General features: G+C 66.3%; 49 protein-coding genes (2 of these 49 only partly in view). 30 read left to right on the top strand and 19 right to left on the bottom strand.

Translation table 11 applies throughout. From position 1 onward, the window contains the following. Positions 1 to 222 carry the 3' portion of a DUF202 domain-containing protein gene (locus BDW41_RS03530; RefSeq protein ID WP_074546680.1) on the top strand. 162 nt of this gene lie to the left of the window's left edge, so the window shows 222 of its 384 coding nt (coding positions 163-384); its start codon lies beyond the left edge, outside the window; its stop codon occupies positions 220 to 222. Between the two features lie 238 nt (positions 223 to 460). Here BDW41_RS03530 and BDW41_RS03525 read toward each other — a convergent pair whose 3' ends face one another. From BDW41_RS03525 to BDW41_RS03515, 3 genes are all read right to left on the bottom strand, one after another. Then, entirely contained in the window at positions 461 to 1,669 is a 1,209-nt protein-coding gene (locus tag BDW41_RS03525; RefSeq protein ID WP_074546679.1) for an acetyl-CoA C-acyltransferase, read from the bottom strand. A 180-nt stretch (positions 1,670 to 1,849) separates the two neighbouring features. After that, positions 1,850 to 4,234 carry a 3-hydroxyacyl-CoA dehydrogenase/enoyl-CoA hydratase family protein gene (locus BDW41_RS03520; protein ID WP_074546678.1) on the bottom strand — a complete coding sequence of 795 codons (2,385 nt, stop codon included), beginning with the start codon at positions 4,232 to 4,234 and terminating at the stop codon, positions 1,850 to 1,852. 95 nt (positions 4,235 to 4,329) lie between these two features. Continuing rightward, on the bottom strand, positions 4,330 to 4,953 hold the full coding sequence (locus tag BDW41_RS03515) for a TetR/AcrR family transcriptional regulator (protein WP_074546676.1): 624 nt from the start codon (positions 4,951 to 4,953) through the stop codon (positions 4,330 to 4,332). 236 nt (positions 4,954 to 5,189) lie between these two features. Between BDW41_RS03515 and ndk the strand changes: the two genes are divergently transcribed. The 8 genes from ndk to moeB all read left to right on the top strand — a co-directional run bounded on the left by ndk (position 5,190) and on the right by moeB (position 13,551). Next, complete coding sequence (gene ndk / locus BDW41_RS03510; RefSeq protein ID WP_074546673.1) at positions 5,190 to 5,615, top strand: nucleoside-diphosphate kinase; 426 nt, start codon at positions 5,190 to 5,192, stop codon at positions 5,613 to 5,615. Positions 5,616 to 5,736: 121 nt separating this feature from the next. Then, positions 5,737 to 6,876: a 23S rRNA (adenine(2503)-C(2))-methyltransferase RlmN gene (rlmN, locus tag BDW41_RS03505; RefSeq protein ID WP_074546671.1), complete on the top strand. Its 1,140-nt coding sequence runs from the start codon at positions 5,737 to 5,739 to the stop codon at positions 6,874 to 6,876. Continuing rightward, complete coding sequence (gene pilW, locus BDW41_RS03500) at positions 6,866 to 7,666, top strand: type IV pilus biogenesis/stability protein PilW (protein ID WP_074546669.1); 801 nt, start codon at positions 6,866 to 6,868, stop codon at positions 7,664 to 7,666. Before rlmN ends, pilW begins: the two co-directional genes overlap by 11 nt. A 71-nt stretch (positions 7,667 to 7,737) precedes the next feature. Next, positions 7,738 to 8,715: a helix-turn-helix domain-containing protein gene (locus BDW41_RS03495; RefSeq protein ID WP_233496761.1), complete on the top strand. Its 978-nt coding sequence runs from the start codon at positions 7,738 to 7,740 to the stop codon at positions 8,713 to 8,715. Between the two features lie 145 nt (positions 8,716 to 8,860). Then, a complete protein-coding gene (locus BDW41_RS03490) occupies positions 8,861 to 9,505 on the top strand; it encodes a tetratricopeptide repeat protein (RefSeq protein WP_074546664.1) in 645 nt (214 codons plus the stop codon). A 26-nt stretch (positions 9,506 to 9,531) separates the two neighbouring features. Beyond that, positions 9,532 to 10,728 carry an outer membrane protein assembly factor BamB gene (gene bamB / locus BDW41_RS03485; RefSeq protein ID WP_074546962.1) on the top strand — a complete coding sequence of 399 codons (1,197 nt, stop codon included), beginning with the start codon at positions 9,532 to 9,534 and terminating at the stop codon, positions 10,726 to 10,728. 26 nt (positions 10,729 to 10,754) lie between these two features. After that, positions 10,755 to 12,155: a ribosome biogenesis GTPase Der gene (gene der, locus BDW41_RS03480; RefSeq protein WP_074546661.1), complete on the top strand. Its 1,401-nt coding sequence runs from the start codon at positions 10,755 to 10,757 to the stop codon at positions 12,153 to 12,155. A 229-nt stretch (positions 12,156 to 12,384) separates the two neighbouring features. Beyond that, positions 12,385 to 13,551, top strand: a complete 1,167-nt coding sequence (gene moeB / locus BDW41_RS03475) for a molybdopterin-synthase adenylyltransferase MoeB (RefSeq protein WP_074546659.1) — start codon at positions 12,385 to 12,387, stop codon at positions 13,549 to 13,551. Here moeB and BDW41_RS23310 read toward each other — a convergent pair whose 3' ends face one another. Beyond that, the gene (locus BDW41_RS23310) at positions 13,552 to 14,673 is read right to left on the bottom strand and encodes a GNAT family N-acetyltransferase (RefSeq protein ID WP_158536973.1); all 1,122 of its coding nucleotides are present in this window, start codon (positions 14,671 to 14,673) and stop codon (positions 13,552 to 13,554) included. It lies immediately after the preceding gene. 66 nt (positions 14,674 to 14,739) lie between these two features. On the opposite strand from BDW41_RS23310, the gene folD reads away from it, so the two are divergent. From folD to guaA, 3 genes are all read left to right on the top strand, one after another. Next, positions 14,740 to 15,606 carry a bifunctional methylenetetrahydrofolate dehydrogenase/methenyltetrahydrofolate cyclohydrolase FolD gene (folD, locus tag BDW41_RS03465; protein ID WP_074546656.1) on the top strand — a complete coding sequence of 289 codons (867 nt, stop codon included), beginning with the start codon at positions 14,740 to 14,742 and terminating at the stop codon, positions 15,604 to 15,606. Positions 15,607 to 15,724: 118 nt separating this feature from the next. Next, entirely contained in the window at positions 15,725 to 17,182 is a 1,458-nt protein-coding gene (gene guaB / locus BDW41_RS03460; RefSeq protein WP_074546653.1) for an IMP dehydrogenase, read from the top strand. A gap of 244 nt (positions 17,183 to 17,426) precedes the next feature. Beyond that, positions 17,427 to 19,007, top strand: a complete 1,581-nt coding sequence (guaA, locus tag BDW41_RS03455; RefSeq protein WP_074546651.1) for a glutamine-hydrolyzing GMP synthase — start codon at positions 17,427 to 17,429, stop codon at positions 19,005 to 19,007. 88 nt (positions 19,008 to 19,095) lie between these two features. Here guaA and BDW41_RS03450 read toward each other — a convergent pair whose 3' ends face one another. Beyond that, positions 19,096 to 19,806: an SDR family NAD(P)-dependent oxidoreductase gene (locus tag BDW41_RS03450; RefSeq protein ID WP_074546649.1), complete on the bottom strand. Its 711-nt coding sequence runs from the start codon at positions 19,804 to 19,806 to the stop codon at positions 19,096 to 19,098. Continuing rightward, positions 19,803 to 21,071 (bottom strand): MFS transporter, encoded by a 1,269-nt coding sequence (locus tag BDW41_RS03445; RefSeq protein WP_158536972.1) that lies wholly within the window; start codon positions 21,069 to 21,071, stop codon positions 19,803 to 19,805. Before BDW41_RS03445 ends, BDW41_RS03450 begins: the two co-directional genes overlap by 4 nt. Before the next feature lie 152 nt (positions 21,072 to 21,223). Between BDW41_RS03445 and tadA the strand changes: the two genes are divergently transcribed. After that, positions 21,224 to 21,712, top strand: a complete 489-nt coding sequence (gene tadA / locus BDW41_RS03440) for a tRNA adenosine(34) deaminase TadA (RefSeq protein ID WP_074546645.1) — start codon at positions 21,224 to 21,226, stop codon at positions 21,710 to 21,712. On the opposite strand, the gene BDW41_RS03435 is transcribed toward tadA, so the two are convergent. From BDW41_RS03435 to BDW41_RS03425, 3 genes are all read right to left on the bottom strand, one after another. Further along, the gene (locus BDW41_RS03435) at positions 21,709 to 22,638 is read right to left on the bottom strand and encodes a CHAD domain-containing protein (protein WP_074546642.1); all 930 of its coding nucleotides are present in this window, start codon (positions 22,636 to 22,638) and stop codon (positions 21,709 to 21,711) included. The genes tadA and BDW41_RS03435 overlap by 4 nt on opposite strands. Positions 22,639 to 22,714: 76 nt before the next feature. Beyond that, a complete protein-coding gene (locus BDW41_RS03430; RefSeq protein ID WP_074546960.1) occupies positions 22,715 to 23,536 on the bottom strand; it encodes an NAD-dependent protein deacetylase in 822 nt (273 codons plus the stop codon). A 31-nt stretch (positions 23,537 to 23,567) separates the two neighbouring features. Then, positions 23,568 to 24,284, bottom strand: a complete 717-nt coding sequence (locus BDW41_RS03425) for an HAD family hydrolase (protein WP_074546639.1) — start codon at positions 24,282 to 24,284, stop codon at positions 23,568 to 23,570. A gap of 250 nt (positions 24,285 to 24,534) precedes the next feature. Between BDW41_RS03425 and BDW41_RS03420 the strand changes: the two genes are divergently transcribed. Next, positions 24,535 to 25,380 carry a hypothetical protein gene (locus BDW41_RS03420; protein WP_074546636.1) on the top strand — a complete coding sequence of 282 codons (846 nt, stop codon included), beginning with the start codon at positions 24,535 to 24,537 and terminating at the stop codon, positions 25,378 to 25,380. Positions 25,381 to 25,390: 10 nt separating this feature from the next. Here BDW41_RS03420 and BDW41_RS03415 read toward each other — a convergent pair whose 3' ends face one another. Further along, positions 25,391 to 27,145, bottom strand: a complete 1,755-nt coding sequence (locus BDW41_RS03415; RefSeq protein ID WP_074546634.1) for an amidohydrolase — start codon at positions 27,143 to 27,145, stop codon at positions 25,391 to 25,393. Positions 27,146 to 27,362: 217 nt separating this feature from the next. On the opposite strand from BDW41_RS03415, the gene BDW41_RS03410 reads away from it, so the two are divergent. Next, positions 27,363 to 28,601 (top strand): porin, encoded by a 1,239-nt coding sequence (locus tag BDW41_RS03410; protein WP_083337497.1) that lies wholly within the window; start codon positions 27,363 to 27,365, stop codon positions 28,599 to 28,601. Positions 28,602 to 28,646: 45 nt separating this feature from the next. Here BDW41_RS03410 and BDW41_RS03405 read toward each other — a convergent pair whose 3' ends face one another. From BDW41_RS03405 to BDW41_RS03385, 5 genes are all read right to left on the bottom strand, one after another. Next, positions 28,647 to 30,080 (bottom strand): amidohydrolase family protein, encoded by a 1,434-nt coding sequence (locus tag BDW41_RS03405; RefSeq protein WP_074546631.1) that lies wholly within the window; start codon positions 30,078 to 30,080, stop codon positions 28,647 to 28,649. 56 nt (positions 30,081 to 30,136) lie between these two features. Continuing rightward, positions 30,137 to 31,429, bottom strand: a complete 1,293-nt coding sequence (locus BDW41_RS03400; RefSeq protein ID WP_074546629.1) for an acetyl-CoA C-acyltransferase — start codon at positions 31,427 to 31,429, stop codon at positions 30,137 to 30,139. A 28-nt stretch (positions 31,430 to 31,457) separates the two neighbouring features. Continuing rightward, positions 31,458 to 31,946, bottom strand: a complete 489-nt coding sequence (gene msrB / locus BDW41_RS03395) for a peptide-methionine (R)-S-oxide reductase MsrB (RefSeq protein ID WP_074546627.1) — start codon at positions 31,944 to 31,946, stop codon at positions 31,458 to 31,460. A gap of 59 nt (positions 31,947 to 32,005) precedes the next feature. Continuing rightward, a complete protein-coding gene (locus BDW41_RS03390; RefSeq protein WP_074546625.1) occupies positions 32,006 to 32,383 on the bottom strand; it encodes a conjugal transfer protein TraR in 378 nt (125 codons plus the stop codon). A gap of 101 nt (positions 32,384 to 32,484) precedes the next feature. Continuing rightward, positions 32,485 to 34,926: a TonB-dependent receptor gene (locus BDW41_RS03385; protein WP_074546622.1), complete on the bottom strand. Its 2,442-nt coding sequence runs from the start codon at positions 34,924 to 34,926 to the stop codon at positions 32,485 to 32,487. Positions 34,927 to 35,308: 382 nt separating this feature from the next. Here BDW41_RS03385 and fusA point away from each other — a divergent pair, with 382 nt between their 5' ends. Further along, complete coding sequence (gene fusA, locus BDW41_RS03380) at positions 35,309 to 37,438, top strand: elongation factor G (protein WP_074546618.1); 2,130 nt, start codon at positions 35,309 to 35,311, stop codon at positions 37,436 to 37,438. A 34-nt stretch (positions 37,439 to 37,472) separates the two neighbouring features. Here fusA and BDW41_RS03375 read toward each other — a convergent pair whose 3' ends face one another. Continuing rightward, a complete protein-coding gene (locus BDW41_RS03375) occupies positions 37,473 to 40,529 on the bottom strand; it encodes a sensor histidine kinase (protein ID WP_074546615.1) in 3,057 nt (1,018 codons plus the stop codon). Between the two features lie 245 nt (positions 40,530 to 40,774). On the opposite strand from BDW41_RS03375, the gene BDW41_RS03370 reads away from it, so the two are divergent. The 12 genes from BDW41_RS03370 (at position 40,775) to BDW41_RS03315 (ending at position 51,288) form a co-directional block, all read left to right on the top strand. After that, positions 40,775 to 41,380, top strand: a complete 606-nt coding sequence (locus tag BDW41_RS03370; protein WP_199535282.1) for a response regulator transcription factor — start codon at positions 40,775 to 40,777, stop codon at positions 41,378 to 41,380. Positions 41,381 to 41,845: 465 nt separating this feature from the next. Beyond that, a complete protein-coding gene (locus BDW41_RS03365; protein WP_110301540.1) occupies positions 41,846 to 42,667 on the top strand; it encodes an alpha/beta hydrolase in 822 nt (273 codons plus the stop codon). A gap of 60 nt (positions 42,668 to 42,727) precedes the next feature. Next, the gene (locus BDW41_RS03360; RefSeq protein WP_074546608.1) at positions 42,728 to 43,381 is read left to right on the top strand and encodes a hydrolase; all 654 of its coding nucleotides are present in this window, start codon (positions 42,728 to 42,730) and stop codon (positions 43,379 to 43,381) included. 26 nt (positions 43,382 to 43,407) lie between these two features. After that, positions 43,408 to 43,686, top strand: coding sequence for a XapX domain-containing protein (locus tag BDW41_RS03355; RefSeq protein ID WP_074546605.1), 279 nt, complete (start codon positions 43,408 to 43,410; stop codon positions 43,684 to 43,686). Further along, positions 43,683 to 45,563, top strand: a complete 1,881-nt coding sequence (locus BDW41_RS03350; protein ID WP_074546603.1) for an amidohydrolase — start codon at positions 43,683 to 43,685, stop codon at positions 45,561 to 45,563. Before BDW41_RS03355 ends, BDW41_RS03350 begins: the two co-directional genes overlap by 4 nt. A gap of 11 nt (positions 45,564 to 45,574) precedes the next feature. Then, positions 45,575 to 46,006: a DoxX family protein gene (locus BDW41_RS03345; RefSeq protein WP_074546958.1), complete on the top strand. Its 432-nt coding sequence runs from the start codon at positions 45,575 to 45,577 to the stop codon at positions 46,004 to 46,006. A gap of 21 nt (positions 46,007 to 46,027) precedes the next feature. Beyond that, positions 46,028 to 46,936: a glyoxalase gene (locus BDW41_RS03340; RefSeq protein ID WP_199535265.1), complete on the top strand. Its 909-nt coding sequence runs from the start codon at positions 46,028 to 46,030 to the stop codon at positions 46,934 to 46,936. Between the two features lie 62 nt (positions 46,937 to 46,998). Further along, positions 46,999 to 48,417: an alginate export family protein gene (locus tag BDW41_RS03335; RefSeq protein ID WP_074546600.1), complete on the top strand. Its 1,419-nt coding sequence runs from the start codon at positions 46,999 to 47,001 to the stop codon at positions 48,415 to 48,417. 42 nt (positions 48,418 to 48,459) lie between these two features. Then, a complete protein-coding gene (locus tag BDW41_RS03330; protein ID WP_074546598.1) occupies positions 48,460 to 49,152 on the top strand; it encodes a YoaK family protein in 693 nt (230 codons plus the stop codon). Positions 49,153 to 49,196: 44 nt separating this feature from the next. After that, the gene (locus BDW41_RS03325; protein ID WP_074546595.1) at positions 49,197 to 49,736 is read left to right on the top strand and encodes a DNA starvation/stationary phase protection protein; all 540 of its coding nucleotides are present in this window, start codon (positions 49,197 to 49,199) and stop codon (positions 49,734 to 49,736) included. A 200-nt stretch (positions 49,737 to 49,936) separates the two neighbouring features. Continuing rightward, on the top strand, positions 49,937 to 50,134 hold the full coding sequence (locus BDW41_RS03320) for a hypothetical protein (protein ID WP_146217294.1): 198 nt from the start codon (positions 49,937 to 49,939) through the stop codon (positions 50,132 to 50,134). A gap of 41 nt (positions 50,135 to 50,175) precedes the next feature. Beyond that, a complete protein-coding gene (locus tag BDW41_RS03315) occupies positions 50,176 to 51,288 on the top strand; it encodes a mechanosensitive ion channel domain-containing protein (RefSeq protein WP_233496760.1) in 1,113 nt (370 codons plus the stop codon). Here BDW41_RS03315 and BDW41_RS03310 read toward each other — a convergent pair. Then, positions 51,229 to 51,912: an aspartyl/asparaginyl beta-hydroxylase domain-containing protein gene (locus BDW41_RS03310; protein ID WP_074546588.1), complete on the bottom strand. Its 684-nt coding sequence runs from the start codon at positions 51,910 to 51,912 to the stop codon at positions 51,229 to 51,231. The two genes, BDW41_RS03315 and BDW41_RS03310, sit on opposite strands and share 60 nt — an antisense overlap. 254 nt (positions 51,913 to 52,166) lie before the next feature. Between BDW41_RS03310 and BDW41_RS03305 the strand changes: the two genes are divergently transcribed. Continuing rightward, positions 52,167 to 52,424, top strand: a complete 258-nt coding sequence (locus BDW41_RS03305; protein ID WP_074546586.1) for a hypothetical protein — start codon at positions 52,167 to 52,169, stop codon at positions 52,422 to 52,424. Between the two features lie 213 nt (positions 52,425 to 52,637). Next, on the top strand, positions 52,638 to 53,519 hold the full coding sequence (locus tag BDW41_RS03300; RefSeq protein ID WP_074546585.1) for a PD40 domain-containing protein: 882 nt from the start codon (positions 52,638 to 52,640) through the stop codon (positions 53,517 to 53,519). On the opposite strand, the gene BDW41_RS03295 is transcribed toward BDW41_RS03300, so the two are convergent. Together BDW41_RS03295 and BDW41_RS03290 are read right to left on the bottom strand one after the other, a co-directional pair. Beyond that, positions 53,509 to 54,837: a thioredoxin family protein gene (locus BDW41_RS03295; RefSeq protein WP_158536971.1), complete on the bottom strand. Its 1,329-nt coding sequence runs from the start codon at positions 54,835 to 54,837 to the stop codon at positions 53,509 to 53,511. The genes BDW41_RS03300 and BDW41_RS03295 overlap by 11 nt on opposite strands. Before the next feature lie 104 nt (positions 54,838 to 54,941). Then, a protein-coding gene (locus BDW41_RS03290; RefSeq protein WP_074546956.1) for a TonB-dependent receptor crosses the window boundary here: on the bottom strand, positions 54,942 to 57,345 show its 3' portion. The gene runs 548 nt beyond the window's last position; only the last 2,404 of its 2,952 coding nucleotides appear in the window; its start codon lies off the right edge, out of view — the gene reads right to left on this strand; the stop codon is at positions 54,942 to 54,944.

The raw sequence follows: 57,345 nt of genomic DNA, 5'->3' as shown, positions 1-57,345 counted from the left end.
ACGCGCGCCTCGCAATGGCTGGGCCTGGGCCTGCTGCTGGTGGGCGCGCTGATGATCGTGGGCGCCACGCTGCGCTTCTATCGCAACCGGCGCGCCATCGAGTCGGCGACGCCCGCGATGTATGGCGATTCGTGGGTGGCGCGGGCGATGGCTGTATTGCTGGTGTTGATGGCGATTTTCCTTACGGGGTATGTGGCGAGGCAGATCGCGGCGTTGAGTTGATGCAGGAGGCATCAATACCCCTCACCGTCATGAGTGTTCCTCATCGTCAATGTCCCTCACCGTCATTCCCGCGAAAGCGGGAATCCAGTGCCTTTATGACATGACGCAGAAAAGCAAAGACGCTGGATTCCCGCCTTCGCGGGAATGACGGTGAGGGGAAATGAAGCGGTGAGGATTGGGCGAAAAAAAAGCGCCGTATCGCTACGGCGCTTTTCCATTTCCACGGGTGGCCTTTCGATCAGAGCGCCTCAAACACACCCGCCGCACCCATGCCGGTGCCGATGCACATGGTCACCATGCCGTACTTCTGCTTGCGGCGGCGCATGCCGTGCAGCAGCGTGGCGGCGCGGATGGCGCCCGTGGCGCCCAGCGGGTGGCCCAGGGCGATGGCGCCGCCCAGCGGATTCACCTTGGCCGGGTCGAGGCCGAGGTCGCCGATCACCGCGAGCGCCTGTGCGGCGAAGGCTTCGTTCAGTTCGATCCAGTCCAGCTGATCCTGGGTCAGGCCGACCTGCTTGAGTGCCTTCGGAATGGCTTCCTTCGGACCGATGCCCATGACCTCGGGCTTCACGCCCGCCACCGAGTAGCCGACGAAGCGGCCGATCGGGGTGAGGTTGAACTCCTTGATCGCCTTTTCGCTGGCAAGGAGCAGGGCGCCCGCGCCGTCGGACATCTGCGAGGAGTTGCCGGCCGTCACCGAGCCGCCGAACTTGTCGTTGCGGAACACCGTGCGCAGCTTGGACAGCACTTCCAGCGTGGTGCCGGCGCGCGGGCCTTCGTCGGTGTCGATCACGCGGCTGTCGGTGGTGATGCCGCGCGTGGCGAGGTCGGGGTAGTGGTCATCCAGCTGGAACGGGGTGATCTCGTCCTTGAACTCGCCGGCGGCGATGGCGGCCAGCGCGCGGCGGTGGCTTTCCACGGCGAACGCATCCTGCTGCTCGCGCGTGACCTTCCACTGCTCGGCCACCTTCTCGGCGGTGATGCCCATGCCGTAGGCGATGGCCACGTCTTCCTTGTTGGCGAAGATGGCGGGATTCATCGCCACCTTGTGGCCCATCATCGGCACCATGCTCATGCTTTCGGTGCCGGCGGCGATCATCAGGTCGGCCACGCCGAGCTGGATGCGGTCGGCCGCCATGGCGATGGCCTGCACGCCCGACGAGCAGAAGCGGTTGATGGTGACGCCCGGCACCGTGTAGGGCAGGCCGGCGAGCAGGGCGCCGATGCGGGCGACGTTCATGCCTTGCTCGGCTTCGGGCATGGCGCAGCCGACGATCACGTCTTCGATGCGATGCGGGTCGATGCCCGGCGCCTGCGCCATCACGGCGCGGATCACATGGGCGAGCATGTCGTCCGGACGGGTGTTGCGGAACACGCCGCGCGGCGCCTTGCCGACCGGCGTGCGGGTGGCGGCGACGATGTAGGCGTCTTGCACTTGCTTGGTCATGGTTTTGCTCCGTTGGAGCCGGGAATGGAGAATCGGGAATAGGGAATAGATGGGTTCCCCAAACGTCTCGGTATTTCCGGCTCTGCTGAATTCAAAAAGGTGATAGTGGAAAGGGAAGTGAGTTTCGGTGCGCGGGTTTTCCCATTCCCGATTCTCCACTCCCTATTCCCTGCAAACCGCTCAGTTCCTGAGCGGTTTGCCCGTCGTCATGGTGTGCGCGATGCGCGCCTGCGTCTTCTCGGTCTTGGCCAGCTCCACGAAGTGCTTGCGCTCCAGCTGCAGCAGCCATTCCTCGTCCACCAGTGAACCGCGTTCGATCTTGCCGCCGCACAGCGTGTCCGCGATGCGCGTGGCGATGGCCACGTCGTGCGGCGAGGCGAAGTAGCCCTCGGCGAGGTTGGCGAGCGAGGCCTGGAACGTGGCGGTGCCCACGTCGCCGGCCACCGGGATGTTGCGGTTCATCATCGGCGGACGCCAGCCGCTTTCGGCCAGCGACAGCGCGACCTTCTTGGCGACATACAGCAGCTCGTAGGCGTTGAACACGACCACGTCGCTGTCGCGCAGCAGGCCCAGCTGCTTGGCTTCCATCGCGCTGCCGGAGACCTTGGCCATGGCGACGGTCTCGAACACCTTCTTCAGCGCCTCGAACGGATCTTCCGGGTTGGCCTTCGCCGCGCGGATGGCCAGTTCGTGCAGGCCGCCACCGGCCGGCAGCAGGCCCACGCCGGCCTCGACCAGGCCGATGTAGCTTTCCAGCGCCGCCACGGTACGGGCCGAGTGCATCTGGAATTCGCAGCCGCCGCCCAGCGCCAGGCCGCGCACGGCCGACACCACTGGCACCAGCGAGTGCTTGATGCGCATGCTGGTGGCCTGGAAGTTGGCGACCATCTTCTCGAAGTCGTCGAACTTGCCCGCCTGCAGCAGGCCCAGGGCGCCCTTGAGGTCCGCGCCGGCCGAGAACGGCTCGCCGGTCTGCCAGATCACCACGGCCTTGAGTTGCTGCTCGGCGATGTCGATCGCCTGCTGCACGCCGTTGAGCACGTGGTCGTTGACCGTGTTCATCTTGGTCTTGAACGAGATGATGCCCACGCCGTCGTCGCCCAGCGTCCACAGGCGCACGCCGTCGTTTTCCCACACCGTGGTGCCCTGGCCGAACTTCTCGCCCAGGATGGGATCGGGGAACAGCTGGCGCTGGTACACCGGGTGCTGCGAGCGCGGCTTGTCGGCGTTGGCGCTGGCCGAGTACGAGCCGTTCTTGCCATGCACGCCGCTGCGGCCGTCGGTGACCCACGCCGGCAGCGGGGCCTTGCTCATGGCCTTGCCGGCGGCGATGTCCTCGGCGATCCAGCCGGCCACCTGCTGCCAGCCGGCGGCCTGCCAGGTCTCGAACGGACCGAGTTTCCAGCCGTAGCCCCAGCGTATGGCGAAGTCCACGTCGCGCGCGGTGTCGGCGATGTCGGCCAGGTGATAGGCGCTGTAGTGGAACAGGTCGCGGAAGGTCGCCCACAGGAACTGCGCCTGCGGGTCATTCGACGCGCGCAGCTTGCCGAACTTCTCGGCCGGATCCTTGATAGCGAGGATGGCGGCGACTTCGTCCGACGCCTTCTGCTCGGACGGACGGTAGTCCTGCTTGGCCACGTCGAGCACGACGATGTCCTTGCCGGCCTTGCGGTAGAAACCCGCGCCCGTCTTCTGGCCCAGCGCGCCCTTCTCGATCAGGGCGGAGAGCCACACCGGCGCCTTGAAGTACTCGTGCCACGGGTCATCCGCCAGCGTGTCGGCCATGGTCTTGATCACGTGCGCCATGGTGTCCAGGCCCACCACGTCCGCGGTGCGGTAGGTGGCGCTCTTGGGGCGGCCCACGGCCGGGCCGGTCAGCGCATCGACGGTGTCGAAGCCCAGGCCGAACTGCTGCGTGTGGTGCATGGTGGCCAGCATCGAGAACACGCCGATGCGGTTGCCGATGAAGTTCGGCGTGTCCTTGGCGTACACCACGCCCTTGCCGAGCGCGGTGGTAAGGAATGCCTCCAGGCCTTCCAGCACGTTCCTGTCGGTCAGCTTGGTCGGGATCAGCTCGACCAGGTGCATGTAGCGCGGCGGATTGAAGAAGTGCACGCCGCTGAAGCGGTGGCGCATCTCCTCCGGCAGCGCCTCGGCCAGGCCGTTGATCGACAGGCCCGAAGTGTTGGACGCGATCACGGCGGTCGGCGACAGGTGCGAAGCGATCTTCCTGTAGAGATCCAGCTTCCAGTCCATCCGTTCGGCGATGGCCTCGATCACCAGGTCCACGTCCTTGAGCTGGTCCAGATGCTCGTCGTAGTTGGCCGGGATGAGGGTGGCGGCGACGTTCTTGTCGGCCAGCGGGGCAGGCGAGAGCTTCTGCAGGTTGGCGATGGCCTTCAGCGCGATGCCGCTCTTGGGACCTTCCTTGGCGGGCAGGTCGAACAGCACGGTTTCCACGCCGGCGTTGCTCAGGTGCGCGGCGATCTGCGCACCCATGACGCCGGCGCCGAGCACCGCGGCCTTGCGGATACGTAGCGCTTTGGGGGTGGATGGAGCGGTCATTGGCTTCTCCGTAATGCGAAACGCTGGGGGTGATGGAACGTTGGGTAGCGGGACGGGCGGCCGGGGCCGCCCGAAAGAATCCGGGTGGGACGCGATCAGGGGGATTTGAGGCCCGCGGCGGCAAAGCGGATCAGGTGCTCGGCGGTCTGCTCGCGGTGGCGCTGCTCGGGCACGTCGCTCTTGCGCTGGATCATGCCGAAGCCGGACATGGCATGGGTCAGGGCGCCGGTCACCAGGTCCACGCGCCAGTACAGCTCCTCCTTGCTCAGGTGGGGCAGCAGGCGCGCGAATTCGGCGGTGAACTGGCGCATCACATGGCCGTAGTTGTCCGACAGGAACTTGCGAAGGGTGTCGTCGTGCTCGGCGAAGGCGCGGGCCAGCACGCGCATGAAGAGCGAACCATTGCCATCGTGGGAAAGCTCCAGTGCAGGCACGATGAAGGCGGCCAGCACGTTCTCGATGGTGGTGTCCGGTTCCCCGGCGATCTTCTGCAGGGCCGCCATGCGGCGCCCGTTGAGCTGGTCCAGGCGGCGGCGGAACACCTCCTCGATCAGGCGGTCCTTGGAGCCGAAGTGGTAGTTCACGGCGGCCAGGTTGACCCCGGCGGCGGCGGTCAGCTGGCGCAGGGAGGCGCCTTCGAAGCCATGGCGGGCGAACAACTCCTCCGCCGCGCCAAGAATGCGTTCCTTGGTGGGCATGGAAGCAGTGGAGACTGGCATGGTCCGCAACCCCGGTCGGGAATCAAACGATCGTTTGAGGATACGCGGGTCGATTTGGGCCCGTCAAACGGTCGTTTTAGGACGCCTCTTAAAACCACTCCCCGGCTTGCGTATCAGGTAGAATCTGTCAAACTTTCGTGAGCTAAATCCGCATATCTAGGCAGGATTTGGCGTAACTTCGTCGGCAACGACCGACCGCCCACTCAGATACCAGTTTTTTCCCGGAGCAGACCCACATGGCGCTGGAGCGCACCCTTTCCATCATCAAGCCCGACGCCGTCGCCAAGAACGTGATCGGTGAAATCTATGCACGCTTCGAAAAGGCTGGCCTGAAGGTCATCGCCGCGAAGATGAAGCAGCTCTCGCGCGCCGAGGCCGAAGGCTTCTATGCCGTGCACAAGGAGCGTCCGTTCTTCAACGCGCTCGTCGAGTTCATGATCTCCGGCCCGGTGATGATCCAGGTGCTGCAGGGCGACAACGCCATCCTCAAGAACCGCGAGCTGATGGGCGCCACCAATCCGAAGGAAGCCGCGCCGGGCACGATCCGCGCCGACTTCGCCGACTCCATCGATGCGAACGCCGTGCACGGTTCCGACGCCGCCGAAACGGCCGCCGTGGAAATCGCGTACTTCTTCGCCACGACGGAAGTACATTCGAGGTAAGTGCGTTCATCCGTGAGCGCGGAAGATCGAGATGCGGCCATCCGTGGCCGCACTCTTCGCCAAAACCACGTTCAAGGATGGCGTAAGGAAATCGAGGGCGGCATCGAGCCGCGAATTTGAAATGACTGACCAGGCCGTATCCATCACCACCGACAACAGGGTCAACCTGCTCGATTTCGATCGACAGGGCCTGCGCGACTTCTTCGCCCAGCTGGGCGAGAAGCCTTATCGCGCCGAGCAGGTGATGAAGTGGATCTACCACCGCCTGGAAGACAATTTCGAAAACATGACCGATGTCGGCAAGGCGCTTCGAGCCAAGCTCGAGGCGTCGTGCTACATCGGGCCGCCCAAGACCATGTTCGACAAGGGCGCGGCCGACGGCACGCACAAGTGGCTGCTCGGCATGGACGGCGGCAACGCCGTCGAGGCGGTCTACATTCCCGAGCCCACCCGCGGCACGCTGTGCGTGTCCTCGCAGGTGGGCTGCGGCCTGAACTGCCAGTTCTGCTCCACCGCGACGCAGGGCTTCAACCGCAACCTCGCGACGTCCGAGATCATCGGGCAGATGTGGGTGGCAGCCAAATACCTCGGCAACATCACCCATCAGAACCGCCGCATCACCAACGTGGTGATGATGGGCATGGGCGAGCCGCTGCTGAATTTCGACAACGTGACCAAGGCCATGAGCCTGATGCGCGACGACCTTGGCTTCGGCCTGGCGTCCAAGCGCGTGACCTTGTCCACCGCCGGCCTGGTGCCGATGATCGACAAGCTGTCGGAAACCATTGATGTCTCGCTGGCGGTGTCGCTGCATGCCGCCAACGACGAGCTGCGCACCGAACTGGTGCCGCTCAACAAGCGTTACCCGATCGCCGAGCTGATGGCGGCGTGCCAGCGCTGGCTGGACCGCAAGCCGCGCACGTCGATCACGTTCGAATACACCTTGATGAAGGGCGTCAATGACCAGCCCGAGCATGCGCGCCAGTTGATCAAGCTGATGCGTCGCATGCCTACGTGCAAGGTCAACCTGATTCCGTTCAATCCATTTCCTGGCACGCGTTTCGAGCGCTCGGACGCCGAAACCATTCGCGCCTTCCAGACCCAGTTGCTCAATGCCAACGTGTTGACCATGCTGCGCCGCACCCGCGGCGACGACATCGACGCGGCATGTGGCCAGCTCAAGGGGCAGGTATTGGATCGCACCCGTCGCCAGGCCGAGTTTCGAAAGCGTCTGGACGAAGGGGCGAGCCATGCGGCTTGATCGGATCCTGCTGAGTGCGGGTGTGGCCGTGCTCGTCGCGGCGTGTGTGCCTGTGGCCAATACCAACCCCGGCGTGCCGCCGGCGGACAAGATCCCGCGCACGACCAAGGCCGAGCAGAAGCAGGAGGGCGCGCGCGTCCACACCGAGCTGGCCCAGCAGTACCTGGTCAATGGCGACCTGGAAGACGCCATGGTCAAGATCAACAAGGCGCTGCAGTTCGACCCCAACTACGTGCCCGCACACACGGTCGCCGCGGTGATCTACGAGCGCATCAACGACATGCCCAATGCGGAGATGCACTATCGCAAGGCGCAGTCGCTGGCTCCGGACAAGGGCGACACCAACAACAACCTGGGCTGGTTCCTGTGCAGCCGCGAAGGCAAGCCGGCCGACGCCCTGCCGTATTTCCAGAAGGCCGTGGCGGACCCGTTCTACCAGACGCCGGCCCTGGCCTGGACCAATGCCGGCATCTGTGAGCAAAAGGCACAGAACCTGCCGTCGGCCGAGGCGGACTTCCGCAAGGCCATCGAAATCGATCCGAACAATGGCGGGGCGTTGTATCAGCTCGCCAATGTGCTTTATCTTCAGAACGATGCGTTCCGCGCGCGGGCGTTCATCCAGCGATTCGACGCGCTGGGCCAGCCGACGGCGGCATCGCTCAAATTGGGGCACGACATCGAATCACGGTTGGGCAACAGGGATGCTGCTCTCAACTACAGCAGGCGACTGCAAAGCCAGTTCCCGGATTCGGAACAGGCGCGCGCCCTCGACGCAACCGCACGCCAATGACCTCCCAGCAGTCAAATTCGGCCAATAGCGGCAACCGAGAACCTCCTTTCATCCAAGCATCCGACGCCACCATGGAAACCGAACACTCCCCGCTGGAAGCGATCAAGGGCAGCCTTGGCGGGCGTCTGCGCGCAGCGCGCGAAGCCCGCGGGCTGGATGTCGAATCGTGCGCGCACACCCTGCGCCTGCCGACCCGCGTGCTCAAGCAGATCGAAAGCAACGAGTACGGCGGCATCGACTACCAGGTGTACCTGGGCGGCTACCTCACCAAGTACGCGCGCTATCTGGGCGTCGACGAGGGCGAGGTGAAGGCGGAGCTCGAGCGCATCCGGCCCGCCCAGCCTTCGCTGGTGGCCACGGGAGGCATTTCGCATTCGCGCTATCTGCTGGAGAACTACGCGCGCGCCGCGACCTATGTGGTGCTGACGGCCGCCATCGTCGTGCCGACCATCTGGCTGGGCGTGCGCGGCACGCTGGATCGCGACGTGAGCCACCTGGCTCCCCTGGATGCCGCGCCTGTGGCGCAGGTGGATGCGCCGGCGAGCAGCGCCAGCGTCGCCACCACCGCGGTAGCCTCGGCGACCGACCAGCCGGCGAAACCGCAGGATGGTGCGGCTGAGGGTGTTGCCGCCATGCAACCGGCAGCGCAGCCGCCGGCGGCGCCGCCGCAGGATCAGCCGCTCATGGCCTCCATGACGCCGTTCCCGAACCTGGGTGGCGATACGCATGCCGCGGCGCAGCCCGCAGCGCCCACGGCGGCCGACACGGTTGGCAATGGCGCCCACAGCCTGGTGCTCAGCCTGGAAAGCGCCAGCTGGGTGGAAGTCACCACCAAGGACGGCTCGCGCCTCGAATACGGCCTGCTGCCCGCCGGCAGCTCCAAGACGTATCACAGCGATCAGCCGCTGGAAGTGCGCATCGGCAATGCCAACGGCGCACAGGTGATGCTGGACGGCCAGCCCATGCCGCTGGACAGTTTCCGCCGCTCGAACGTCGCCCATTTCCGCGTGGAAATGCACGACGGCAAGGCCGCGCCCGCTGGCGCCTGAGTCGCGCGCCAGGCCTGTGCGGCCTGGCGCAATCGGTTATGCTTGCCCATTGTCCGCTCGGTAACGAGCGGGCAAGTCGGGCTGATTTCTTTTCTGCACGGCGGCGCGCGAGAGGCCCGCGGTGCAGTTCCCCTAGGGTGATTGCATGGCATTTGAAGCGTACGACGACTACGAACAGGGTGAACGCGTACAGCAGTGGTTGCGCCAGAACGGCCTGTCCATCGTCGTCGGCATTGCGATCGGCCTGGTGGGCATCTTCGGCTGGGGCAAGTGGAAGGACCACCGCGCCGAACATCAGGCCCAGGCTGCCGATCTCTACCAGCAGATCCAGGTGGCCACGGCCTCCGGCAAGGCGGACAACGCCGACCAGCTGACCGATCAGCTGCTCAAGGACTACGCCGACTCCACCTACGCCATTTTCGCCGCCGGCGATCGCGCGCAGCGCCAGGTGCAGGCCAAGCAGCTGGACAAGGCCATCGAGTCCCTCGGCTGGGCCGAGAGCCATGCCTCCAACGAGAACCTCAAGGCGCTGGCGCAATTGCGCATCGCGCGCGTGCAGCTGGCGCAGGGCAAGGGCGCCGATGCGCTGGCCACGCTCGATCGCATGCCGCCCAAGGCCTACGAAGGCGTCGCCCAGGAACTACGCGGCGATGTGCTGGTCAAGCTTGGGCGCCCCGACGATGCCCGCAAGGCGTACGTGGCCGCCAAGGCGGTACTGGGTGAGAACGCGCCGCAAAGCGTGCAGATGAAAATCGATGATCTGGCCGTGGCCGGGAAGCAGGGTGCATGAAAGCTGAAGTGAAGAAGCGCGGTGCCATGAAGCGCGTTTGGCTGGTGGCGCTGACCTCCCTGGTGGTGCTCGCCGGGTGCCATTCGTTCAAGAAGGAAAACGTCCAGCCGCCCACGCCGCTGGAGAAGGACTTCAAGCCCACCACCCAGGTCACCAAGCTGTGGACCACGAGCGTGGGCGATGGCGCCGGCATTAGCGGCGTGCGCCTGCGTCCGGCCTTCGCCGACGGCGTGCTCTATGCCTGCAGCACCGACGGCAAGCTCGCGGCCATCGACGCCACCAGCGGCAAGACGCTGTGGTCCAAGAGTTCGCGCACCCAGGGCTGGTTCGGCTGGGGCGACAAGAAGCGCGCCGATGCTCTCTATGCCGGCGGCCCGATGGTGGCTGGCGACCTGCTCGTGGTCGGCACGCTCGACGGCCACGTGTACGGCATCAACGCGAAGGACGGCAGCCCGCGCTGGGAAGCCGTGGTCAATTCCGAGGTGATCTCCTCGCCGGTCATTTCCGGCAACCTGGTGGTCGCCCGTACCCAGGACGGCCGTCTGTACGGTTTCGACAGCGCCACCGGCGAGCGTCGCTGGGTGTACGACCAGGACACTGTCCCGCTGCTCAGCCTGCGCGGCAACGGCCCGCTGCTGGCCGCCAATGGCGTGATCTTCTACGGCAACGACGGCGGCAAGCTGGTCGCCCTGCGCCAGGACAACGGCGAGAAGCTCTGGGAGCAGACGCTCGCCAGCGGCGAAGGCCGTACCGAAATCGATCGCCTGTCCGATGCCGACGGTTCCATCGTGCTCTCCGGCACCACGCTGTACGGCGCCGCGTACCACGGCAACCTGGCCGCCATCGACGGCCCCAGCGGCCGCCCGCTGTGGGGTCGTCCGTTCTCCACCTTCACCTCGCTGGACGTCACCGACACCGCCATCTACGGCGTGAACGACGACTCGCAGGTGTGGGCGTTCGACAAGAGCGGCGGCGCCGACATGTGGAAGAACGACGCGCTCAAGTACCGCTGGCTCACCGGCCCGGCCGTGCTGGGCAACTACGTGGTGGTCGGCGACCTGGAAGGCTACGTGCACTTCCTGCAGACCAGCGATGGTGCGCTGGCTGCCCGCGAGCGCCTGTCCAAGAAGGCCATCCGCGCCCAGCCGCTGGTGGTGGGCGACATCGTGTACGTCGAGGACGTGAAGGGCCGCATCGGCGCTTACCGTCTCGGCGGCCGCTGATCGCCGCAGAAGAAGGTTGTTGAATCATGCTGCCCGTCGTTGCCCTGGTCGGTCGCCCCAATGTCGGTAAATCGACCCTATTCAACGCACTGACGCGCAGCCGCGACGCCCTGGTGGCCGACATGCCGGGCGTCACGCGAGATCGTCACTACGGCGTGTGCCGCACCGGTGCACGCCCCTTCGTGGTGGTGGATACCGGCGGCCTGTCCGGTGAAGAGGAAGGCCTCGATGGCCTGACCGCGCAGCAGGTGCGCCTGGCCATCGAAGAGGCCAGCGTGCTGGTTTTCGTGGTGGATGCGCGCGACGGCCTGCTGCCGCAGGACCGCACCATCCTCGACGAGCTGCGCCGCAGCGGCAAGCCGATCATCGCCGCGGTCAACAAGACCGACGGCCTTGACCTGCAGAACGCCATGGCGGAGTTCGCCGTCTTCGGCATCGCCAACACGCTGCCGCTGGCCGCTGCGCACAATCGCGGCACCGAGGATCTGGTCGCCTCGGCGCTTTCGCTGCTGCCGGAAGACGAGCACGAAGAGATCGAACCGGGCGACGAGGACAGCATCCGCGTCGCCATCGTGGGCCGACCCAACGCCGGCAAGTCCACCCTGATCAATCGCCTGCTGGGCGAAGATCGCTTGATCGTTTCCAACGTCGCCGGCACCACGCGCGATCCGATTCGCGTCTCGCTGGAGCGCGACGGCCGCAAGTACACCCTGATCGACACCGCAGGCGTGCGCCGCAAGGCGCGCGTGGAAGAGGCGGTGGAGAAATTCAGCGTCATCAAGACGCTGCAGTCGATGGCCGCCGCGCAGGTCGTGGTGGTGATGATCGACGCGCGCGAGAACCTGGCCGACCAGGACCTGACCCTGATCGGCCATGCCGTGGACGAGGGCAGGGCGCTCGTCATCGCGGTCAACAAGTGGGACGGCATGGACAGCTATCAGCGCGAGCAGTGCCAGCAGGCGCTGGAGCGCCGCCTGCAGTTCGTCGACTGGGCCAAGACGGTATTCATCTCGGCGCTTCATGGTTCGGGCCTGCGCGAACTGATGAAGTCCATCGTGCGCGCCCATCATGCGGCGACCAAGGAGCTGGGTTCCTCCGAACTCACCAAGACGCTCGAGCGCGCCTACGAAAGCTACCAGCCGCCGCTGGTGCGAGGCCACGCGCCCAAGCTGCGTTTCGCGCATCCGGGTGGCACCAACCCGCCGACCATCGTCATCCACGGCAGCCGTACCAAGCACATCGCGCCGGCCTATCGCCGCTATCTGGAAAACTTCTTCCGCAAGCGTTATCGCCTGGAAGGCACGCCCGTTCGCATCGAATTCCGCGACGGCGAGAATCCGTTCGCCGGCAAGAAGAACGTGCTCACCGACAGCCAGAAGCGCAAGCGCCAGCGCATGATCCGCGAGATGAAGAAGCGCAAGCGCTGAGCGTTGCTTCGAAATCCTCTGGCAAAATCCAGTTCTCTCACCGTCATTCCGGCGAGGCTGGAGTCCCGTGCCTTTTACCCTTCTCGCTGAGCGTAAAGTCGCTGGATTCCGGCCTGCGCCGGAATGACGGTGAGGGATATAAGCGTTCACGCGAGATTTGAACTGGCTCTACCCATAGACAAACGAGCCGGCGCTTGGACGCCTGCAGGCATCGCCGTAAGCTAACCCGATGACGAGCCTCGACCGCGACCGTTGGCTGGCATCCCTGCGGGCCAGCATTCCCGAAATCTCCCCCGTGGACGCCCTGGCCAGACAGGCGCAGGGCAATCTGCTGATCGACGTGCGTGAAGATGGCGAGCGAGCCGGTGGCACGCCCGTGGGTGCGGTCGGGTTGTCGCGTGGGTTCCTCGAACTTCGCATCGAGCAGATTGAGGCCGATCGCCGCCGCCCCATCCTCGTCCTGTGCGGCAGCGGCCAGCGCTCGCTGTTGGCCGCCGAGGCGTTGCAGCGCATGGGGTACGAGCAGGTGGCATCGGTGGCCGGCGGCTACCAGCGCTGGAAGGCCGAGGGTCTGCCCGTCGCCGCCAGCGCTTTGGATAGCGACGCCGCCGAACGCTATGCACGCCAGCTGCAATTGCCGCAGGTGGGCGAGGCAGGGCAGGCAAAGCTGGGTGCCGCTAGCATCGCGCTGCTGGGTGCCGGCGGGCTCGGCGCGCCGGCGGCGCTTTATCTGGCCGCCGCTGGCGTAGGGCAGATCACGCTGATCGATGACGATCGCGTCGAGCGTTCCAATCTGCATCGGCAGGTCATCCATGCCGATGCTCGCGTCGGCATGTACAAGACGGAGTCGGCGCGGATCGCGCTCGCAGCGCTCAATCCGCGCGTGCGCATCGAGATCCGCAACGAGCGCCTGCGGGCCGACAATGTCGAGCGGTTGCTGGCTGGTCACGATCTGGTGATCGACGGCGCCGACAATTTTCCCGCGCGCTACCTGGTGGCCGCGGCGTCGCGGCGACTGCGCCTGCCCATGGTCTACGGTGCGGTCGAGCGTTTCACGGGGCAGGTCAGCGTGTTCGATCCGCGCCGCGCGGATTCGCCCTGTTACCGCTGTCTGTTTCCGGAGCCGCCGGCGGCGGCGGATGCGCCCAATTGCAGCGAGGCGGGCGTGCTTGGCGTGCTGCCGGGCATCGTGGGTCTGCTGCAGGCCACCGAGGCGCTCAAATTGATCCTCGCCATGGGTGAGCCCCTGGTGGGCCGCTTGCTCACCTTCGATGCGCTGGGCATGCGTTTTCGCGAGACGCGGCTGCCGCGCGATCCCGGTTGTCCGGGGTGCGGCGACCATGCCGTATTCCAGGGTTACGAGGACCTGGTGCAGCTGTGCGCCTCGGCGGGCTGATCAGCGCAAGTCGTCCGCAATGAACGAATAGACGGCCGCGTCCTGTGGCTCGCCGCGAAGCAGCAGGCGACGGCGCGCGATGGCTTCGAACATGGCGCCCGCTTTCTCCGCGACGCGACGGCTGGCGAGGTTGTCCTCGGCAATGACGATTTCCAGCCGGCGCAGCTCCGTCGCGCGCAGCGCGTGGCGCGCCAGCGTGCGCACGGCGGCGGTGGCGATGCCTTGTTCCTGCCGGCTCTGGCGCACCCAATAGCCGAGATTGGCCATGCCGTATTCGGGCTGCCAGTGGTTGAGCGCGATGCTGCCGATCAGCTCGTCCGTGGTGCGGTCAGCGATGGCCAGCGCGCATTCGTCGCCGATGCCTTGCCAGGCCAGGCGTGTCTGCGTGATCCAGCGGGCGCCGTCTTGCAGGCTGTACTTGGGTGTGCACCACGGCTGCCAGCGGCCGATGCTGTCCATCGATTCATGCAGGGACGCATAAAGCGCGGGCAGGTCGGCAGGGCGAAGCGGCCGCAGGCGCAGCGCGCCATCTTCCAGCACGGGGCCGGGCGAGGTATCGCCGTGTTCGGGCGGCAGCAGCGAATACACCGCAGCGGGAGCGGCTGCGCCGTGCAGCAGGGTGCGGTTGGGCGAGATGCCATCGAAATGCGCGCCCAGTGTTTCGGCCGTGCGGCGGCTCGCCACGTTGTCCACGGCGGCCACGATCTCGATGCGCACCAGCTCCAGTGCCTGGAAGCCGAAGGCCGCGATAGCGCGCCCCGCGCGCGTGGCCACGCCATGGCCCTGGGCGGATTCGCGCACCCAGTAGCCGAGGTTGGCGCTGCCCCGTTTCGGATCGACGCGATTGAGCCCGATGTCGCCCAGCACGCGCCCGCTACTGTCGAAGATGCCGAAGGTATAGGCATCGCCGCGTTCCCGGCCGGCCTGGCAGGCCGCGATCCACCCGGCGCTGTCGTCCCGCGTGTACCCCGCGTGGAGCCACGGCATCCAGGGTGAAACGGTGGCGAACGATTCGCGTGCCGCCTCGAACAGCGCGTCTGCGTCGTCGGCTCGCCATGGCCGCAGGCGAATGCCCTGGGCGTCGAGTTCGAGGGGAATGGGCGAGCAGGTGGTGTCAGCCATGCGGTTTCGTTTGTGTGCGTGCGGCCGAGCCGGGATAATACGTCTCTTTGCAAGCGGCCCGGACCCATGAGCGCACGTATCCTTGACGGCAAACGCATCGCGCAGGAACTGATGGACCGCATCGGGCGGGCTGTCGCCGAACGCAAGGCCAAGGGGCAGGACGCGCCCGGCCTGGCCGTGGTGCTGGTGGGCGACGACGCCGCGTCGTCTGTCTATGTACGCAACAAACGCAAAGCCTGCCATCAGGTTGGCTTCCGCTCGTTCGATTTCGACCTGCCGTCCAATACGACGCAGGACGAGCTGTTCGCCCTGATCGATCGCCTCAACGCGGATCCGGCCGTGCACGGCATCCTGGTGCAGTCGCCGCTGCCGGATCACATCGACGAGGACGCGCTGGTCGACCGCATCGATCCGGGCAAGGACGTGGATGGCTTCCAGGCCGTCAACGTCGGCCGCCTCGCGCTGCGCCGCTTCGGCCTGCGCCCTTGCACGCCGCGCGGCGTGATGACCTTGCTGGGCCACACGGATCGCCCGGTGCGCGGGCAGCATGCAGTGGTCGTGGGCGTGTCCAACCATGTGGGGCGCCCGCTGGCGCTGGAACTGCTGATCGCCGGCTGCACCACCACTTGCTGCCACAAGTTCACGCGCGACCTGGAGAGCTTCGTGCGCCAGGCTGACATCGTGATCGTGGCCGTCGGCAAGCCCGGGCTGGTCAAGGGCGAGTGGATCAAGCCGGGCGCGGTGGTGATCGACGTGGGCATTAACCGGCTGGAAGACGGCCGACTGGTCGGCGACGTGGATTTCGCCCCCGCCGCCGAGCGCGCCAGCTGGATCACACCAGTGCCGGGCGGCGTGGGCCCCATGACCGTGGCGACGCTGCTGGAAAACACGCTGGAAGCGGCCGAAGCCCGCGACGCGGCGCATCGCGGTTGAGCTCGGGGCGCGCATCGGCGCGCTCCCGTCGTCGCTTCCGGCGACCTCCGTTCATGCAAAGAGTGGCGGCCCTCCGACGGTCCGCGTATAATCTCCTCTTTGCAGCGGGACAAATCGCATGCGTATCCTCGCCGAGGCCCTCACCTACGACGACGTTTACCTCGTTCCGGCCCATTCGGCCGTTCTGCCACGTGACGTAGACACCTCCACGCGGCTCACCCGAAACCTGCGCCTGAACATCCCCATCGTGTCCGCCGCCATGGACACCGTCACCGAAGCCCGCCTTGCCATCACCATGGCCCAGCAGGGCGGCATCGGCATCATCCACAAGAACATGACCGCCGATCAGCAGGCCGCCGAAGTGCGCCTGGTGAAGAAGTTCGAAGCCGGCGTCATCCGCAGCCCCATCACCGTCGGTCCGCAGACATCCATTGGCGACGTGCTGCGCCTCACGCGTGCGCACAACATCTCTGGCGTGCCAGTGGTGGATGGCGAGCAGCTGGTGGGCATCGTGACCAGCCGCGATCTGCGCTTCGAGCGCAAGCACGAAGATCCCGTGCGCAACATCATGACCCGCCAGGAGAAGCTGGTGACGGTGCGTGAAGGCGCCAGCCAGGACGAAGTGCTGCAGCTGCTGCACAAGCACCGCATCGAGAAGGTGCTGGTGGTCAACGACGGCTTCCAGCTGCGCGGCCTGATCACCGTCAAGGACATCCAGAAGGCCCGCGACAACCCGAACGCCGCCAAGGATCGCCACGAGCGCCTGCTGGTCGGCGCCGCGGTCGGCGTGGGTGGCGACACCGAGGCGCGCGTCGAAGCGCTGGTGGATGCCGGCGTGGACGTGCTGGTGGTGGACACCGCGCACGGCCATTCGCAGGGCGTGATCGAGCGCGCCGCGTGGGTGAAGAAGCACTACCCGCAGGTCGAAGTCATCGCCGGCAACATCGTCACCGGCGAAGCCGCGCGTGCGCTGCTCGACGCCGGCGTCGATGCGGTCAAGGTTGGCGTGGGCCCGGGCTCCATCTGCACCACGCGCGTGGTGGCGGGCGTGGGCGTGCCGCAGATCACCGCCATCGACCTCGTCGCCACGGCGCTGAAGGACGAAATCCCGCTGATCGCCGACGGCGGCATCCGCTACTCGGGCGATATCCCCAAGGCGCTGGCCGCCGGCGCATCCACCGTGATGCTGGGCTCGATGTTCGCCGGCACCGAGGAATCGCCGGGCGACGTGGAGCTGTTCCAGGGCCGCTCGTACAAGAGCTACCGCGGCATGGGTTCGCTGGGCGCGATGGCGCTGGGCTCCAAGGACCGCTACTTCCAGGACGAGGCCGACGCCGACAAGCTGGTGCCCGAAGGCATCGAAGGCCGCGTGCCGTACCGTGGCCCGCTGCGCAACATCATCCATCAGTTGATCGGTGGCCTGCGCGCGTCGATGGGTTACCTCGGTGCCGCCACGGTCGAGGACGTGCGCCAGAAGGCGCAGTTCGTGAAGGTGACCAGCGCCGGCGTGACCGAAGCCCACCCGCACGACATCCAGATCACGAAGGAAGCGCCGAACTACCGGCTGAACTCTTGATGGCGTCAGGCGGGGCGGAACAGACATGCATGCCGCCTCGCTGCCACGCCAGGTGATCCGCGCCTCGAACGACAATCTCGTAGCACCGTCATTCCCGCGAAAGCGGGAATCCAGCGACTTTCGTGAGACGCAAAGGCGTTGGGTCCCTGCTTTCGCAGGGATGACGGGCAACTAGTAGCTATTCCGGGGTCGGCTCGCCATGCGTTCCGACCCTTCGTCTTTATTCCTTCATAGCAGCGCCGCCATGACCGACATCCATAGCGACAAAATCCTCATCCTCGACTTCGGCGCGCAGTACACCCAGCTGATCGCCCGTCGCGTGCGCGAGATTGGCGTGTACTGCGAAATCTGGGCGTGGGATCACGACCCGGCCGAAATCGCCGCGTTCGGCGCCAAGGGCATCATCCTGTCCGGCGGCCCCGAATCCACCACGCTGCCGGGCGCGCCCAAGGCGCCGCAGGAAGTGTTCGACGCCGGCCTGCCGATCCTCGGCATCTGCTACGGCATGCAGACGCTCGCCGCGCAATTGGGCGGCGCCACGGAAGCGGCCGACGCGCGCGAGTTCGGCCATGCGGAAGTGGATATCGTCGCAAACAGCCGCCTGTTCGCCGGCCTGAGCGACCACGACAGCCATCACCGCCTGGATGTGTGGATGAGCCACGGCGACCACGTCGCCAAGGCGCCGCCGGGCTTCGTCATCACCGGCACCACCGATCGCATCCCGGTCGCCGTGATGGAGAACGAGGACAAGCGCTGGTACGGTGTGCAGTTCCATCCGGAAGTGACGCACACCAAGCAGGGCACCAACCTGCTCAAGCGTTTCGTCACGGAGATCTGCGGCTGCCAGACGCTGTGGACCGCTGCGCACATCATCGAGGACCAGATCGCCCGCGTGCGCGAGCAGGTCGGCAGCGACCACGTGCTGCTTGGCCTGTCCGGTGGCGTGGATTCCTCCGTGGTGGCCGCGCTGCTCCATCGCGCCATCGGCGACCAGCTGACCTGTGTGTTCGTCGACACCGGCCTGCTGCGCTGGCAGGAAGGCGACCAGGTGATGGCCACCATGGCCGAGCACATGGGCGTCAAGGTCATCCGCGTCAACGCCGCCGAGCGTTATTTCAAGGCGCTGGAAGGCGTGGCCGACCCGGAGGCCAAGCGCAAGATCATCGGCCGTCTGTTCGTGGAGATCTTCGACGAGGAATCGGCCAAGGTCACTGCCGCCGGCCACGGCCAGGTGAAGTGGCTGGCCCAGGGCACCATCTACCCCGACGTGATCGAGTCCGCCGGCAGCAAGACCGGCAAGGCCCATGTGATCAAGAGCCACCACAACGTGGGCGGCCTGCCGGAGCACATGAAGCTCAAGCTGGTCGAACCGCTGCGCGAGCTGTTCAAGGACGAAGTCCGCCGCATCGGCGTGGAACTCGGCCTGCCACGCGAAATGGTCTACCGACACCCGTTCCCGGGTCCTGGCCTGGGCGTGCGCATCCTGGGCGAGGTCAAGCCCGAATACGCCGAACTGCTCGCCCGCGCCGACGCCATCTTCATCGAAGAACTGCGCGCCTGGGACCTCTACGACAAAACCAGCCAGGCCTTCGCCGTGTTCCTGCCAGTGAAGTCGGTGGGCGTCGTGGGTGACGCCCGCGCCTACGAATGGGTGATCGCGCTGCGCGCCGTCGAAACCATCGACTTCATGACCGCGCACTGGGCACACCTGCCGTATGAGTTCCTCGGTAAGGTTTCCAATCGCATTATCAATGAGTTGCGTGGTGTTTCTCGTGTCGTTTATGACATCAGTGGCAAGCCGCCGGCGACGATTGAGTGGGAGTGAGTCGCGGCGAGGTAGCCAAGGCCGTGGCCCTTAGAGAAGTTATTTAACTCTCTGATAATCACGGTTTTGTCGGGCGCGTGGCACGGATTCACCAAGGCACGGTTTCACCGAGCCGATTGAGGTACTGCAGCCCGCTGCAGCCGGTCTGCGAGGTCACCACGTCCACCACGCGCGGGATGCTGTCGCTGATGTCGAGCGGCGCGGCGTCGCCGCCCATGTCGGTGCGGACCCAGCCGGGTGCGATGAGCAGCAGGGTGCGGGTGGGTACGGGTTGGCGTGCGGCGTAGCTGCGCATCAGGGTGTTGAGGGCGGCCTTGCTGGCGCGATAGCCCTCCCAGCCGCCATCCTGATTGTTGGCAACGCTGCCGAGGCCCGAGGACATGGCGGCGATCACTCCACCGGGGGCCACCAGCGTGTCCAGCGCTTCGATCACCCGCATCGGGCTGAGCGCGTTGGTCACCATCATCCGAAGGAAGCCTTCGGTATCCATCTCGGCGGCGGTCTTGTCCGGTTCGATGGAGATGCCGGCGTTGACGAACAGCACGTCGATCGAGCGACCTTCGAGCCGCTGGCGTAGGGCCTTGATGTCGCTTGGCACATCGATGTCCAGGCGTTCGATCTCCAGGCGATCGCCTGCCGAAGCCTGCAGGTCGTGCAAGGGTGTGTGCGTGCTGCCGCGCACGGTGGCGATCACCTGCCAGCCTCGCTTGAGGTACTCCTCCGCCAGCGCGCAACCCAGTCCGCGGGAGGCGCCGACGATAAGAGCGGTCTGCTGTTTCTGTTGTTCGTTGGATGTCATGCGGTGTGCCTCGTGGTGCGTGGAGGTGAAGAATCGGATGACGCAGCAGTGCGCCTGCGGGCTTTGCCGTCGTCGGGCGCATAGCGCCAGCCCACCACCAGTCCAAGGATGGCAAGAACGGCGATCAAGGCAGCAAAGGCGATATGCGCCACGGCAGCACCGGCTTTGGACGAGAGCAGGCCGATGCCGATCACCGGCAGCGAGTTGCCGCAGAACATCATGATCAGGTAGGTCGCGACCACTTCGCCCCTGCGGTCCTCGGGGGAGATGCGGTTCACCACGGCGAGGCTGCCGCGATAGCCCAGCGATCCCGCGCCGCCCGCAAGGATGGAGGCGATGATCAGCAGCGCCATGCTCTGCCCATGCTCCGCCATCACCAACAGAATGGCGGCCGGCGGAAACAGGCCAAGGCCGCAGAGCATGGCGGTGCGGCTGGGCACGCGACTGGTGAGCGGCGTCACGACGGCCGCGACTGCGAAAAGCACGCACACCACCAGGGCAGTCACGACAGGGCGCGTCTCCTTCAGCGCGTGGGCGAGCAGGCCGGGGATCAGCGCGGCATAGAAGCCAAAGAGCGCGAAGGTGAGAAACGCCGTGACGGCCGGCGATACGAACGAGGCGAAGATATCCTTCGGCACGCCGAAGCGCGGCCGCAACGACAGTTCCCGGAGATGTTGGCGCGGGTGGCCTACGGTCTCCGGCACGCGCGAAAGCGCGATACCTGTCGCCACAAGCACCGCGACGTAAAAGGCGAAGGGAAGGTGCAGTGGATACAGCCCGAGCTGCGCGGGAACGGCGCCGAACCATGGGCCGACGGCGAGGCCTGTGAAGTTGGCGGCGCTTGCGATAACCGCACCGGCCTGGCTTCCGCCCTGCGGTTGGAGTTCCGCGATCCATGCCGCCATGGCGCTGGAGGCCAGCCCGGTGGCGAAGCCGCTCAGCGCACGCCCGACGAACAGCCAGGCGATGCCGGTGGCGAGCCCGAACGCCAGCGTGCTGGCCAGGGCGATGCCGATGGCGGGCCACACGATGAAGCGTCGCCCGGCTTGATCGGACAACCGCGCGAAGAAGAACAACGCGCCGAGGTTGCCCAGCACATAGATGGCATAGACCAGGGTGAGCGTGACCTCGCTGAAGCGGAAACTGCGCTGGTAGAGCGGATAAAGCGGCGTCAGCAGCGTCGCCGCCACGAACATCACCGCCAGCCCCAGCGCCACGATCAGCGCCGCCCGGTGGTTGCCGCGTTGCGTGCCTTGGGTGGTCATGCCCGCCATGCTAGGCGGCCCGGTGGCACAGGCGGCTCTTGAAACCGTGGGGAATTCGTGAGGGCGCGGCCGTCATTCTCGTGCCGCCAAGGCCGGCATGAGGGCCGCAGGCGCTAGAATGACGCCAGGTACACGCTTCTTTCGCATTCCTGATGACCGACCCGACGCTGCTTTCCGCTCCCGCCTTTTCCGAAGCGGATCTCCGCTACATGCAGCACGCGCTGCAACTGGCCGCGCATGCGCGCGATGCCGAAAACGAGGTGCCGGTAGGCGCGGTACTGGTGCAGGGCGACGAAGTCATCGGCCTGGGCTGGAATCGCAACATCACGCTCAACGACCCCAGCGCCCACGCGGAGATCATGGCGCTGCGCGCCGCGGGCGAAAAGCTCGCCAACTACCGCATGCCGGGCGCCACGCTGTACGTAACGCTGGAACCCTGCGCGATGTGTTCCATGGCGCTGGTGCACGCCCGCATCGGGCGCGTGGTGTATGCGGCGACCGACCCCAAGACCGGCGCGGCGGGCAGCGTGTTCGATACGCTGATTTCCGACCGCCACAACCATCGCATCGCGGTGGAGGGCGGCCTGCTGGCCGAGGAGGCGTCGACCATGCTGCGCGAGTTCTTCCGCGCGCGACGCTAGCCCTGCGTGGCGGGGCGCCAATAGGCCTTCAGGTGCTCCAGCTTGGCCAGCGAATGCATGGCCTTTTCGGATGCCTCAAAGGCCGTGCGCTTGTTCCAGCGGCGAAAATGCTTCCAGCGGGCCTTGCCGTCGTCCTTGTCCGCGATCTCGGCGATCAGCGTGCGCGCCATCATGCGGTCGTGCGCCAAGCCGAGATGCCCTTGCAGGTCGGCGAGGCGCTTGAGCCATGCGGTGGTGGCCTGCTTGGGAAACGCATGGCGGTACAGCTCGATGCTGTAGCGCAGCTTCTTGGTAGCGCTGCGCAGGCGATGCAACCGCTTCTGGCCACCATCCAGCTTGCCGGCGCGTTTCTTGAGTTCGGCAAAGCGCTTCTCGATGGCGGCGGCGGCGATCTCCCGGATGCGCCCATCGCTGGGCGGTTCCAGTGTGTCGGCCCAGTGGCGCCACGCTTGCAGCGTGGTGGCCAAATTGTGCTTCTTGAGTTCGATCACCGCCTGCTGGTGATGGCGTTGCTGCAGATCGCTGAGCGCTTTTTTCGCAGACTCGGCGTCGTCGAGCTTGCCGTGTTCCTTGTCGAGAAACGCGGGCAGCGTTTCCAGCGCGAGGATGTCGATGTCGCGGCATTGCCCCGTAGCTTCGCGACTATTGCGCAGATAGGCGAGCACGTCGTGCAGGTCGTCGTCGGACAATGAAGCCACGTCCTTGAGCGTGGCGGTGACGCGGCGAAGATTCACGCGCCAGGCGTGCAGCAGCTTCGGCTCGTAGGGTTCTTCCAGCAGGCGCTTGCGCGCTTCGACGGCTTTTGCCAGATAGCCGTCCAGCGCCTCCCGGATGCGGTCAAACTCCGATGGTTTCCCCCGGCGGCTCCTGACTGTCGCCGAGGACACGCGCGATGGGGTGACGCGATGCTGCAGCCTGGCATTCATGCAGTGATTCCGGAGGACCGGGACGTCTACTCTGCATCAAATTGTCATAATGCGCGAGTGATGCCCCGCCGCGCGCTCATGACAGGAAGGCCAGTGCTTGGGCGCAAGATTGTTCGATCTTCAGGCTGAGCAGCGGGTCGGCCCGCGTCTTGCCCATGTTCACGGCGGCGATGGGCTTGCCCATGCGAGCAGCCGCGGCGGCAAAGCGGTAGCCGGAAAAGACCATCAGCGAAGAGCCGACCACAAGCATGGCGTCCGTGTTGTTCAGTGATGTGATGGCCGCGTCAACGCGATCGCGGGGTACGTTTTCGCCGAAGAACACCACGTCGGGTTTCAGGATGCCGCCGCAGCGCGGGCAGGGCGGCACTTCGAAGGCGGAGAAATCGCGGCCGTCCAGATCGGCGTCGCCATCCGGCGCGTCGCCCGCATCGAGCATCGCCCAGTCGGGATTGAGCTCGACCAGGACCTGCTGGAAGGTGTCGCGCGGCAGGCGCACCTCGCAACCCATGCAACGCACCTCGTTCAGCCGCCCATGCAGGTCGATCACCTGGCGATGTCCCGCCGCCTGGTGGAGCCCGTCGACGTTCTGGGTAAGCAGGGCGGTGAGGCGGCCCTGCTGTTCCAGCTTCACCAGGGCGTGATGCGTGGCGTTGGGCAGCGCGCGGCCGAAGCGGCGCCAACCCACCAGGCTGCGTGCCCAGTAACGCTGCCGCGTGGCTTTTTCGCCCATGAACGCCTGATAGGTCACCGGCTGCGGACGTTTCCAGCCGCCGTTGGCGTCGCGGTAGTCGGGAATGCCCGAGTCCGTGCTGCAGCCCGCACCCGTCAGCACGAAGAGCCGCGGATGCGCCTCGATGAATTCGCGCAGGCGTTCGCGGTCCAGCGCGATATCGCGCAGGGGCTCGATGGCCGATTCGACCAGGGTGGCGTCAGGCTGCTGCACGGGCTTGCAGTTCCTCGATGGCGCCGGCGATGCCGCCCGGGCCTTCCACTTGGATGACGCGCGACGCGTGATCGACGAAATCCGTGTCGGTTTCGTGCGCCCAGGTCACGTGGTAGGGCATGTACACGCCCCAGCCGCCCATTTCCACCACGGGCGCGATATCCGAACGCAGCGAATTGCCCACCATGGCGAAGCGCGCGGGAGAGAGCTGGAATTCATCGAGCACGGTGCGGTAGGCCCGCTCGTCTTTCTCCGAGACGATCTCGATGCGATGGAACAGGTCCGCCAAGCCGCTGCTGGCGACCTTTTGTTCCTGATGGAACAGGTCGCCCTTGGTGATCAGCACCACGCGATGATGCTGCGCCACCGCCTCCACCGCCGCGCGGATGCCCGGCAGCAGGTCCACCGGATGCGCCAGCACCTGCTTGCCCAGCTCGATGATGCGATGCAGGTCCGTGGCGCTGATGCGCTGCCCGGTGATGTCGATGGCCGACTCCAGCATGGACAGCGTCATGCCCTTGGCGCCATAGCCGAACAGCTTGATGTTGCGCCGCTCGGTGGCCAGCAGGCGGTCATGCACCTGCACGTCGGCCAGGTCGACGTATGTGCCGATGATGCGCTCGAACTCGCCGTGCGCCGACTGGTAATAACCCTCGCTGTGCCACAGCGTGTCGTCGCCGTCGAAGCCAATCAAATCAATCACGTGTCTATCCGTTTGCCTTGCCCGCCCTGGCGGTCATATGGGGGCATTTTCCCAGAAAACACCAGGCCTTGACGTTGGAGCCCTCGGGACGCCGCGCGCACGCCATGTGCGCTCGCCGTCAACAAACCGCGCAGGCGTTGCCGACATAGATGACTGCAGGCTTTCGTTTTGCCGCCACGGTCACTTCGCGGGGACCGGATCTCGACATTTGTCTGCCTACCGTGCGGGTCACTGCCCAGGGAGACCTTTCATGATCGGACCGCAGAAAAAAGCCTTGTTTTCCGCATCCTGTGCCTTGCTTGCCCTCGCTGCATTCGGCAGCGCCCCCGCGCATGCCGATCCATCGCCGGCGCTCGATCGCGTCAGCCTGTGGCTGGGCGGGTTCTATTCCGATACGCAGACCCGGATCGGCGCCACCGGTCGCAGCGGCCTCATCAGCGGCTACACCGGCCACTTCAGCCTGGAAGACGATCTGGGTTTTCGCGAGCACAAGACCGTGCCGCGGGCCAGGCTGGATTTCCTGATCGGCGACCATCAGGGCTTTTCGTTCGACTTTTTCGGTATCGACCGCACGCATAGCCGCTCGATCAGCAGCGATATCGGTTACGACGGCGTGAGCTTCCCCGCGTCGGCGCGCGTGGACGGCAAGCTGAACTTCAACTTCGGCAGTGCTTCGTATCGCTGGTGGTTCGGCACCGGCAGCGATGTCTTCGGCCTGGGCATCGGCGCCGCCTACTACGGCGTGAAGGCGCGGGTGGAAGGGCGCGCGAGTATCGACGGCTATACCGGCGATGCGGTGGCCAGCACCCATGAGACCGCGTGGGCGCCGGTGCTCCAGCTGGGCTGGCGCCATGCGTTCTCGCATAACCTGCGCATCTATGCCGATGCCTATGGCGTGAAGAAGAACGGCGGCAAGCTGGCAGGCCATATCTACAACGCGGCGCTGGGCCTGGAGTGGTTCCCCATCGAGAACCTTGGCATCGGCGCCGAGTACGACTACACGCGCATTCGACTGGACCAGAACCACCCTTCGTACCAGGCGAACCTGGACATGCGATTGAAAGGACCGTCGCTGTTTGCGCGCCTGCGTTTCTGAGGCGGGATGTTCAACGGTTGCCGCTGCGTGCGGGAACGCGTGCAGCGGCCGGCTCGGCGACGGGCGGCCGCCACACGCCGTAGCCATGGTGCGCGGGCGACCAGTTCGGCAAGGGCGTGGGCGGCGGAGCGTCGAGCGCACGGAAATCGCCATCTGCGAAAACGATGCGGCCATCCATCACAGTGAGCGTCGCGGCGATATGGCGGATGTCCTCGTCCGGCACCTCGAAAAAGTCGTGCGTGAGCACGGCGAAATCCGCCAGTTGGCTGACGTCGATCTGCCCCTTGCTGCCTTCCTCGCGCGAGAACCAGGTATTGCCCCGCGTATGCACCGCGAGCGCCGTGGCGCGATCCAGTCGGTGTTCGGCCGGGTACAGCGTCGTGCCGCCCAGCGTGCGGCCGGTGACCAGCCAGTACAACGTGACCCAGGGGTCCATGCTCGTCCGCTCGGTTGCTCCGGAGCCCACGCCGACCGGCAACCCGGCATCGAGCAGGGCGCGTAGCGGAGGCGTGTGCGCGGCCACCTGTTCGCCGTGCCGCTCGACGACATATTCGCCCTGATAGGCCATGTTCGGCTGCACGCACGTGCCGCCGCCCAGCCGCGCCATGCGTGCGATGTTGTGATCGCCGATGGTCTCCGCACCGTCGATAAACCAGCGCAGGGCCTGCAACGGCATCCGTGCGTTCACGCGCTCGAGCGCATCGAGCGCCATGGCGACGGTTTCGCCGTAGCTGGCGTGCAGGCGCCACGGCCAGTTGCGGGCAACCAGCCGGCCGAGTACGTCCTCAAGATCGGCCGCCGCCTGCGCGGCAATGTCAGGCGGTGGCTGGCGGAAATTCGCGCCGTCCTCCATGGCATGGACAAGCACGTTGCCCGCGCCATTGAAGCGCAGCGTCTCGTCGCCGTCGCGGTAACGGTGGATGGCGGACCAGTGCAGGTAATCGGCCACTTCCGCGCCTGGCGTGTGCGCGGCAAGGTGATAGGCCACGCGCACGGTCAGCAGGTGGTGCTGCGCCAGTTCCTCAAGCACGGCGTAGTCGGCCGGGTAGTGCAGTGAGGGCGAGCCTGGATCGATGACGCTGGTGATGCCGAGCCGATTCAACTCGCGCATGAACTGGCGCGTGCTGTTGATCCGGTACTCGTTCGGCAGTGCAGGCGCATGGGCAAGCGCCTGCTGGAACACTTCCGTACCGTGTGTAGCGACTAGCAGGCCGGTCGGCAGACCGCTGGCGTCCCAGTCGATATGGCCGTGCGGCGGGTCGGGCGTCCTCGCGTCATAGCCGCAGGCGGCCAGCGCGGCGGCATTGAGCAGGGCGCGATCCTGCAGGTGCTGGATATAGACCGGCGTGGAAGGCGCGATGCGGTTCAGTCCGTCCAGCGTCGGCAGTCGGCGTTCGGCGAACTGGTGCTCGCAGAAACCGCCGATCACGCACACCCATTGCGGCGGTGGTGTGTGTCGCACCTGCTCGGCCAGCAGATACAGCGCCTGTTCCAGCGTCGGCAGGCCATCCCAGCGCAACTGCTGGTTGTAGCCCAGACCCGTCGATACCAGCGGCAGGCAGGCATCGATCAGGCCAGGGATGACGCGGCGTTTTCCCGCATCGATGACGACGGTGGCAGGCCCCGCCAGCGAGCGTATCTGCCCATTGGTGCCCACCGCGACGATGCGCGGACCGTTGACGGCCAGGGCCTGCACCTCGGGCCGATGCGCGACGCCCGTGTGGATCTTCGCGTTATGCACAATGAGCGTCGGATACACAGCCATTGGGTATCGCCTTGATGCCAAGCCGCCCCTGGAAGCAGGTGTAGGCGCTGGCGTGTTTAGGCGACGTCAAGCAGCCTGGTCAGGCGCCGGTGTGCCTGGATCGATAGATTCCACGCACGCTGCCGAGGCGGACGCAGGCATGTGCATATGCGCAAAAGTCATTTCCGGCCATGACAGTGATTGGACAGCATCGATCCACTCGTTGGGAGGCGAGACCATGCGACGATCCAAGCCAGCAAACAGCACCCCTGTCCTTCGCCGTGCGCTTGCCGCGGGCGCGCTGCTGTGTGCCTGGCCGGTGTGTAGCCTTGCAGACAACTATGACTTCTACGGCAACTGGCCCACGCATGTCACCGCGTCCGACGGCACGGATGCCGGCCTGGCCGTGCTCTACCAGTACGACATCAACCGCTTCTCGCACGACAACGGCAAATTCGACGACGCGGCGACCAACCGGCGCCGCTATTTCGGCCTGTACCTGCGCAAGCCTGGCGTTTACGACGCCATCGCCCAATACGATTTCCAGGCCAAGCAATGGGCCGACGCCTTCGTGCGTTTCCGCAGCAGCGGGGTGATCGGCGAGGACGTGGGCAACTTCCGCTTCGGTTACTCCAAGACGCCGGTGGGCTTCGAAGGCGTGACCAGCACCTCCGCCACCACCTTCATCGAAACGGCGCTGCCCACGCAGGCCGTCTGGGAAGGGCGTCGTGCGGGCGTCGACTGGGCGCTGGTGCGGCCGCACTTCATCATCAACGTCGGCGATTACTTCTGGCGCAAGGATTTCGACGGCAACAACCCGGGCCGCACCTGGGCCGGGCGTGCCGCGTGGATGCCGCTGAACACCCCGGGCAAGGTGCTGCACCTGGGCGTTTCCGCCTCGAGGGAGAAGCTGGACTGGGCGGACAACGGAACGGTGCCGCCCTCCGCGCGCCTGCGTGCCCGCCCCGAGGACGGCCTGTCGCCGGTGCGCCTGGTGGATTCGGGCAGCCTGCCTTACAGTAAGAGCGTGAGCCGCCAGGGGTTCGAAGGCTTGTGGATCGAAGGGCCATGGTCGCTGCAGGGCGAATACCTGCAGGCGCAGGTCGATCGCTACAAGGGCAAGCCCGACTACGACGTGAGCGGCTTCTACGTGTTCACCACTTGGACGCTGACGGGCGAATCGCGTGCCTACAGTGACGGCAACGTGGCCGACCGCCGATACAACGGACGCGACCTGCAGGCGGTGCGTCCCGCCCATGCCTGGGGTGCGGTGGAACTGGCCATGCGCTACAGCGAACTGGACCTCAACGACGGCGCCATCACCGGCGGCAAGGAACACGACTGGACGGTGGGCGCCAACTGGTACCTGGGCGAACACCTCAAGCTGCAGACCAACTACGTGTGGGCCTTCAGCGACAAGGGCAGGCTGAAGGTCGATCCGCATATCTTCGAAATGCGCGCGCAGGTTTATTTCTGATGGGCATCGCTGGCGCTCCCGTGCGGAAGCGCCAGTGATGTGCGGTCAATGCAGGCCGACGGTGTCGTGCGTGGCGTCGAAGATCTTCTGCGTGTCGTAGCCCACGCCGTTCTTGAACACATACGACATGTGCTCGATGTCGGTGGTGGTCTTGGCCGGGTCGCCATCGATCACCACAAGATCGGCGCGCTTGCCCACGGCGAGCGTGCCGACGTCGGCATCGCGGCCGAGATATTTCGCGCCGTTGAAGGTGGCGACCTTCACGGCCTGCTCGAAGCCGAAGCCGGCTTCCACCAGCAATTCGATCTCGCGCTTGGCGGAATAGCCCGGCACCACGCCGCCGTAGCCGGTCGGGTCGGTGCCGGCCAGCAGCAGGCCGCCGGCGTCGGCGTATTGCTTTTCCATGCGGGCGAGCTTGAGGTAGGTCTCCGGCGTCATGCGCCCCTTGCTGTTCTGCACCTTGTTCCACGAGGCCTCGTATTGCGCGCGCACCTCGGGAAGCATCAGGTCCAACGCGCCTTGGGGTGCCTTGGGCCGGTTGGGCACGAAGGTTTCAAAGACGGTCAGGGTGGAAGTGAGCGCCACGTGGTGATCGATCATGTCGCGCATCAGCGACTTCACGTCGGTGGACTTTGCATCGACCGCGGCCAGCGAGTCGGATACGGCGGGGCTCTTGGGGCACTGGTCCGGCTGCTTGTCCTTCACGAAATCGCTGGACACGAAGAACCCGTGCTCCAGGTTGTCGATGCCCATATCCACCGCTTCGCGGTAGGTCACCGAGCAGAGGTGGGCCGTAACCTTGGCCTTGCGTGCATGCGCCGTGTCGATCACGCGCTTCAGTTCATCCCGCGTGATCTGCATGTAGGCCTTGTACGAGGTGACGCCCTCATCGGCCCAGTAGTTCACGGTGCGCTCGGCATCGTCCGGACCGCTGAGCACGTGCACGGCTGGAATCGGCAGGCCTGGGCCGTTGAGGTAGGGGCCGGTCACGTCCATGTCCGGGCCGATCACCTTGCCGGCGTTGATCGCGTCGCGCACGTTGATGTCGGCATACGGCATCATCGAGCCCGCCGTGCGCATGGTAGTGGTGCCGCCGGCCAGGTACAGGCGCGGGAAGCTGTAGCTCATCTCGTTGTATTCGACGCCGCCGGCCGGATAGAACATGTGCTCGTGCACCATCACGAAGCCGGGCATCAGCGTCTTGCCCTGGGCGTCGATGATCTTTGCGTCCTGCGGCACCTTCACCTTGCTGCTCTTGCCGAGCGCGGTGATGCGGCCCTTGTCGATGACCAGCGTCTGGTCGCGCATCGCCTTCGCGCCGGTGCCGTCGACGAGGGTGGCGTGGGTGAAGGCGATCACCGGCTGGTCGTAGGCAATGAAATCCTTGTCCGTGGGCGGCTTGCTGTCGGTTGCCGCAACGGAAGCCGTGGCCAGCAGGACCGTCATGGAAAGGGCGAAAAGCGTGCGTTTCAACGTCATGGATGCTCCCCCGGCTCAGGCGTGGGGAGCATCCTAGAAGCCGCCTGACCGCGCGATCAACCCGCCTCGAGCAACGCCACCGTGCCCTGGCCGCCATCGGCGCAGATGCTGACGATGCCCAGCGTGCCGGCGGGCATGGCGGCCAGTTCCTTCACGGCCTGGCTCAGGATGCGCGCGCCGGTGGCACCGAACGGGTGGCCGATGGCGAGGCTGCCGCCGTTGGGGTTCACGCGGTCGCGCGGGAAGGGGCCGAAGTCGCGGTCCACGCCGGCCTTGCGGGTGAGGAATTCGCGGCTTTCCAGTGCCGCCATATGGAACAGCACCTGCGCGGCGAACGCTTCGTGGATTTCCCACAGGGCCACGTCGTCGTAGCGCAGGCCATGCCGGGCCAGCAGCTTGGGGATCGCGAACGCGGGCGCCATCAGCAGGCCTTCGACGCGGAAGTCGACGGCGGCGATTTCCCAGTCCACCAGCTTTACACGCGGCACGTGCGAGGGAATGCGCTCCAGCCCCTTCTCGCTGGCGACCCACAGGCCGGCGGCGCCGTCGGTCAGCGGCGAGGAGTTGCCCGCGGTGAGCGTGCCCTCGCCGCTGGTGCGGTCGAAACTGGGCGGAAGCTTGGCGAGCTTGTCCAGCGAGGTATCGGCGCGCGGAATGCTGTCGCGGCGGAACTCGCCCACCGGTATCACCAGGTCGTCGAAGAAGCCGCTGTTCCATGCCGCCACCGTGTGCTGGTGGCTGGCGAGCGCGAGGGCGTCCTCGTCCTCGCGGCGCAGGTGCCAGTCCTTGGCGGTGATCTCGGTGTGCTCGCCCATGCTCAGTCCCGTCGTGCGGTTCACGATGCCGGGGATGTACAGGCTGATGTCGCCGAGCTTCAGCGACAGCGCGTGCGACACCTTCTCGCCCACCGAGCGCGCCTTCTGGAACTGGCGGATCCAGTCGGACAAGCGCTGCGGCAGGCCAAGCTGCACGCGGCTCAGGCTATCCACGCCGCCGACCAGGGCGAGTTGCAGGCTGTCGTCGTCCAGCATGCCGGCCGCTTCGATCATGCCGATCATGCTGGTCGAGCAGGCCATGATGGTGGAGAAGGCCGGAATGGTGGCCGGCGCGCCGGCGTCCATCAGTACCTCGCGCGCGATGTTGCTCCAGGTGAGGTTGGGCACCACCGTGCCCCAGGCGGCGAAGTCGGGCCGCTTGCCTTCGGGCAGGCTGGCCAGCATGCGCTGCACCACCGGCACCGACAGCGCGATGGCATCGTAGGAGGCCAGCGCGCCGTCCACCTTGGCGAAAGGCGTACGCAGGCCGGAGGCCAGCCAGACGGGACGACCGTAACGTGACTTCAGCGACATGGAGGTGTCCTGGCGATGCGGGAGGGATTCAGCCGGGAAAGCCTTGCCACACCGCGCCTTCGGGCGCGCCGCGGCCGAGTTTGTCCGGCAGCGGGTCGGTGGCGGCGGCAAATTCGAGCGACACGGAGTTGATGCAGTAACGCTGGTGGCTCGGCGGCGGGCCGTCGTCGAACACGTGGCCCTGGTGGCTGCCGCAGCGCGCGCAGCGGATCTCGGTGCGCACCATGCCGTAGCTGGTGTCGCGCACGTAGTTGAGGTGGCTGTCGTCGAACGGCGTGGTGAAGCTGGGCCAGCCGGTGCGGCTGTCGAACTTGGCGCCGGCCAGGAACAGCGGCAGGCCGCAGAGCCGGCAGCAGTACACGCCGGCGCGCTTTTCCGTCAGCAGCACGCCGCAGAACGGCGACTCGGTGCCATGGTCGAGCAGCACCTCGCGCTCGTCCGCGCTCAGCGTCGCGGCGAGCGCGTCGAACTGCAGCGGGGTAGGCGGGGAAAGGTCGAAGGTGGAGCGATGGCTCACGGCGTGATCTCCTCGGCAACGACACCTATAGTCGGGGCGATGGCGTCCGGCTCAAGGGGTCAGCGCTGGCGCTCGCGCGCCTCCTCTTCCTCCACCGTGAGCACGGATTCGGGGCGAGCTTTCAGCCGCGCCTTGGGAATGGGGTCGCCGCTTTCGTCGGACAGCCCGTAGGTGCCTTCGTCGATCTTCTCCAGCGCACGCAGGATGTCGTGCACGCGCTGCTCGTCCACGTCGTGCTGCGCCTGGCGCACTTCCTCCTGGGCCAGGCTCTGGGCCTCGTCCTCGAACTCTTCGGCTTCGTCGCCGTGTTCCGCGGTAAAGCCGCGCTTGCGCGCGTTGACGTCCAGCTCGCCGCCCAGCACCTGGCGGCGCAGGGCTTCCAGGCGCGTGCGCTGCTGCGCGATGAACTCAGGGGTGAGGGTGGGGGCTGCGGTCATGGGTGCGACTCCGTGAGGAAAGAATGCCCGGAGCTATCGCACACGGCTCGTTCGCGCGTGGTGAAGGGCGCCGACCCGCCGGGGCGGGTCGGCGCGAGCACTCACCAGCGATAGGCCACCTTGCCGTACACATAGGCGCCATTGAAGCCGAACGGCGAGAACACCGAGTACGGCAGTGTGCCATTGTTGTCGTTGGCAGGGATTACCCGATCGGGGTACGTGTTGAACACATTGTCGCCGCCGAGGGTGAAGGTCCAGCGGTCCAGGTTGTAGTTCACCGCGAAATCGAAGATCCACTTCGCGCCGAAGGTCTGGTCCAGCGCCGCCGTGGTGGAGTTGTAGGACACGAAGCTGCCATAGCGCGTGGCCGTGCCGTCGAAGCTCCAGTGGCCCAGGTTGTAGACCTCGTTGAGGATGAGCTTGCTGCGCGGCGTGGTGTCCGCCAGCAGGCCGTACTGGTCGCGCCGGTCGATGCGCTTGAGGTTGACGCCGAGCTGGTTGAGGATGGCCGGGTTGGCCTTGATGTCGGTGACCTTGTTCTTGTTGTAGTTGTAGCTCAGCGTGCTCTGCAGCGAGCCGGCGTCGCCGAAGTCGCTCAGGTAGCTGGCCACCAGGTCCACACCGCGCGTGCGCGTGTTCACCGCATTGGTGAAGTAGGCGATGCCGCTGTAGTTGAGGTTGGTCACGCCGTTGGCGGCCAGGTAGGCCTGCACGGTGGGCGAGGTGGTCGCCAGGTTGCTGGAGAGCGTAATGCGGTTGTCGATGGTGATCTGGTAGATGTCGACGCTCAGGTTGAGCGCGTCGACCGGGTTCCACACCGCGCCCAGCGTGTAGTTGTGCGACTTCTCGGGCTCCAGCGGCTGCGCGCCGAGCAGGCTGCCGATTTCGCTGTTTACCGGCACCAGGCCGGTGTTGTAGATGCCGGCCGGCAGATGCAGCGAATTGCCCGCGCCGTAGTAGAGCGACGAGGTATACGAGTAATGCTGCTGCGCCAGCGACGGCGCGCGGAAGCCGCTGGAGGCGCTGCCGCGCAGGGCGAAGCGGTCGGTGAAGTCGAAGCGGCCGGCGAGCGCACCCGAGGTGGTATTGCCGAAGTCGGTGTAGTCCTCGTGGCGTAGCGACAGCGAGGTGCTGAAGCGATCGGTCAGGTTGGTTTCCAGGCTGACGTATTCGGCCACGTCGTGGCGGCTGTAGGAGCCCGCGTCGGTAGGCTGGTAGCCGCCGAAACCCTGCGCGCCGCCGGACACGCCGGAGGTGCCGGTGTACCACGAGGTCAGGTCGCCCGCGTCGATGGAATAGGTCTGGCGCAGGTATTCCGCGCCGAACGCCAGCGTCACCGGGTTGGGCAGCCAGCTGGTGGAGAACTCCTTGGCGATGTCCACGTCGAACGACTGCTGCGCGGCCTTGAGGATGCCGTCGTGGAACTCGGTGGGGCTGTAGCCGAAGTCGTGCAGGTAGGCGCGGTTCACGCTGTTCTCGGTGGCGTAGGACACGCGGTTGCCGCCGTAGTTGCCGCTGATGTCCCAGCGCCAGCCGCTTTCCGTCTTGCCGCGGATACCCACCACCAGCGAGCGGTCGGTGGAGTCGGCGTGTTCCAGCGGCAGATAGCCGTTGGGATACAACGACGGCACCGAGTTGCTGCTCGCCAGGTTGCGGAAGAAGGCCGGCGAGGTGGTGTTGCGGTCGCTGTAGTGGCCGAAGGCATAGAGCTGCACGTTCGGCGTCAGGTCGAACTGCGCGTTCACGAACAGGTTGTGGTCCTTCACCGCCGGGTCGCCGAAGCGCTGCGTGGTGCCTTCCCACGGACGCGTGCGATTGGGCTCGGAGCGGTTGGTGTAATCCTGGTTGCCGTCCTGCAGGGTGAAGCGGATCCAGCCCTTGTCGTTGCTGAGCGGCAACGCGAAGTTGGCCGAACCCTGCCACTGGCGGCCATCGCCCGCGGAGTACTGGCCGCCGGTCAGGTCGACCTCGCCGCCTTGCGCGCCCTTCTTGAGCACGATGTTGATCACGCCGGCGATGGCGTCGGAGCCGTACTGCGCGGACGCACCGTCGCGCAGCACCTCGATGTGGTCGATGGCGCCGATGGGAATGGTGTTGAGGTCCACCGCCTGCGAACCGCGGCCGAGCACGCCGTTGGTGAGCAGGATGGCGCCCGGATGCCAGCGCTTGCCGTCCACCAGCACCAGCACCTGGTCCGGCGACAGGCCGCGCAGCTGCGCAGGGCGCTGCGAATCGGCGGTGTCGGCGGCGGCAGGGCGCGGGAAGGTCAGCGAGGGGATGACGCGCGCGAGCGCGGTGGTGAGCTCGGTGGTGCCGGTCTGCTTCAGCGTCTGCGCCGACACCACGTCGATGGGCGTGAGCGAGCTGCTCTCCGTGCGGTTGTCCGCGCGGGTGCCGGTGACGATCACCGTGTCGAGCTTCTTGGCGTTGTCGGTGGAGGGCGGGGGCGTGGCGTCCTGGGCGGAGGCCGGAGAGAGAACGGAAAGAAGAGCAAGGGCGAGGAGGCTGGGCGCGGCCTTCAGGCCGACGGCGTTGTTATGCATGTGATGGTTTCCCCAATCTAAAGAAAAGCAGTGACGCAGTGCAGCAATCACAGGCTAAGGGTGTTCGTCGGCGCGAGTCAACAGCGGTATAGACGTCCAAACCTGTCCAATGACATTTGGTTGTCTGCTTATGACGCGGCGGCATGAGCATGCGCATGCCACGCGTGGCCGGTTTGTGACGAAGGTCGACAGTTGCGCGACAGCATGCGCCGGGGCGGCGCGTGGCCGATCAGGCGTGCTTTTGCGCTAGCGGTTGATTTGAAACGATTTCACGCGACATTGATGCTTGGCTGAACGACCCTATATTGGGCGCATCGCCGGGCAAGGCGAGCTCGCGCAAGGCGCGCCCGGTTGGCATGCACCCTTATCCAAGGCGGAACCCATGGCACGTAAGAAGTCGCTTCAGCTGTACCGCAACATCGGCATCATTGCGCACATCGATGCCGGCAAGACCACGACGACCGAGCGCATCCTGTACTACACGGGCAGGAAGCATCAGATCGTCGACGTGCACGACACCAAGGACGGCAAGGGTTCCACCACCACCGACTACCTGGAGCAGGAACGCAAGCGCGGCATCACCATCCAGTCCGCGGCCGTGTCCACCGAGTGGAAGGGCCACCAGATCAACCTGATCGACACGCCAGGCCACGTAGACTTCACCATCGAGGTGAACCGCAGCCTGCGCGTGCTCGACGGCGCCGTGGTCGTGTTCGATGGCGTGGCGGGCGTGGAGCCGCAGACCGAGACCAACTGGCGCCTGGCCGACCAGTACAACGTGCCGCGCCTGTGCTACGTCAACAAGATGGACCGCACGGGCGCCAACTTCGAGCACTGCGTGAAGGGCATCCGCGAGCGCCTGGGCGCCAACGCGCTGCTGTGCCAGGTGCCGCTGGGCAGCCATGACGAATTCATCGGCATGGCTGATCTTGTGGCCGGCGTCGCCTATCTGTGGAAGGGCGACGACAAGGACAGCCCGTGGGACACCGTGCCGCTGGACGAAGTGGCCGGGCGCGTGAAGTTCTCCGCGGCCGGCGACCAGGCCTGGGTGGACAACCTGGCCAAGCTCCGCCAGGAAACGCTGGAATACGCGCTGGCCATGGACGACGAGGCTTTCGATCGCCTGATCGAAACGGGCGAGTTCGACCCGAAGGCGCTGAAGGAATGCATCCGCAAGGGCTGCGTGTCGGGCAAGCTGGTGCCGGTGTTCTGTGGCTCCTCGTACCGCAACAAGGGCGTGCAGCAGCTGCTGGACGGCGTGATCGACTATCTGCCGTATCCGGGCGAGAACGGCGGTATCGCGCTGGTGGACGAAGACGGCCACGTCACCGGCGAGCAGGGCGTGGTGGACGACGCGCCGGCGCGCGTGCTGGCCTTCAAGGTGATCAACGACCCCTTCGGCGCGCTGACCTTCTGCCGCATCTATTCGGGCGTGGTGAGCAAGGGCGATACCTTGCTCAACGTCACGCGCGGCAAGAAGGAGCGCATCGGCCGCATCGTTGAGGTGCAGGCGAACGCCACCAAGGAAATCGAGGAGGCGCGCGCCGGCGACATCGTCGCCTTCGTCTCGCTCAAGGAAACCGAAACCGGCGACTCGCTGTGCGATCCGGCGCATCCCGCGCTGCTCGAACGCATGCGTTTCCCCGACCCGGTGATCAGTGTGTCGGTGGAACCCAAGAGCCGCAACGACGTCGACAAGCTCTCGTCCGCGCTCTACAAGATGGTGAAGGCCGATCCCTCGCTGCGGCTGGAGATGGACAAGGAAACCGGGCAGACCGTGCTCAAGGGCATGGGCGAGCTGCACCTGGAAGTGACCATCGACCGCATGCGCACCGAGCTTGGCGTGGACGCGATCATGGGCAAGCCCAAGGTGAGCTTCCGCGAGGCCTTTGGCCGCACGGTCGAGCACACCTACACGCACAAGAAGCAGTCCGGCGGTTCGGGCCAGTTCGCCGAGGTCACCATGATCTTCGAACCGCTGGAGACCGGTGGCGGCGTGGTGTTCTCCGACGAAGTGGTCGGCGGCCGCGTGCCGCGCGAGTACATCCCCGCGGTGGAGCACGCGGTGGATATCGAGTCGCGCGAAGGCCAGGTGGCGGGCTATGAAGTGGTGGATTTCAAGGCGCGCCTGATCGACGGCAAGTTCCACGACGTCGATTCGTCCGCGCTGGCGTTCGAGATCGCCACGCGACAGTGCTTCCGCGAAGCGCAGCGGCTGAGCAAGCCCAAGCTGCTGGAGCCGGTGATGCGGCTGGAAGTGTCGATGGAGCCCGAGTACCTGGGCGACGTCATCGGTGACATCAACCGCCGGCGCGGCACGGTGAACGAGCAAGGCCAGCGCGGCACGCAGTCGTTCGTGCAGGGCTTCGTGCCGCTGGCGGAAATGTTCGGCTACATCAACTTCCTGCGTTCGGCTACCCGTGGCCGCGGCACCTTCACCATGGAGTTCGACCACTACGAGGAAGTGCCGTCCAACCTGGTCGATGCGCTGATGGAGAAAGAGGCGAAGTAATGCCTGCGCCGCCGCGCCGTGAGCCGGTTCGTGCTCACGGCGCGGCGCGTGCGTCGTCCTTGTCGGAACGGTAGGCCGCGCGGCAGGGCACGCTCAGTGTCCACTCCGTGCCGTGCGGATGCAGGCGGCGCAAGGCAAGTTTCGCGCCCAGCCGCCCGGCGCGTTCGCGCATGCCCACGATGCCCCAGTGGCCCGCGTCCGCGGCGGAACGCACGATGGTTTCGTCGATGCCGGTGCCGTCATCGGCGATGCGCACGCGCAGCAGGTGCGCCTGATGATCCACGTGCACGTCGACTCGCGTGGCCTGGGCATGCACGAAGGCGTTGCGGATCGCTTCGCGCACGATGTCGATGATCTCGTCGCGCGCGCTGGGCAGCAGCTTGCGCGGCTCGCCGTGCGCGGTGAGCTGGAACGCCACGTTCGGATACAGCGAGGCCAGATCCTCGCCCACGGCGAGGATGGATTGCACCGGCTCGTTGTGCTGCGGGCCTTCGCCGCGCAGGTCGACGATCTTGCCGCGGCCCTCGATCACCATCTGCCGTGCCTGCTCGATGGCGGTATGCAGCGCATCGCTGTGGGCCTGGTCGCGCACCGGGCGGGCCATCAGCGCCTGCAGGCGCAGCAGCAGGCCTTGCACGCCCTGCAGCAGGGTGTCATGGATGTCGCGGGCGATGCGCTCGCGCTCGTTCATGCGCTCCATCAGTTGCAGGTGCACGCGGTCGGCGGCCAGGCGCGTGCGCCACAGGAAAAACGCACCGATCAGCGCGACGACGACGGCGATGCACAGCGCGTAAAACCAGCTCGACTGGTAGAACCACGGCGCGATGGTGAGGCTGATTTCCGCGCCCTGCATGTTCCACACCCCATCGTCGTTGGCCGCGATGACCTGGAAGCGATAGGTTCCGGGCGCAAGGTTGGAGTAGAACGCCTCGCGCCGGTTGCCCGCGTCCTGCCAGCCCGCGTCCACGCCCGCCAGCCGATAGCGGAAGCGCACGCGATCGGGAATCGCGAGGCTGGCCGCGCTGTATTGCACCTGCAGGTTGGTCGTGCCCTTGGGCAGATCGACCTGGCCCGCGGCGGGATAGCGCTTGCCGTTGGCGATCACCGAGGCGATGTCCACCGGCGGCGGCAACAGGTTGCTGCCCAGCTCGTTGGGGTCGAGCCAGGCCGGTCCCTGGTTGGTGAGAAACCACAGGCGATGAAGCGCATCCATGGTGGCCGTGGGCGTCAGCGCCGCCTGGCGGGCGATGCCCGGCAAGCCGTCGCGGTAGTCGAACAGTCGGTACGCCGGTGCGCGGTCGGGCTGGCTGAAGCTGGCGGCCACTTCGGCGGCGTCCAGGCGCAGCACGCCCTTGCCGGTGTTCAACCAGACGTCGCCGTTGGCAGTGCGCTCGATGCCCGTGATGCCGCTGAAAGCGTCGTTGTCGGCCACGGACATGGAGGCGATGTGGCCATCGCTCCATCGCGCCAGTCCATGTTCGCCGCCGATAAGGACATCGCCGTTGCCGGCATCGATGGTGGTGACGGTGCCCACGTGCAGGCCATCGACGGAGGTGTAGAGCCGGGCGGTGTGCTCGTCCATTCGCACCAGCCGGTCATCGGCATAGCCGATCCACAGCACGCCCTGGTTGTCGCTGGCGAGCGAGGTGGGCGTGTCCTGCGCCACCGCGGCGTCGGGCACGACGGCCTGCCACTGTCCTCGGCGAAGCCGGTAAAGGCCGTGCTCGGCAAGCGCGAGCCACAGCTGGTCGCGGCTGTCGAGCGCAAAGGCGTTGACGCGCGTCAGGTCGGGCGACACCGGCCATTCGGTCACGTCGATGTTCTGCCCGTGCAGGCGATAAAGCCTGTTGCGGCCGACCATCCACAGATCGCCGGCGCGATCGAACAGCATCGCGCTGGTGTCGTGCAGGTCGCTGCGCACCATCGTGTCGTGGTGGCCATCGGAGCGGTAGAGCATGCCGCCATTGGCGATCCACGTCGTGCCGGTGGCATCGACAGCCACCGCATAGTCGGCCGCCATGCCCAGCGGCACCTGCGCGGGCACCTGGAAACTGTTGCGGTGGAAGCTGGCCAATCCCATGTTGGTGCCGGCCCAGATGGTGCCTTCGGCATCCTGCAACAAAGGCACGGCGCGCTCGGAAACCAGGCCGCTGGCCTTGCCCACGACTTCGCTGAAATCCTGCGCGCGCAAGGAGCGGCCGCTGGCCAGGCTCTCCACGGCGGCGACGCGGTAGATGCCGCCGCGATCGACCAGGGTGCCCCACAGGTTGCCGTAGCGGTCGAACAGCAGGCGATTGGCCCAGGCGAAGTCGGTGTCGTCGGGGCGTTCGGCGGCGATCAGGCTGGGATGATCCGGCGTCAGGCCGGGCAGGGCGCGCGTGCCGTGGTTGTGATCGGAAATCCACAGCGTTCCGTTGGGCGCCTGCGCCACGATGCCGTACTTGGCGACCGCCAGGCCGGTCGCGCGAAAGCGGTGTTCGCCCGGACGCAGGAACATCAGCGAGTCGCCGGTGGTCACCCACAACGTGCCGTCGCGTGCGGTGATGAGCCAGTCGGCGCGATGCGAGGCGTAACCCCAGTCGTCACCGACGGCCTGCCACCGTTCGCCATCGAAACGCGCAAGGCCGCCTTCGGTGGCGGCCCAGATCGCGCCGTCGCCCGTGCTGGCGAACGCCAGCACCATGCCGGGCGGGAAATCCTTGCCGGGGGCGAACTGCCGCAGATGTCCCGACTGCAGCACGCCGGCGCCGCCGTAGTAGAAGCCCATCCACAGCGAACCATCCGGCAACCTGTGCAGCGCGGTGATGTCGTTGGAACGGAAGCGTTCGCCCTCGGCGGGCTGAAAGCGTTCGAAGCGCGAACCGTCGAAGCGGTACAGGCCGCTGCCGGTGCCCAGCCACAGGTAGCCGTCCTTGCCTTGCGCCATCGCCCAGATGTCGGCGGGCGTGCCTGTTTCCGTGGTCCACAGCCGGCGGCGAAAACCCGTCGATTCGCCGGCATGGGCGGGAAGCAGCACGCATGCCGCCAGCAACGCGGCGCCGATGCAGCGCGCGACATGACGGACGAAGGCCGGCCATCCGAGCATCGTCATAGCTATTCCGTATGGGGCGCCGGCGGCCTTGCCCGCCGGCGATGCGTGCAGCATATCGCCGCGCGCGCGGCGGCCATAGGTGCCATGCGGTGAACGCAGAATCACCCGAATGGGCATTGCCCCGCACGGTGCCGCGCCCGCTATAGTGCGGCGTGTTGCACCGGCGGTGGCCCCGACCGCCGATGACGCCCGCCCATCACGTGTCGAGGGACCTTATCGTGACAGCTGATGCGACACGCATCCGGGTGCTGATCGCCGACGATCATCCGATCATGCGCGACGGCATCGTCGCCGCGATCGAGAGCGCGCCCGACATGGACGTGGTGGGGCAGGCCGCCGATGGCGCGGAAGCCATCGTGCGTTATCGCGAGCTGCGGCCCGACGTGGCGCTGATCGACCTGCAGATGCCTGGCGTGGATGGCCTGCAGGCCATTTCGACCCTGGGCGGCGAGTTTCCGGATGCGCGGATCATCGTGCTCACTTCCTATCCCGGCGATGCGCGCGTGAAGCGCGCGTTGACGTTCGGCGCCAACGCCTACCTGCTCAAGACCGCGACGCGCGAGGAGATCCTCGCCGGCATTCGCTCGGTGATGGGAGGACGCCGCGTGGTGGCGGCGGAGGTGGCCGGCGAGATCGCCACGCACGCCTGGTCGGAAATGCTCAGCGACCGCGAGCTCAGCGTGCTGCGGCTGGTGGCGACCGGCCACACCAACAAGCGCATCGCCGACATCCTGTGCGTTTCCGAAGACACCGTGAAGGCGCGCCTGAAGAACATCATGACCAAGCTCGGCGCGCTCGACCGCACGCATGCGGTCACGCTGGCGCGCAATCGCGGCTTCTTCGACGGTTGATCTTCTCCCGATCCGTAACACCCGTGAAACACGTTTCGTGGACGTGCACGCTTGCGCGCGCGGGGGGCGTTTTTCCCGCGGCCGTACCTACCTGATCGGGTAGGCCAGATATGCCGCGATTGGGATACCTATCCCGCGCGCAATGAGAAGAATGTCGATGGGCAGCAGCACATGAGCTGGCCCACCTTTCCTCATCACTTCCGTCACGCGCGCATGGGTTGCAACGCATGGGTTGCAACCTGCCACGGCTTCATCGCCGGATGCGCCGCGCTCGACGGGTTCACCGGGAGAACCCGTATGTCGACGAAAGACCAAGGTGCGGAGATCGACGCCGCCAGGCGCGCCTTCATGGGCGGCGTGGCGGTGGCATCGGCCGCACTGGCGCTGCCCGCGATCGGGCTGACCGTGCCGTCCAGCGCGTTCGGTGCGGGCGCGCCTAACCATCCCTCACATGGAACCCAAGACATGAGTTCGATCACCACCAAAGACGGCACCGAGATCTATTACAAGGATTGGGGGCAGGGGCAGCCTGTCGTGTTCTCGCATGGCTGGCCGCTGTCGGCCGATGCGTGGGATGCGCAGATGTTCTTCCTCAGCTCGCACGGCTACCGCACCATCGCGCACGACCGCCGTGGCCACGGCCGCTCGGGCCAGCCGTGGAACGGCAACGACATGGACACCTATGCCGACGACCTCGCCGCGCTGATCGAGAAGCTGGACCTGAAGAACATCGTGCTGGTCGGCCATTCGACCGGCGGCGGCGAAGTGGCGCACTACATCGGCCGCCACGGCAATGCGCGCGTCGCCAAGGCGGTGCTGATCGGCGCGGTGCCGCCGGTGATGGTCAAGAGCGAGAAGAACCCTGGCGGCCTGCCCATCGAGGTGTTCAACGACATCCGCGCCAAGACGCTGGCCGACCGTTCGCAGTTCTTCAAGGACCTGTCCGGCGCGTTCTTCGGCGCCAACCGCCCGCACACCAACGCCACGCAGGGCATGCGCGACTCGTTCTGGAGGCAGGGCATGATGGGCGGCCTGAAGGGCCAGTACGACTGCATCAAGCAGTTCTCGGAAGTGGACTACACCGACGACCTGAAGAAGATCGAGGTGCCCACGCTGGTGATCCACGGCGACGACGACCAGATCGTGCCCATCGACGACTCGGGCCGCCTGTCGGCCAAGATCGTCAAGCACGCCACGCTCAAGGTGTATCCGGGCGCGCCGCACGGCCTGACCGCGACGCACCAGGAACAGGTCAACAAGGACCTGCTCGAGTTCATCCGTTCCTGATCCATCGGTGCACGCCGGTTTCGCGCCGGCGTGTCCCTGTTCGACTACCGGAGAATCCCCATGTCCATCACCGCCACGCCGACCCCGGGCAAGCAGCTGCTGACGCCGACCGATCACACGCTGATCCTGATCGACTTCCAGTCGCAGATGTCCTTTGCCACGCACTCCATCGATCCCACCGTGCTGCGCAACAACGCCGCGCTGGTGGCGAACTCGGCGGCCAGCTTCAAGGTGAGCACCATCCTCACCACGGTGGCCGAGAAGACCTTCTCCGGCCCGATGTACAGCGAGATCACCGACCCGTTCCCGGGCCAGGCGCTGCTGGATCGCACCTCGATGAACACCTGGGAAGACGCCGCCGTGATCAAGCGCGTCAACGAGATCGGCAAGAGCCGCGTGGTGCTGGCCGGCCTGTGGACGTCGGTGTGCATCGTCGGCCCGGCGCTGTCGGCGCTGGACCAGGGGTTCGAGGTCTACGTGATCGCCGACGCCTGCGGCGACGTCTCCGCCGAGGCGCACAACCGCGCGATGGAGCGCATGATCCAGGCGGGCGCCCGCCCGATGACCTCGCTGCAGTACCTGCTGGAACTCCAGCGCGACTGGGCGCGCACCGCGACGTACGACAGCACCACCGGCGTCGCCAAGCGCTTCGGCGGCTCGTATGGGCTTGGCATCACCTATGCCAAGAGCATGTTCGGAGCGCACGAAGGCTGAGCGCGGCGCAGTTCTGGAGCATGGCCATGAAAATCTACGTCATCTCGATGGCTGCCGGCGTACTGGTCGGCATCATCTACGCCCTGCTGCAGGTTCGCTCGCCAGCGCCGCCCCTGGTGGCGCTGGTGGGCTTGCTGGGCATCCTGTGCGGAGAACAACTGCCGCCGCTGGTGAAGAACATCCTGCATCGCCAGGCCGAACCCACCGTCTGGCTGCGCGAGCAGGTGAAGCCGCACATGTGCGGTGAATTGCCCACCGCCCGCCGCGCCGCGCGCACGGGCGATGCCACGGAGCAGAAGTCATGAGCGCCGGCGAGCCCGTACCTGACCTGATCCTTCACGGCGGACGCATCACCACGCTGGACCGTGGCCTGCCCGAGGCCGAGGCGGTGGCCATCGCCGATGGCCGTTTCGTGGCCGTGGGACGCAATGCCGAGGTGATGCCGCTGGCCGGCCCGCGCACGCGGGTGATCGACCTCAAGGGCCAGCGCGTGCTGCCGGGCCTGATCGACAACCACCTGCACATCATCCGCGGCGGCCTGAACTACAACCTGGAGCTGCGCTGGGACGGCGTGCGCTCGCTGGCCGATGCCATGGCCATGCTCAAGCAGCAGGTGGCGATCACTCCCGCGCCGCAATGGGTGCGCGTGGTGGGCGGTTTCACCGAGCACCAGTTCGCCGAGAAGCGCCTGTCGACCATCGAGGAACTCAACGCCGTCGCACCGGATACGCCGGTGTTCCTGCTGCACCTGTACGACCGCGCGCTGCTCAACGGCGCCGCCCTGCGTGCGGTGGGTTACACCAGGGATACGCCGGAGCCGCCGGGCGGGCAGATCGTGCGCGATGGCGCTGGCAATCCCACCGGCCTGCTGCTGGCCAAGCCGAATGCCGCGATTCTCTACGCCACGCTGGCGAAGGGGCCGAAGCTGCCGTTCGACTACCAGCTCAATTCCACGCGCCACTTCATGCGCGAGTTGAACCGCCTTGGCGTGACCGGCGCCATCGATGCGGGCGGCGGTTTCCAGAACTACCCCGACGACTATGCCGTGATCGAAAAGCTCGCGGTGGAAAACCAGCTCACCATCCGGCTTGCCTACAACCTGTTCACGCAGAAGCCGAAGCAGGAGAAGGAAGACTTCCTCAACTGGACGCGCAGTTCCAAATACAAGCAGGGCGACGACTATTTCCGCCACAACGGCGCCGGCGAGATGCTGGTGTTCTCCGCGGCGGATTTCGAGGATTTCCGCCAGCCGCGCCCGGACATGCCGCCGCAGATGGAAGGCGAGCTGGAAGAGGTGGTGCGCGTGCTGGCCGAGAACCGCTGGCCGTGGCGCATGCATGCCACCTACGACGAAACGATCAGCCGGGCGCTGGACGTGTTCGAGAAGGTCAATCGCGACATTCCGCTGCAAGGGCTCCACTGGTTCTTCGACCACGCCGAGACCATCTCCGAGCGCTCCATCGACCGCATCGCGGCGCTGGGTGGCGGCGTAGCCGTGCAGCACCGCATGGCCTACCAGGGCGAGTACTTCGTGGAGCGTTACGGCCCGGCCGCCGCGCAGGCAACGCCGCCGGTGAAGCGCATGCTGGAGAAGGGCCTGCGCACCTCGGCCGGCACCGACGCCACGCGCGTGGCGTCGTACAACCCGTGGGTGTCGCTGTCATGGCTGGTGACGGGCAGGACGGTCGGCGGCTTGAACCTGTATCCGCGCGCCAACTGCCTGGATCGCGAAACCGCCTTGCGCATGTGGACCGAGCACGTCACCTGGTTCTCCAATGAGGAGGGCAAGAAGGGCCAGATCAAGGTGGGCCAGCTCGCCGACCTGATCGTGCCCGACCGCGACTTCTTCGCTTGCCCGGAAGCCGATATCGCCGACACGACCTCGTTGCTCACCATCGTCGGCGGACGCGTGGTGTACGGCAGCGGCGGCTATGCCGCGTTCGAGGACGTGAGCGTGCCCCCGGCGATGCCGGAGTGGTCCCCGGTGCGAACCTACGGCGGTTACGGCGCCTGGGCGCAGCAGCGCGACGCGGCACCCGCAACGCCGGTGGCATCCTGCGGCTGCAGCCATGGATGCTCCGTGCATGGCCATGATCACGTGAGTGCGTGGTCGAGCCGCCTGCCGGTGTCGGACCTGAAATCCTTCTGGGGTGCGCTGGGCTGCGCGTGTTGGGCGGTGTGAGCATGCATGCCATGGCGTCGACATCGCGATACGCACGCTTCGCCACACCGCTGGTGCATTGGCTGGCCTTGCTTGGCCTGTGCGCGGCCTATCTCCAGGGCGGCTTGCAGAAGGCGTGGGACATCCACGCCGCGGTGGCGGAAACCGCGCATTTCGGTTTGTCGCCGGCAGTGCCGATCACCTTGCTGACCATCGTGCTGGAGCTGGGGGCTTCGCTCGCCATCCTCACCGGGCGGGGGCGCTGGCTGGGCGCGCTGCTGTTGGCGGTCTTCACGCTGGCGGCGACCTTCGTGGCCAATCGTTTCTGGCAGATGCCGCAGCCCGAGCGGTTTGGCGCCATGAACGCTTTTTTTGAACACCTGGGGTTGGTCGGCGGTTTCCTGCTGGTGGCGTGGCATGACCTGCGCGACCGGGCGGCGGCGCCTTCCCCTGCGGGCTACTGATCATCCAAGGGAGTTTTCCTCATGCGCATGTATTCCAGGCTTCTCGCCTTCGCCCTTGGCTTCAGCGCGGTGGGCGCATCGTCGCTGCCGGCTTTCGCCAAGGAATCGCCCGCCACGCCGATGGTGGCGGTGGGCGCGCAGTACGACACCACGCACGTCTACGTGGCACCGGCCGACGTGGATCGCTTCGTGGAGAGCTTCCTCGCCACCTTCGGCGGCCAGAGCACCAAGCAGGGCATCGCCACGGTGACGCCCACGCCCAGCAGCACCAGCACCCAGCTGTTGCAGACGCCGGTGGGTACGGTGTCGTTGTTCGGCTTCCGCACGCCGGTCCCGCATCCGTTCGGCAGCGAGCGCACGGGCTATCTGGTCACCGACATCGACGTGGCGGTGAGGGCGGCCCGCGTGGCGGGCGCGGATGTGATCGTGCAGACCTTCCCCGATCCCATCGGCCGCGACGTGGTCATCCAGTGGCCGGGCGGCGTGAACATGCAGCTGTACTGGCACACCACGCCGCCGAACTATGCGCCGTTCCAGACCATCCCGGAGAACCGCGTATACGTCTCGCCGGATCGCGCGGACGCGTTCGTGAAGAGCTTCCTGGCGTTCTCGCACGGCAAGGTGGTGTCGGACGAAGCCAAGGCGCCGGGCGTGGAGATCGGCCGCAGCGGCGACAGCTTCCGGCGCATCCGTATCGAATCCACCTTCGGCAAGATGACGGTGTTCGTCACCGACGGGCATCTGCCGTATCCGTATGGCCACGAAATGACCGGCTACGAAGTGGCCAGTCTTGCGGACACGCTGGTCAAGGCGAAGGCGCATGGCGCGAAGGTGCTGGTGGAGCCCTACACCAGCGAAGGCCGCGAATCGGCCTTGGTGGAATTCCCCGGCGGCTACGTGGCCGAGATCCACGCCGGCGCCAGCCACTGACGATCATGAGCGTAGCGGGGCGGGTGCCGGGCCCTTCATGTGTCGCCGCTCCCGTGCGTTCCATGGCGGTGGGGCTGATGCTGGCGGGCGCGGCGCTAGTCTCGGTGGTGGCTCGCGCGCAGGACGCCAGCGCCGATTCCACGGAAGCCACGCCCGCGCAGAACGCGGCGGAGCGGCCGGCGCTGCGCAGCAATCGCTGGCAGGAGGATTGGTCGGTGCTGGCCGATCCTGCCTTGCGTACCCAGTGGGGCGATGCGCTCAAGTACCTGTCGTTGAGCGACGCCGATCCGAAGACGTATCTGTCGTTCGGCGTGAATTTACGTGAGCGAACGGAAATGCAGGATGCGGCCAGTTTCGGCATCGGCCACAACCCGAACGATAGCTATCTGCTGCAGCGGTTCCAGCTGCATGCCGACCTGCATTTCGCGCACTACTGGCAGGCGTTCGTGCAGTTCGAGGATGCGCGCACCGTGGGCAAGCAGGTGATCGGCGGGGCGGATCGCAACCCCTGGGACCTGCGGCTGGCCTTTCTCGCCTACGTCCGCACCTTCGCCAGCGGCACGTTCAAGGCGCGCGTGGGGCGACAGGATTTCGCCTTCGACCTGCAGCGCTTCGTTTCCTTGCGCGACGGCCCGAATGTGCGCCAGTCGTTCGATGCGGTCTGGGCCGACTGGGAAACCGGCAAGTGGCGCTTCATCGGCTTTCTCAGCCAGCCCGTGCAATACAACGACGAACACCCCTTCGACGATACGTCCAACCGGCACTTCCGCTTCCACACGCTGCGCGTCGAGCGGCTGCTGTGGGGCAGGGACGAACTCTCGGCGTACTACTCGCTGTACGCCCGCGACAACGCGCGTTATCTCGATGCCACGGGCAACGAGCATCGCGATGTCTACGACGTGCGTTTCGCGGGCAACCAATCGGGCATCGACTGGGACCTGGAAGCCATGGCGCAGCGCGGCCACGTGGGCGCGAAGGATATCGATGCCTGGGGCACGGGTGCGCGGGTCGGTTACACCTGGCCCGTGGCCTGGTCGCCGCGCATCGGGCTGCAGATCGATGCGGCCTCCGGCGATCGCCATCCCGGCGACGGCACGGTGGGCACCTTCAATCCGCTGTTTCCCAATGGCTACTACTTCACGCTGGCTGGCTATACGGGCTACACCAACCTGCGCCACGTCAAACCCAGCGTGACCATCAAGCCGGTGAGCCGTCTCACGCTGATGGCCGCGGCGGGATTCCAGTGGCGCGAATCCACCGCCGATGCCATCTATGTGCAACCGAATATCCCGCTGCCCGGCACGGCCGGGCATGGCGGCAAATGGACGGGCGTGTATGGACAGCTGCGCGCGGATTACGCCTTCAACGCGAACTTCACCGGGGCACTGGAAGCTGTGCATTTCGACGCGGGGCGGGCGATACGCATGGCCGGCGGACGCGACGGCGATTACCTCGGCGTCGAAGGGAGGTTCATGTGGTGACGTTACGAAAAAGCAAGCCCGGCTGCGGGAGAGGAAAACTGCATGAATGAGAAACCCTGGCTGCCGACCATCCTCAGCGTGATGGCCGGCTATGTGGATACCGCCGGCTTCCTGGCGCTGCACGGCCTGTTCACCGCGCATGTCACCGGTAACTTCGTCACCATCGGCGCGGCCCTGGTGTCGGGAACGTCGGGCATCGTGGCCAAGCTGCTGGCGCTGCCGGTGTTCTGCGTGTTCGTGATCGGCGCACGGCTGCTTCGCTATCGCCTGATCGACGCCGGCCAGCCCGTGGTGCGTTCGCTGCTGTCGCTCAAGCTGGCGCTGTTCGTGGTGGCGATGGTGCTGGCGCTTCATTACGGGCCGTTCCCGCAAGGGGACAGCTGGGCCGCCACGCTCACCGGCATGACCCTGGTCGGTGCGATGGCGATACAGAACGCCGTGCACCGCGTGCATCTGGTCAGCTGGCCGCCGTCCACGCTGATGACGGGCACCACCACGCAGATCATGCTGGACGTGGCCGATCGCCTGCGGGGCGTGCCGCCGGAGCAGCGCGCGGCGCTCGACGGGCGGCTGCGGCGCATGAGTTTTGCCGTGCTGGCCTTCGCCATCGGCTGCGCGGCGGGCGCCCTGTTCTATGCCATCGGCGGCATGTGGTGCTTCGTGGTGCCGCCCTTGCTGAGCGTGGCGGCGGTGCTGCGCTATGGCGATGCCGATCCCATGCCGACGCCGAAATGACATTTGCCATTCCATACTCGATGGATCAACCGCGGAGACTCCCCATGAGCAAAACCACCAAGGCCAAGAGCGATACCAGCAGTGCCAAGGTCCGCCAGAAGGCGGCGCTGAATACGCCGTCTGCGCTGGGCGAAAAGGCGACGCGCGACATCTCCGGCGAGCTGAATGCCTTGCTGGCCGACGTGCTGGCCCTGTACCTGAAGACCAAGAATTTCCATTGGCACATGTCCGGGCCGTATTTCCGCGACTACCACCTGCTGCTCGACGAACAGTCGGACCAGATCTACGCCACGGTGGACCCCATCGCCGAGCGCGTGCGCAAGCTGGGTGGCACCACGCTGCGTTCGCTCGGGCACGCCAAGCGCCTGGCGCGGCTGTCCGACAACGACGCGGACTTCGTGACGCCGGACGACATGCTGGCCGAGCTGCGCGAGGACAACCAGCGCCTCGCCGGCTATATGCGCGCCACGCACGAGCTGTGCGACGAGTACGGCGACGTCGCCACGGCCAGCCTGCTGGAAAACTGGATCGACGAGGCCGAGCGCCGCGTGTGGTTCCTGTTCGAGACCAGCCGTCACTCCTGATCGCGTTCACGCTATCGCGTCCGCGCCGCACGGCATCGCCGTGCGGCTTCCGGCGGGTCGTTTCGGCATGCGGGGAGACGTTCACATACGTCCACGCGCGGTCACATGCGCAACGCATGCGGCTAACGGCAGGGGCTTCAGGATGGCGCGTGGCAGCGCGCGGCCGGCGTCCGGCGCGTGCCGTTGCCGAGGAAGCCTTCATGTCCCGTCGAGAACCAAGCCATTCCGACCATGCCAGCGAGCCGTCTCGCCCGGACACCCACGCGACGCGCATTTCGCGCAAGGCGATCGAGCAGCACCGCCAGGAGCTGCAGGACGAGGCGCTGGAAGAAACCTTCCCGGCGAGCGATCCGCCGTCGCCGTTCGTGCCGGCGTTGCCGCCGGGCAGGCGCCACTGAGCGCGGGGCCTTTTTGCTGATGGCGTGGCGGATGGATCGCCGTGGATAGCCTGCTGCGCTGGTGGCAGCACGACCCGTGGACGCGACTGGGCATGGCGGTTGCCGTGGCGCTGGTGGTGTCCGTGGTGCTGCGTGCGCTGGCTTACGCGGTGCTGCGGCATCTGGCCAAGCGGCGTCCGTTGGCGGCCGATCTGCTGGGGCGCGCCAGTGCGCCCATGGAGTGGCTGATCCCCTTGCTGATCCTGGTGGCGTCGCTGCGCGTGCTGCCGGACGCCGACGTGCTGCCGCCCTTCGTGCTGGTGCAGCACGTGCTGCTGATCGCCTTGATGGTGGCGCTGACCTGGTTGGCGCTGCGTTGCCTGGGCACGCTGGAGCTGGCGGCCATCCGCAAGTATCCGCTGGATGTGGCGGACAACCTGGCGGCCCGCCGCATGATCACGCAGGTGCGCGTCCTGCGGCGCACGGCGGACGTGCTGGTGCTGTTGCTGGGCGCCTCAGCGATCCTGCTGACGATTCCCGGCGTGCGCCAACTCGGCACCAGCCTGCTGGCGTCCGCGGGTGTGGCGGGGCTGGCGCTGGGCATCGCGGCCAAGCCGGTGCTGAGCAACCTTATCGCGGGCCTGCAGATCGCCGTGACCCAGCCCATTCGGCTGGACGACGTGGTGATCATCCAGGGCGAGTGGGGCCGCATCGAGGAAATCACCGGCAGCTATGTCGTAGTGCGCATCTGGGACGAGCGCCGCATGGTGGTGCCGCTGAGCTGGTTCATGGAAAACCCGTTCCAGAACTGGACGCGCACCAGCGCGCAGCTGCTCGGCACGGTGTTCCTGTGGATGGACTACGGCGTGCCTACGCAACCGCTGCGCGAGGAACTCGGCCGCCTGTGCCGCGAGGCCGCCGAGTGGGACGGGCGCGTGTGCGTGCTGCAGGTGACCGATGCGAACGAGCGCGCGGTGCAGTTGCGCGCCCTGGTGAGTTCGACCGATTCCGGGCGCAACTTCGACCTGCGCTGCAAGGTGCGCGAGGGGCTGATCACCTTCATCAAGGCGCATTACCCGGAAGCCTTGCCGCGCCTGCGCGCCGAGCTGGAGGGCTCAGGCCAGGCCGCGCCAGCGCGCGACCATGCCGACTCCCTTGGCGACGGCGCTCGATAGCAGGCGCAGGTCCAGCGGCATGTCCGGGCGCTGGACGTCCAGCAGCAGGGCGATGCGCGTCTGCCCGCCACGGTTCCACACCTCGTGCGGATAGGTGTCGTCCCACAGCAGCTGTTCGCCGTTGCCGAGCCGATGTTCCTCGCCGGCCAGCCATAGCACGGCGGCCGGGCGGCCATCCTCCGCCAGGGGCGCTTCCAGGTTCAGCTGGTAGCGCAGGATGCCCCGGAACGGGCCGCAATGACGCGGTATGTGCTTGTACGGCGCCAGGAACGAGAGCGTGGCCGACAGCACGCCGGGGCAGGCCGCCAGCAGCTCGGCGAGGAACGGGCAGTGCGCCTGGTTGGCGCGGATGTCCTGCCCGTAGATCCTGAGCAGGAACATGCGCCAGTCGCGTCCGTCGGTGGCGGAGATATCGGCCTGGGCCGGCATGATCTCGTGGAATCGGGGAATGGGCTGGTTGCTTTCGAGCACGGCCATGGCCTCGCCGCGCAAAACTTCCCAGGCATCGTGGAAGTGGCGGGCGTCAGGGAAGCAGGTGTCGATGTCCAGCACGGGCGGCGTGTTGATGCGGGCGTCGTAGAGACGGCGGATGGCCCGTGATGACAGCTCATAGAGCGACTCCATCTTCGGTTTTCCCTTTTTTTGCTGGGTGGGCGTTCGCCCCGGCGCCACTGACTGCCTTCTCCGGTAGCCGACGTGTTGCACGGTAGCGACAGGAATCTCCTTGTCCCGTGAACGCACGGTAGGCACTTCGGTCGACACGCAAGGCGTGCGTATTCAGTTGAGAAAAGTGGCCTTTACGGCTGTTTTTCCGCGAGATTTTGCTTGTATTTTACGTGACGTCACGTAAAAATAGGCGCAAATGAGGAGGATGCACCATGGTTGACCCACAAGATCCGGGCACGCTTGCCTTGCCCCTGACGTTCAAGCGAGCGCGAGGTCGGCCGCGCAAGCCCAATGCGTTGACGCCCGCGGAGCGGGCGCGTCGATACCGGGCGCGGAAAAAGACGCTGTCGGCGCACGTGGTATCGCTGGCCATTCACAACGAGGTGGTGCGCGAGCGTGACAGCGCGCTATCGCAAGTAAGGCAGCTGCGCGGCGAGCTGGAGCGCCTGCTGCAGCAACTGCATTCCTGATTCGCGGCAGGCGCGGCAAGGCCGCGCGCCGTGCAGGATGGACGTGACCGCCCCGGGTGGCGGTCGCGCGCGTTTGTTTTCTCTGGCCGGTGATCGCGTGACGCGGCGGCGAGGTTCCATTCACGGCCGCATGGACATCCGGCACGGGCATCCCGCCATCGCTTGCGCTGCAATGCCGGGACCCACGCCCGCACAAGGACTCCCGCCGTGCGCATGACGCTTCGCTGGTTCGCCTGGTTTGCCGCATGCGTGCCGTTAGGGGCGGCGGCCGACGCTCCCGTGGCTTCCGTGCAGCCCTGGACGCCCATGGGCGTATCGAGCGAGCTGTTCGAGTCGCACCCCGCCTTTGATCCCAAGACGGGCGAGCTGTATTTCGTGCGCAGCTCCAAGTCGTTTTCCGGCTGGCGCATCCTGCATTCGCATTGCGAAGGCGCGCGCTGGAGCGAACCGACGGATGCGCCGTTCGCCGGGCCGGGCACGGAGGCCGATCCGTGGTTCACGCCGGACGGCCGCAGCGTCTACTTCATTTCCACGCGGGCGACCGGCAGCCTGAAAAGCAAGGATCTGGATATCTGGCGCGCGGACCGCGCGGCGGATGGCCACTGGAATGCGCCGGTGCGCCTGCCCGCGCCGGTGAATTCGGATCAGGCGGAATGGTTTCCGCGACTGGGCACGGACGGCTGGCTGTACTTCGGCTCGAATCGCCCGGGCGGCTTCGGCAAGAACGACATCTGGCGTGCGCGCGAGACCACGCCCGGGCAATGGGTGGTGGAGAATGCGGGGCCCGCGATCAATACGGCGGGCGACGAGTACGAGCCGCTGCCATCGCCAGACGGCAAGCGGCTCATCGTGGAGGCGGACGGCGGCCTCTACCAATCACTGCGCGGACCCAAGGGCTGGCTGCCTCGAACGAAGCTGGGCCCGGCGATCAACGTCAACGGCTCGGAGATCGGCGCGCTGTTTTCGCCGTCCGGCAAGACGCTGTTGTTCGCACGCGACACCGGCGAGCCGAAGTCCGGCGAATTCTTCGTGTGGCACATCGAGGGCAACGAATCGTGGCCGCCGTCGTGCGGCGGCACGTCCGTCAAGCCTTGAGTTCGGCCTTCAGCGCGTCGGCCTGCTTGGGGAACCACGGGCCATTGGTTTCCAGCACTTCGCTGGCGAGCTTCCGCGCCTCGTCGTCGCGGTGCAGTGCCTTCAACGCCTTCACGCGTTGCAGGGCCACGGCAAGCCGGTTCGCGCCGTAGGCCTTGTCGGCGGCCTGCGCAAGATAAGGCAGCGCATCGGCGGGCTTGCCCGCTTCCACGAGGCTGCGGCCGTAGCGGTAGGCGTAGACGTAGTCGTCCGGATAGGCTGCGATCAGCTTGCGCTGGTAGTCGTCGAGTTCGGCGCTGCGCTTGGCCTTGGCCAGGTAGATGCGCAGGTTGTCGGCCAGGTTGCGGTCGCTGGCGAGGTTGCTGCCCAGGCGCTGGCGCGTCTGCGTGATGGCGCGGTCGAGCAGGGCGGAAGCCGCAGTCGGGTCGCCCAGAACCTGGTCGAGTTCCGCGCTCGCCAGCACCGCGCTGCGCTGGTCGGCGCAGGCGGGCTGGGCCACCAGCACCTGCGTGTTGACGTAGCTATCCATCGGCTTGCGTTGCGGGGCGAGCAAGGCCTTGCGATCGGCAGCCGGCAGTTTTTCGGTGGCTTCGAGCAGATCGTCCAGCACGTAGGGACGCTGGCAGCCGATATCCTGCGCCAGCACTTTCTGCGCGTTCGCGATCACGGCGGCGTTGTCCTTGGCGGCAAGCGCCTTGATCAGCGCGAGCTGGTCGAGCGCCACCGCGACGCGGGCATTGCCGCGCGCCTGCTGTTGCCGCGGCGCGGGCAACGAGGAAAACCATGCCAGCCCTTCCACGCCTTCGGAGCGCGCCTGGTAGGCCTCCAGTACGTTGGCGACGTCGTCGATGCTGCCTTTGCCCGCCTTCTGCTTCAGGCCGTCGAGCGTGTTGCCGGTGGCGAGGATGGCGGTGATCTTCGGATAGAACTTCTCGCGCGGCTGTTCCGCGGTGACGCGGCCCAGTTCATTGCCGTGCTCGTCCAGCACCACGTAGCTGGGCAGGAAGGAGGCGTTGAGCTTCTTCATCCACGTCTGGCCGTCGGGCGAATCCGCGTCCGCCTCCACCACGATGGCCTTGCGCTGCACGTCGTCCCATTCCGGGCCATTCAATACGTGACTGGCCATGTAGTAGCAGGAGTAGCACCACACCGCCTGGAAATCGACGAGTACCGGACGGTGCTGCTCGGCCGATGCCTTCAGGGCCTCGTCGATGGTCGTTGGCGTGCTGGCTTCCGCCGCGTGCGCGCCGGCGGGCAGCGCGGCAACCAGCAGGGCGGCGAGCAGGTGTTTCTTCACGCGACGAAGAGTGCGGGACATGGCGGCGGCTTCCAGGTGGACGGGGGCGACAAGGTGGGAAGGATGGCCTTGCGGGCCATCCTTCCCGATGCGGTCACGAGGGGATGACGGCATCGACACGGGCGTCAGTAGTCGTAGGTGGCGCTCAGGCGCACATAGCGCGGCTGCTGGCGAACGATGGACGAGCCGTACAGCGGATCCGGCGTGCCTGGCGAGATCTGGTAGTACGGATAGGCATTGAGGATGGCCTGCGAGTTGAACACGTTGAACACGTTGAGCGAGAAGCCCAGCTTGTGGTCGGCGAACGCGGGGCGGTAGCTGGCGCCGAGGTCCAGCTGGCGGTTCCACGGCAGGCGGTGCGTGCCCGGCGGCGAGGGCTGGCCGCCGCACCAGTGGTACGAGCTGCCGTAGCCGTTCGGGTCGGTCTGGTCGGGGCCGTAGAAGCCCAGGCAGTTGCGCGGGTTGCCCGACACCAGCGACAGGTTGCCCGACACCTGCCATTGCGGATTGAACTGGTAGTAGCCGAACAACTTGATCTGGTGCGTGTGGTCGTTGCTCTGCGCGCCGTTGCTGCTGGACATCAGCGAGGGGAAATCCCAGTCGATGCTGGTGGACGCTGCGGTCTGGCGGATGTCCGAACGCAACTGGCCTTCGGTATCGCCGTAGCTGCGCGAGAACACGTAGTCGATCTTGCCGTACCAGTGGCCGTCGAACGGATGCTCCAGGAAGGTCTCCAGCGCGTAGTACTTGCGCTTGAGCGGCGGGAAGCCCATCTCGGCATTGCTCAGCGACACGCTGCGGTAGGCGCCCGTGTCGTCGATCACGGTGAAGGTGTTCGCGCGTCCCGGGTTGATCAGGTAGCAGCTGTTGGTGGCGCTGACGCTGTAGCCCAGCGCGGCGGCCTTGTTCTCGATGGCGGGCACGTCGCAGTAGTCGTCGATGGCGTTGCGCAGGATGCGCTGCGTCAGCTTCGCGCCGTAGACCCAGTTCGCGCCGAGCGTCTTGGTGAAGCCCAGGATGAATTCGTCCTGGTATTCCGGCTTGATGTTCTGCGCGGTCACCGTCTTCGGGTCGGGCAGCACGCCGTAGGTGTTGTTGGACGACACCGGGTTGGAGAACGGCACCAGCCCGGTCGGCGTGCCATCGGGGGCGATGCCGGCATAGGTGAAGTACTGCTGCGTGGACACATACGCGCCGGCCGCGTTGAGCGCGGGGTTCAGCGGCAGGCCCAGGTAATAGCGGCCGGCATTGCCGTACACCTTGAAGCTGGAGTCGCCGTTCACGTCCCAGCTGAAGCCCAGGCGCGGCGCCCACTGCGCGCTGTGCTGGCGGATGTACGCATCGCCGTTGGCGTTGTAGTCGGTGAACTGGTCGTTGCGCAGGCCCAGCGAGAGCAGCCAGCGGTCGGTCAGCTGCCACTTGTCCTCGATGTACTGCGCGCGCTGCGCCGATCGCACGCTGGCGATGGAGCTGTTGACGTACTGGATCGCGTAATAGCCCGACGCGCCGTTGGGGTAATTGGCCGGTGCGCCCACGCCCAGGCTGGGGATCAGCGCGACGTTCGGCGTGGTGGTGTACGCATAGCCCCAGTAATAGCCCGGGCCGGAGTTCTGGCTGCCCTGGTCGATGGCGCGCGAGTTCTGGTTGTCGATGCCCGCTGAAATCGTGTGCGAGCCGATCTGGTAGCTCAGGTCGATGCGCAGGTTGTCGGTGGTGGTGTGGCGGTTGGGGTTGTACAGCGACTGCGTCACCTGGCCGTTGCCGATGGGGCTGCCGTTGATGTACGCCGGGTTCTGGAATTCGATGTCCGTGAGGTAAGTCTGGCTGCCGTCGTAGTTGCCCGGCACGTCGTAGTTCATCAGCTTCATCTTGCCGTACATGGCGGAGAAGGTGAGGCTGTCGGTGAGGTAGCTGGTGAACTTGGCAGTGTAGAGATCGCCACCGGTCTTGATGTTGTCGTCGAGGTTGATGAAGTTGCCGCGCGACAGCGTGGCGTAGTCGTAGCCGTAAATGGAGCCCGACGTCTCGCGCTTGCTGGAGGCGCCGGTGATCTCCAGGATGTTGCTGTCGGTGATGTTCCAGTCCAGCTTGGCGTACCACTTGGGGCTTTTGTACGTGTAGTCCACGTAGGGCTTGGCGCTGGATACGTTGTTGACCGTGTCGCCTTCCTGCTTGGTGGCTTCGGCGGCGATGAACAGGAACAGCTTGTCCTTGATCAGCGGGCCGCCGAGGTAGGCGTCATACGTGGTGGTCCACTGGCGGTTGCGGCTGTTGGGGTCGTACAGGCCGCCGGCCACCGGCGAGGCGGGCCGGCCGTTGGTGTAGTAGGTGTTGGCCGCATCGGACTGCGCGAAGGCCGGCTCCCACAGCACCTGGCCGCCGAAGTGCCATTCGTTGGTGCCGCGCTTGCCGACCTGGTTGATCACGCCGCCGTCGGAGCGGCCGTACTGCGCGCTGTAGCCGCCGGTGTAGATCTCCTGCTGCTCGATGGCGCCATAGGGCAGGGCCAGGCCGCCCAGGCCGCGCTGC

This window comes from Dyella sp. AtDHG13 (genome assembly GCF_003201105.1).
Taxonomy (GTDB): Bacteria; Pseudomonadota; Gammaproteobacteria; order Xanthomonadales; family Rhodanobacteraceae; genus Dyella; species Dyella jiangningensis_B.
This window is presented reverse-complemented; position numbering and strand designations above follow the sequence as displayed.

Bases quoted from the DNA above. Each gene is read 5' to 3' on its own strand.
- BDW41_RS03525 (WP_074546679.1), bottom strand. From the start codon at position 1,669: ATGACCAAGCAAGTGCAAGACGCCTACATCGTCGCCGCCACCCGCACG.
- BDW41_RS03520 (WP_074546678.1), bottom strand. From the start codon at position 4,234: ATGACCGCTCCATCCACCCCCAAAGCGCTACGTATCCGCAAGGCCGCG.
- BDW41_RS03515 (WP_074546676.1), bottom strand. From the start codon at position 4,953: ATGCCAGTCTCCACTGCTTCCATGCCCACCAAGGAACGCATTCTTGGC.
- ndk (WP_074546673.1), top strand. From the start codon at position 5,190: ATGGCGCTGGAGCGCACCCTTTCCATCATCAAGCCCGACGCCGTCGCC.
- rlmN (WP_074546671.1), top strand. From the start codon at position 5,737: ATGACTGACCAGGCCGTATCCATCACCACCGACAACAGGGTCAACCTG.
- pilW (WP_074546669.1), top strand. From the start codon at position 6,866: ATGCGGCTTGATCGGATCCTGCTGAGTGCGGGTGTGGCCGTGCTCGTC.
- BDW41_RS03495 (WP_233496761.1), top strand. From the start codon at position 7,738: ATGGAAACCGAACACTCCCCGCTGGAAGCGATCAAGGGCAGCCTTGGC.
- BDW41_RS03490 (WP_074546664.1), top strand. From the start codon at position 8,861: ATGGCATTTGAAGCGTACGACGACTACGAACAGGGTGAACGCGTACAG.
- bamB (WP_074546962.1), top strand. From the start codon at position 9,532: ATGAAGCGCGTTTGGCTGGTGGCGCTGACCTCCCTGGTGGTGCTCGCC.
- der (WP_074546661.1), top strand. From the start codon at position 10,755: ATGCTGCCCGTCGTTGCCCTGGTCGGTCGCCCCAATGTCGGTAAATCG.
- moeB (WP_074546659.1), top strand. From the start codon at position 12,385: ATGACGAGCCTCGACCGCGACCGTTGGCTGGCATCCCTGCGGGCCAGC.
- BDW41_RS23310 (WP_158536973.1), bottom strand. From the start codon at position 14,673: ATGGCTGACACCACCTGCTCGCCCATTCCCCTCGAACTCGACGCCCAG.
- folD (WP_074546656.1), top strand. From the start codon at position 14,740: ATGAGCGCACGTATCCTTGACGGCAAACGCATCGCGCAGGAACTGATG.
- guaB (WP_074546653.1), top strand. From the start codon at position 15,725: ATGCGTATCCTCGCCGAGGCCCTCACCTACGACGACGTTTACCTCGTT.
- guaA (WP_074546651.1), top strand. From the start codon at position 17,427: ATGACCGACATCCATAGCGACAAAATCCTCATCCTCGACTTCGGCGCG.
- BDW41_RS03450 (WP_074546649.1), bottom strand. From the start codon at position 19,806: ATGACATCCAACGAACAACAGAAACAGCAGACCGCTCTTATCGTCGGC.
- BDW41_RS03445 (WP_158536972.1), bottom strand. From the start codon at position 21,071: ATGACCACCCAAGGCACGCAACGCGGCAACCACCGGGCGGCGCTGATC.
- tadA (WP_074546645.1), top strand. From the start codon at position 21,224: ATGACCGACCCGACGCTGCTTTCCGCTCCCGCCTTTTCCGAAGCGGAT.
- BDW41_RS03435 (WP_074546642.1), bottom strand. From the start codon at position 22,638: ATGAATGCCAGGCTGCAGCATCGCGTCACCCCATCGCGCGTGTCCTCG.
- BDW41_RS03420 (WP_074546636.1), top strand. From the start codon at position 24,535: ATGATCGGACCGCAGAAAAAAGCCTTGTTTTCCGCATCCTGTGCCTTG.
- BDW41_RS03415 (WP_074546634.1), bottom strand. From the start codon at position 27,145: ATGGCTGTGTATCCGACGCTCATTGTGCATAACGCGAAGATCCACACG.
- BDW41_RS03410 (WP_083337497.1), top strand. From the start codon at position 27,363: ATGCGACGATCCAAGCCAGCAAACAGCACCCCTGTCCTTCGCCGTGCG.
- BDW41_RS03405 (WP_074546631.1), bottom strand. From the start codon at position 30,080: ATGACGTTGAAACGCACGCTTTTCGCCCTTTCCATGACGGTCCTGCTG.
- BDW41_RS03400 (WP_074546629.1), bottom strand. From the start codon at position 31,429: ATGTCGCTGAAGTCACGTTACGGTCGTCCCGTCTGGCTGGCCTCCGGC.
- BDW41_RS03390 (WP_074546625.1), bottom strand. From the start codon at position 32,383: ATGACCGCAGCCCCCACCCTCACCCCTGAGTTCATCGCGCAGCAGCGC.
- BDW41_RS03385 (WP_074546622.1), bottom strand. From the start codon at position 34,926: ATGCATAACAACGCCGTCGGCCTGAAGGCCGCGCCCAGCCTCCTCGCC.
- fusA (WP_074546618.1), top strand. From the start codon at position 35,309: ATGGCACGTAAGAAGTCGCTTCAGCTGTACCGCAACATCGGCATCATT.
- BDW41_RS03375 (WP_074546615.1), bottom strand. From the start codon at position 40,529: ATGACGATGCTCGGATGGCCGGCCTTCGTCCGTCATGTCGCGCGCTGC.
- BDW41_RS03365 (WP_110301540.1), top strand. From the start codon at position 41,846: ATGAGTTCGATCACCACCAAAGACGGCACCGAGATCTATTACAAGGAT.
- BDW41_RS03360 (WP_074546608.1), top strand. From the start codon at position 42,728: ATGTCCATCACCGCCACGCCGACCCCGGGCAAGCAGCTGCTGACGCCG.
- BDW41_RS03355 (WP_074546605.1), top strand. From the start codon at position 43,408: ATGAAAATCTACGTCATCTCGATGGCTGCCGGCGTACTGGTCGGCATC.
- BDW41_RS03350 (WP_074546603.1), top strand. From the start codon at position 43,683: ATGAGCGCCGGCGAGCCCGTACCTGACCTGATCCTTCACGGCGGACGC.
- BDW41_RS03345 (WP_074546958.1), top strand. From the start codon at position 45,575: ATGGCGTCGACATCGCGATACGCACGCTTCGCCACACCGCTGGTGCAT.
- BDW41_RS03340 (WP_199535265.1), top strand. From the start codon at position 46,028: ATGCGCATGTATTCCAGGCTTCTCGCCTTCGCCCTTGGCTTCAGCGCG.
- BDW41_RS03335 (WP_074546600.1), top strand. From the start codon at position 46,999: ATGGCGGTGGGGCTGATGCTGGCGGGCGCGGCGCTAGTCTCGGTGGTG.
- BDW41_RS03330 (WP_074546598.1), top strand. From the start codon at position 48,460: ATGAATGAGAAACCCTGGCTGCCGACCATCCTCAGCGTGATGGCCGGC.
- BDW41_RS03325 (WP_074546595.1), top strand. From the start codon at position 49,197: ATGAGCAAAACCACCAAGGCCAAGAGCGATACCAGCAGTGCCAAGGTC.
- BDW41_RS03320 (WP_146217294.1), top strand. From the start codon at position 49,937: ATGTCCCGTCGAGAACCAAGCCATTCCGACCATGCCAGCGAGCCGTCT.
- BDW41_RS03310 (WP_074546588.1), bottom strand. From the start codon at position 51,912: ATGGAGTCGCTCTATGAGCTGTCATCACGGGCCATCCGCCGTCTCTAC.
- BDW41_RS03305 (WP_074546586.1), top strand. From the start codon at position 52,167: ATGGTTGACCCACAAGATCCGGGCACGCTTGCCTTGCCCCTGACGTTC.
- BDW41_RS03300 (WP_074546585.1), top strand. From the start codon at position 52,638: ATGACGCTTCGCTGGTTCGCCTGGTTTGCCGCATGCGTGCCGTTAGGG.
- BDW41_RS03295 (WP_158536971.1), bottom strand. From the start codon at position 54,837: ATGTCCCGCACTCTTCGTCGCGTGAAGAAACACCTGCTCGCCGCCCTG.